The 56,724-nt window shown below is 69.1% G+C and carries 54 protein-coding genes and 3 pseudogenes (1 of these 57 running past the window's edge); 41 read left to right on the top strand and 16 right to left on the bottom strand.

Going from position 1 to position 56,724, the window contains the following annotated elements; genetic code table 11:
* The 11 genes and pseudogenes from ACIGDI_RS39910 to ACIGDI_RS39860 all read left to right on the top strand — a co-directional run.
* A protein-coding gene (locus tag ACIGDI_RS39910) for a phage baseplate assembly protein V (RefSeq protein ID WP_399907286.1) crosses the window boundary here: on the top strand, positions 1-625 show its final stretch. 1,091 nt of this gene lie to the left of the window's left edge; the window shows 625 of its 1,716 coding nt (coding positions 1,092-1,716); the start codon falls outside the window, past its left edge; it ends in the stop codon at positions 623-625.
* Between the two features lie 12 nt (positions 626-637).
* Complete coding sequence (locus tag ACIGDI_RS39905; protein ID WP_399907284.1) at positions 638-1,033, top strand: hypothetical protein; 396 nt, start codon at positions 638-640, stop codon at positions 1,031-1,033.
* Between the two features lie 12 nt (positions 1,034-1,045).
* Complete coding sequence (locus ACIGDI_RS39900) at positions 1,046-1,435, top strand: GPW/gp25 family protein (protein WP_399907282.1); 390 nt, start codon at positions 1,046-1,048, stop codon at positions 1,433-1,435.
* Positions 1,432-3,504: a baseplate J/gp47 family protein gene (locus ACIGDI_RS39895; protein WP_399907280.1), complete on the top strand. Its 2,073-nt coding sequence runs from the start codon at positions 1,432-1,434 to the stop codon at positions 3,502-3,504. Before ACIGDI_RS39900 ends, ACIGDI_RS39895 begins: the two co-directional genes overlap by 4 nt.
* 17 nt (positions 3,505-3,521) lie before the next feature.
* Positions 3,522-5,237, top strand: coding sequence for a phage tail protein (locus tag ACIGDI_RS39890; protein ID WP_399907278.1), 1,716 nt, complete (start codon positions 3,522-3,524; stop codon positions 5,235-5,237).
* A gap of 15 nt (positions 5,238-5,252) precedes the next feature.
* Positions 5,253-7,457, top strand: coding sequence for a hypothetical protein (locus ACIGDI_RS39885; RefSeq protein ID WP_399907277.1), 2,205 nt, complete (start codon positions 5,253-5,255; stop codon positions 7,455-7,457).
* Positions 7,396-7,689: a hypothetical protein gene (locus ACIGDI_RS39880; protein WP_399907275.1), complete on the top strand. Its 294-nt coding sequence runs from the start codon at positions 7,396-7,398 to the stop codon at positions 7,687-7,689. The genes ACIGDI_RS39885 and ACIGDI_RS39880 overlap by 62 nt, the downstream gene beginning before the upstream one ends.
* Positions 7,690-7,839: 150 nt before the next feature.
* Positions 7,840-11,238, top strand: coding sequence for an NACHT domain-containing protein (locus ACIGDI_RS39875; RefSeq protein WP_399907273.1), 3,399 nt, complete (start codon positions 7,840-7,842; stop codon positions 11,236-11,238).
* Positions 11,239-11,550: 312 nt separating this feature from the next.
* A pseudogene (locus ACIGDI_RS39870) lies at positions 11,551-11,676 on the top strand (phosphotyrosine protein phosphatase); the annotation flags it as partial.
* A gap of 685 nt (positions 11,677-12,361) precedes the next feature.
* Positions 12,362-12,576: pseudogene (locus ACIGDI_RS39865) on the top strand (DDE-type integrase/transposase/recombinase); the annotation flags it as partial.
* 306 nt (positions 12,577-12,882) lie between these two features.
* Positions 12,883-13,170 (top strand): hypothetical protein, encoded by a 288-nt coding sequence (locus tag ACIGDI_RS39860; RefSeq protein ID WP_399907271.1) that lies wholly within the window; start codon positions 12,883-12,885, stop codon positions 13,168-13,170.
* An 82-nt stretch (positions 13,171-13,252) separates the two neighbouring features.
* On the opposite strand, the gene ACIGDI_RS39855 is transcribed toward ACIGDI_RS39860, so the two are convergent.
* From ACIGDI_RS39855 to ACIGDI_RS39845, 3 genes are all read right to left on the bottom strand, one after another.
* The gene (locus ACIGDI_RS39855; protein ID WP_399907270.1) at positions 13,253-14,602 is read right to left on the bottom strand and encodes a hypothetical protein; all 1,350 of its coding nucleotides are present in this window, start codon (positions 14,600-14,602) and stop codon (positions 13,253-13,255) included.
* Between the two features lie 296 nt (positions 14,603-14,898).
* Complete coding sequence (locus ACIGDI_RS39850) at positions 14,899-15,177, bottom strand: helix-turn-helix domain-containing protein (RefSeq protein ID WP_399907268.1); 279 nt, start codon at positions 15,175-15,177, stop codon at positions 14,899-14,901.
* A gap of 108 nt (positions 15,178-15,285) precedes the next feature.
* Entirely contained in the window at positions 15,286-15,762 is a 477-nt protein-coding gene (locus ACIGDI_RS39845; protein ID WP_399907267.1) for a PPC domain-containing DNA-binding protein, read from the bottom strand.
* A gap of 143 nt (positions 15,763-15,905) precedes the next feature.
* On the opposite strand from ACIGDI_RS39845, the gene ACIGDI_RS39840 reads away from it, so the two are divergent.
* Both ACIGDI_RS39840 and ACIGDI_RS39835 read left to right on the top strand, forming a co-directional pair.
* Positions 15,906-16,553 carry an HAD family hydrolase gene (locus ACIGDI_RS39840; RefSeq protein ID WP_399907265.1) on the top strand — a complete coding sequence of 216 codons (648 nt, stop codon included), beginning with the start codon at positions 15,906-15,908 and terminating at the stop codon, positions 16,551-16,553.
* Positions 16,554-16,557: 4 nt separating this feature from the next.
* Positions 16,558-17,397 carry a DUF1932 domain-containing protein gene (locus tag ACIGDI_RS39835; protein WP_399907263.1) on the top strand — a complete coding sequence of 280 codons (840 nt, stop codon included), beginning with the start codon at positions 16,558-16,560 and terminating at the stop codon, positions 17,395-17,397.
* A 7-nt stretch (positions 17,398-17,404) separates the two neighbouring features.
* Here ACIGDI_RS39835 and ACIGDI_RS39830 read toward each other — a convergent pair whose 3' ends face one another.
* The 4 genes from ACIGDI_RS39830 to ACIGDI_RS39815 form a co-directional block, all read right to left on the bottom strand.
* Positions 17,405-17,968: a guanylate kinase gene (locus ACIGDI_RS39830; RefSeq protein WP_399907261.1), complete on the bottom strand. Its 564-nt coding sequence runs from the start codon at positions 17,966-17,968 to the stop codon at positions 17,405-17,407.
* Complete coding sequence (locus ACIGDI_RS39825) at positions 17,965-18,996, bottom strand: AAA family ATPase (RefSeq protein WP_399907259.1); 1,032 nt, start codon at positions 18,994-18,996, stop codon at positions 17,965-17,967. Before ACIGDI_RS39825 ends, ACIGDI_RS39830 begins: the two co-directional genes overlap by 4 nt.
* Before the next feature lie 303 nt (positions 18,997-19,299).
* Positions 19,300-20,064 (bottom strand): GntR family transcriptional regulator, encoded by a 765-nt coding sequence (locus ACIGDI_RS39820; RefSeq protein ID WP_399907257.1) that lies wholly within the window; start codon positions 20,062-20,064, stop codon positions 19,300-19,302.
* On the bottom strand, positions 20,065-20,613 hold the full coding sequence (locus ACIGDI_RS39815) for a UTRA domain-containing protein (protein WP_399907255.1): 549 nt from the start codon (positions 20,611-20,613) through the stop codon (positions 20,065-20,067). It abuts the gene before it with no gap.
* A 464-nt stretch (positions 20,614-21,077) separates the two neighbouring features.
* Here ACIGDI_RS39815 and ACIGDI_RS39810 point away from each other — a divergent pair, with 464 nt between their 5' ends.
* From ACIGDI_RS39810 to ACIGDI_RS39705, 22 genes are all read left to right on the top strand, one after another.
* Positions 21,078-21,863 carry a hypothetical protein gene (locus tag ACIGDI_RS39810; RefSeq protein ID WP_399907253.1) on the top strand — a complete coding sequence of 262 codons (786 nt, stop codon included), beginning with the start codon at positions 21,078-21,080 and terminating at the stop codon, positions 21,861-21,863.
* Positions 21,864-22,084: 221 nt separating this feature from the next.
* Entirely contained in the window at positions 22,085-22,519 is a 435-nt protein-coding gene (locus tag ACIGDI_RS39805; protein ID WP_399907251.1) for a hypothetical protein, read from the top strand.
* A gap of 82 nt (positions 22,520-22,601) precedes the next feature.
* A complete protein-coding gene (locus ACIGDI_RS39800) occupies positions 22,602-22,781 on the top strand; it encodes a hypothetical protein (RefSeq protein WP_399907250.1) in 180 nt (59 codons plus the stop codon).
* A 195-nt stretch (positions 22,782-22,976) separates the two neighbouring features.
* Positions 22,977-23,168, top strand: a complete 192-nt coding sequence (locus tag ACIGDI_RS39795; protein WP_399907388.1) for a DUF5999 family protein — start codon at positions 22,977-22,979, stop codon at positions 23,166-23,168.
* Positions 23,169-23,325: 157 nt separating this feature from the next.
* Complete coding sequence (locus tag ACIGDI_RS39790) at positions 23,326-24,216, top strand: hypothetical protein (RefSeq protein WP_399907248.1); 891 nt, start codon at positions 23,326-23,328, stop codon at positions 24,214-24,216.
* A 17-nt stretch (positions 24,217-24,233) separates the two neighbouring features.
* Complete coding sequence (locus tag ACIGDI_RS39785; protein WP_399907246.1) at positions 24,234-25,397, top strand: hypothetical protein; 1,164 nt, start codon at positions 24,234-24,236, stop codon at positions 25,395-25,397.
* A gap of 227 nt (positions 25,398-25,624) precedes the next feature.
* Positions 25,625-27,271 carry a hypothetical protein gene (locus ACIGDI_RS39780; protein WP_399907244.1) on the top strand — a complete coding sequence of 549 codons (1,647 nt, stop codon included), beginning with the start codon at positions 25,625-25,627 and terminating at the stop codon, positions 27,269-27,271.
* A gap of 119 nt (positions 27,272-27,390) precedes the next feature.
* Entirely contained in the window at positions 27,391-28,437 is a 1,047-nt protein-coding gene (locus ACIGDI_RS39775) for an NlpC/P60 family protein (protein ID WP_399907386.1), read from the top strand.
* Positions 28,438-28,441: 4 nt separating this feature from the next.
* A complete protein-coding gene (locus tag ACIGDI_RS39770; RefSeq protein WP_399907242.1) occupies positions 28,442-28,717 on the top strand; it encodes a hypothetical protein in 276 nt (91 codons plus the stop codon).
* Between the two features lie 5 nt (positions 28,718-28,722).
* Positions 28,723-30,003, top strand: coding sequence for a hypothetical protein (locus ACIGDI_RS39765; protein ID WP_399907240.1), 1,281 nt, complete (start codon positions 28,723-28,725; stop codon positions 30,001-30,003).
* Positions 30,004-30,101: 98 nt separating this feature from the next.
* Positions 30,102-31,175: a hypothetical protein gene (locus ACIGDI_RS39760; RefSeq protein WP_399907238.1), complete on the top strand. Its 1,074-nt coding sequence runs from the start codon at positions 30,102-30,104 to the stop codon at positions 31,173-31,175.
* The gene (locus tag ACIGDI_RS39755) at positions 31,172-33,352 is read left to right on the top strand and encodes a hypothetical protein (protein WP_399907236.1); all 2,181 of its coding nucleotides are present in this window, start codon (positions 31,172-31,174) and stop codon (positions 33,350-33,352) included. Before ACIGDI_RS39760 ends, ACIGDI_RS39755 begins: the two co-directional genes overlap by 4 nt.
* 175 nt (positions 33,353-33,527) lie before the next feature.
* Positions 33,528-33,749, top strand: coding sequence for a hypothetical protein (locus ACIGDI_RS39750; protein WP_399907234.1), 222 nt, complete (start codon positions 33,528-33,530; stop codon positions 33,747-33,749).
* Between the two features lie 195 nt (positions 33,750-33,944).
* On the top strand, positions 33,945-34,373 hold the full coding sequence (locus ACIGDI_RS39745) for an RRQRL motif-containing zinc-binding protein (protein ID WP_399907233.1): 429 nt from the start codon (positions 33,945-33,947) through the stop codon (positions 34,371-34,373).
* A gap of 14 nt (positions 34,374-34,387) precedes the next feature.
* A complete protein-coding gene (locus ACIGDI_RS39740) occupies positions 34,388-34,858 on the top strand; it encodes a Pycsar system effector family protein (protein WP_399907231.1) in 471 nt (156 codons plus the stop codon).
* Between the two features lie 258 nt (positions 34,859-35,116).
* Entirely contained in the window at positions 35,117-35,629 is a 513-nt protein-coding gene (locus tag ACIGDI_RS39735) for an AAA family ATPase (protein ID WP_399907229.1), read from the top strand.
* Between the two features lie 93 nt (positions 35,630-35,722).
* Positions 35,723-36,409 carry a GGDEF domain-containing protein gene (locus ACIGDI_RS39730; RefSeq protein ID WP_399907226.1) on the top strand — a complete coding sequence of 229 codons (687 nt, stop codon included), beginning with the start codon at positions 35,723-35,725 and terminating at the stop codon, positions 36,407-36,409.
* Positions 36,410-36,515: 106 nt separating this feature from the next.
* Positions 36,516-37,031: a WhiB family transcriptional regulator gene (locus ACIGDI_RS39725; RefSeq protein WP_399907224.1), complete on the top strand. Its 516-nt coding sequence runs from the start codon at positions 36,516-36,518 to the stop codon at positions 37,029-37,031.
* A 102-nt stretch (positions 37,032-37,133) separates the two neighbouring features.
* Entirely contained in the window at positions 37,134-38,264 is a 1,131-nt protein-coding gene (gene dnaN, locus ACIGDI_RS39720; protein ID WP_399907223.1) for a DNA polymerase III subunit beta, read from the top strand.
* Positions 38,265-38,281: 17 nt separating this feature from the next.
* Positions 38,282-38,530 (top strand): hypothetical protein, encoded by a 249-nt coding sequence (locus ACIGDI_RS39715; protein WP_399907221.1) that lies wholly within the window; start codon positions 38,282-38,284, stop codon positions 38,528-38,530.
* An 88-nt stretch (positions 38,531-38,618) separates the two neighbouring features.
* Positions 38,619-39,122, top strand: coding sequence for a hypothetical protein (locus ACIGDI_RS39710; RefSeq protein WP_399907219.1), 504 nt, complete (start codon positions 38,619-38,621; stop codon positions 39,120-39,122).
* A gap of 97 nt (positions 39,123-39,219) precedes the next feature.
* Positions 39,220-39,582: a hypothetical protein gene (locus ACIGDI_RS39705; protein WP_399907217.1), complete on the top strand. Its 363-nt coding sequence runs from the start codon at positions 39,220-39,222 to the stop codon at positions 39,580-39,582.
* A 352-nt stretch (positions 39,583-39,934) separates the two neighbouring features.
* Here the strand turns inward: ACIGDI_RS39705 and ACIGDI_RS39700 are convergent, their stop codons facing one another.
* Positions 39,935-43,042 carry a hypothetical protein gene (locus tag ACIGDI_RS39700; protein ID WP_399907215.1) on the bottom strand — a complete coding sequence of 1,036 codons (3,108 nt, stop codon included), beginning with the start codon at positions 43,040-43,042 and terminating at the stop codon, positions 39,935-39,937.
* A gap of 24 nt (positions 43,043-43,066) precedes the next feature.
* Here ACIGDI_RS39700 and ACIGDI_RS39695 point away from each other — a divergent pair, with 24 nt between their 5' ends.
* On the top strand, positions 43,067-43,264 hold the full coding sequence (locus ACIGDI_RS39695) for a hypothetical protein (RefSeq protein WP_399907213.1): 198 nt from the start codon (positions 43,067-43,069) through the stop codon (positions 43,262-43,264).
* A gap of 150 nt (positions 43,265-43,414) precedes the next feature.
* Here the strand turns inward: ACIGDI_RS39695 and ACIGDI_RS39690 are convergent.
* The 3 genes and pseudogenes from ACIGDI_RS39690 to ACIGDI_RS39680 all read right to left on the bottom strand — a co-directional run.
* A pseudogene (locus ACIGDI_RS39690) lies at positions 43,415-44,269 on the bottom strand (zeta toxin family protein); the annotation flags it as partial.
* Between the two features lie 67 nt (positions 44,270-44,336).
* Positions 44,337-44,474 carry a hypothetical protein gene (locus tag ACIGDI_RS39685; RefSeq protein ID WP_399907211.1) on the bottom strand — a complete coding sequence of 46 codons (138 nt, stop codon included), beginning with the start codon at positions 44,472-44,474 and terminating at the stop codon, positions 44,337-44,339.
* A complete protein-coding gene (locus ACIGDI_RS39680; protein ID WP_399907209.1) occupies positions 44,471-44,764 on the bottom strand; it encodes a hypothetical protein in 294 nt (97 codons plus the stop codon). The genes ACIGDI_RS39685 and ACIGDI_RS39680 overlap by 4 nt, the downstream gene beginning before the upstream one ends.
* Positions 44,765-44,998: 234 nt before the next feature.
* Here ACIGDI_RS39680 and ACIGDI_RS39675 point away from each other — a divergent pair, with 234 nt between their 5' ends.
* Together ACIGDI_RS39675 and ACIGDI_RS39670 are read left to right on the top strand one after the other, a co-directional pair.
* Positions 44,999-45,352 carry a hypothetical protein gene (locus ACIGDI_RS39675; protein WP_399907207.1) on the top strand — a complete coding sequence of 118 codons (354 nt, stop codon included), beginning with the start codon at positions 44,999-45,001 and terminating at the stop codon, positions 45,350-45,352.
* Between the two features lie 100 nt (positions 45,353-45,452).
* Entirely contained in the window at positions 45,453-47,345 is a 1,893-nt protein-coding gene (locus tag ACIGDI_RS39670; protein ID WP_399907205.1) for a pentapeptide repeat-containing protein, read from the top strand.
* 104 nt (positions 47,346-47,449) lie between these two features.
* On the opposite strand, the gene ACIGDI_RS39665 is transcribed toward ACIGDI_RS39670, so the two are convergent.
* The 5 genes from ACIGDI_RS39665 to ACIGDI_RS39645 form a co-directional block, all read right to left on the bottom strand.
* Complete coding sequence (locus tag ACIGDI_RS39665; protein ID WP_399907203.1) at positions 47,450-47,677, bottom strand: hypothetical protein; 228 nt, start codon at positions 47,675-47,677, stop codon at positions 47,450-47,452.
* Between the two features lie 389 nt (positions 47,678-48,066).
* Entirely contained in the window at positions 48,067-49,044 is a 978-nt protein-coding gene (locus ACIGDI_RS39660) for an ATP-dependent DNA ligase (RefSeq protein WP_399907201.1), read from the bottom strand.
* An 802-nt stretch (positions 49,045-49,846) separates the two neighbouring features.
* Positions 49,847-50,209 carry a hypothetical protein gene (locus ACIGDI_RS39655; RefSeq protein WP_399907199.1) on the bottom strand — a complete coding sequence of 121 codons (363 nt, stop codon included), beginning with the start codon at positions 50,207-50,209 and terminating at the stop codon, positions 49,847-49,849.
* Between the two features lie 240 nt (positions 50,210-50,449).
* Complete coding sequence (locus ACIGDI_RS39650; RefSeq protein ID WP_399907197.1) at positions 50,450-50,998, bottom strand: RNA polymerase sigma factor; 549 nt, start codon at positions 50,996-50,998, stop codon at positions 50,450-50,452.
* 333 nt (positions 50,999-51,331) lie between these two features.
* Positions 51,332-51,487 carry a hypothetical protein gene (locus ACIGDI_RS39645; protein WP_399907195.1) on the bottom strand — a complete coding sequence of 52 codons (156 nt, stop codon included), beginning with the start codon at positions 51,485-51,487 and terminating at the stop codon, positions 51,332-51,334.
* An 895-nt stretch (positions 51,488-52,382) separates the two neighbouring features.
* Here ACIGDI_RS39645 and ACIGDI_RS39640 point away from each other — a divergent pair.
* The 3 genes from ACIGDI_RS39640 to ACIGDI_RS39630 form a co-directional block, all read left to right on the top strand.
* Complete coding sequence (locus ACIGDI_RS39640; RefSeq protein ID WP_399907193.1) at positions 52,383-53,561, top strand: hypothetical protein; 1,179 nt, start codon at positions 52,383-52,385, stop codon at positions 53,559-53,561.
* 499 nt (positions 53,562-54,060) lie between these two features.
* Positions 54,061-54,531 carry a hypothetical protein gene (locus ACIGDI_RS39635; protein ID WP_399907191.1) on the top strand — a complete coding sequence of 157 codons (471 nt, stop codon included), beginning with the start codon at positions 54,061-54,063 and terminating at the stop codon, positions 54,529-54,531.
* A 10-nt stretch (positions 54,532-54,541) separates the two neighbouring features.
* Positions 54,542-56,724, top strand: a 2,183-nt coding sequence (locus tag ACIGDI_RS39630) for a tetratricopeptide repeat protein (protein ID WP_399907189.1), incomplete at its 3' end; no start/stop codon positions are given.

The raw sequence follows: 56,724 nt of genomic DNA, 5'->3' as shown, positions 1-56,724 counted from the left end.
AAACCTTAGGGAACCCTTCTACGGGGTCGTCGTGGCGGTTGTGGAGGACAACCACGAAGTGGCCGCCGTACCGCCCAAGACACCGCTCGGCCGGGTGAAGGTGTCCTTCCCGGGGCTGTCCGACCGGTTCACCAGTGGCTGGGCCCCGTGCGCGAACCCGACCGCAGGCAAGGACACGGGCCTGTACTGGCTGCCCGAGGTCGGCGATCAGGTGCTGGTCGCCTTCGAACTCGGCGATCTGAGCAAGCCGTACGTCATCGGCGGGCTGTGGAACACCCGTCGGCCGCCCCCCGCGACCAACATGGACGGAACGAACAGCACCCGCGTGATCAGAAGCCGGGCGGGTCACACCATCACCTTCGACGACTCCAAGACGGGCGGGGAACTGGTCATCAAGGACGGCGGCCAGGGCAGCACGATCAAGCTCGACGCCGTCGACGGCTCGCTCACCATCAGCGCCGCACGCGACCTGAAGATCACGGCCGGTGGGTCCATCACGCTGGCGGCGGCAGGAGGCACGAGCACGACCAAGATCACGGTGGGTGAGTCCATCACGCTGGCGGCGGCAGGGGGCGCGGGCACGACGAAGATCACGGTCACCGAGAGCGCCGTCGACGTCACGTGAGGAGGGATCTCCATGGGCAAGGTACTGACCACCGCGAGCACGGTGCCCTGCGGGCACGTCCCACCACCGCCGCAACCCCCGGCGCCCGGGGGCCCCCCGCCCCCGCCGTCACCGCCCGTGCCCGGCACGTTCACGGTCCAGAGCACATCGAAGCTGACGGTCCAGGGCGACCCGGTGCTCGTGGAGGCGAGCATCCACCAGGCCACCATCACCAACTGCCCCAACACCGTCTCACCCGCGAAGCCCTGCACCCACGTCCTGGCAGTGAACAGCGGTCAGTCCGTCAAGCTCAGGACCAGCGGTGCCCCAGTCATGCTCGACCAGCTCACCTTCACCACCGATTGCTCACCGCCCCTGCCCGTTCCGGCGACGCCGACAGCCAACCAGTCGAAGCTCACCTCGGTGTGACAGGAGGCCCGCATGGAATCCGACGTCCATAGCCGCGGCATCGCCTTCCCCGTCCGCTTGGAGGCCACCGGCTTCGGCGAGTCCGCGGGGCCCCGCAAGATCGAGGAGTCGATCCGGCTCATCCTCGGGACCCAGTACGGCGAGCGCGTGATGCGCCCCGACTTCGGCTGCAACCTCAAGCGGCTGGTGTTCGCGCCCAACAACGAGGCGACGGCTAACCTCGCCCGCTACTACGTCGAGGAGGGGCTGAGCCGATGCGAGCCGCGCATCGAACTCGTCGACGTCACCGTCACGAACGACAGCGAGCGAGCGGCCCTGCTCATCGACATCAGCTACCGCATCCGGGCCACGGCCACCGCTGAGCGGCTCGTCCATCCCTTCTCGCTGGAGCGGTCACCATGACTGCCGAATCCGACCGTGGGCGTGTCCGGCCCCCAGATCTGGACGACCGCACCTGGCAGGACCTCGTCGCCGAGATGCTGGCCCTCCGGACGACGTACGCACCGCAGTGGACGGACGACCGGCCGAGCGACATCGGCGTCACACTCGTCGAACTGTTCGCCTGGCTCGGCGAGGGAGTGATCTACCGGCTGAACCAGGTGCCGGAGAAGAACTACATCGCCTTCCTCGACCTCATGGGCATCACCCGCGACCCCGCCACGCCGGCGGCCACGTATCTGACCTTCAGTACCAAGGGACCGGCGCCGGCGGACGTACCGGCGGCCACCCAGGCCCACACCCTGCCCGTGGAGGGCGAGGCCCCCATCGTGTTCGAAACCGACGAGGACCTGACCGTGCTGCCCGTCAGTCTCGCGACGGCCCTCCTGCTCACGCCGGATCCCGACGACAACTCCAGCCTCGTCTACGAGGACGTGTCCGCCGATCTGGTGGGGGCGGGCACGGGACGGCGTCCGTTACTGGTCCCGCCCCATCAAACCGCGCATGTGTGCCTGGGCTTCGAAGACCCGGTGACGGGCGAGGTCGAGCTGCGGCCCCGGCTGTTCCGGGCTGCCCCGGACGATCCGGTGGGGACGGTGACCTGGGCCGCCTCCGTCGACGGCGCACAGCCCGGGGACTGGCCCGCGATCGGGCCCTTGGGCACCACGAAGGATCTCCATGACAGACGCGTGCGCCTGCCCGTTCCGGCACAGTGGGCCGCCCAGAATCCGGAAGCGGACTGGAGCGACGCCGGCGCCCCGGCCGGGCCCTTCGACGCACCGCGGTTCTGGATCGGCCTGCGGATCGCCAACCCGGGCGACACCGAGCTGGAGATCGGCCTGGACCGGGTCCTGTTCAACACCGCCCCCGCGCACACCGCGCTCACCATCCGCTCCCCTCAGACGCTCGGTGAGAGCGACGGCACGCCCTTCCAGGTGTTCGCGCTGCGCCACCGTCCGCTGTACCGGCGGCCGGATCCCGAGGCCCCGTACGCCCATCTCGAAGTCCAGGTCGGTCAGGGCACCCCACCGGTCTGGGAGACGTGGCGGCTCGTGCCCGAACTGCTGCCGGGCCCGGGCAAGGTCTACCGGCTCAACCCCGTGACCGGCGAGATTAGCTTCGGAAGCCACGATGAACGCAACAGCGAGGGGCACGGCAGCATCCCCGCGCCCGGCAGTCTGATCAGGGCGCGGACCTACCGGCATGTCGCGTCGGGGGCGGCCGGCAACGTGCCGGCCGGGAAGGTCGTCGTGGCTGGCACCAAGCCGGACGGCACCGTACCCGCCGGACTCGACGTCACCAATCTCCTCGCGGCCCACGACGGGATCGACGAGGAACCGACCGAGGACACGCTGCGCCGGGCACCGGAGCGGCTGAAGATCCGGGACCGCGCGATCACCGCGGACGACTTCGCGCACCTCGCGCGCGACGCGTCCAGCGACGTGCGGATCAGCCGGTGTCTGACGCCTTATCCGCCGCACGGCGACCCGTGGACGTTCGGCGGTATCGACCGCGCTCCCGGGAACGTCAGCGTCATCGTCGTTCCCGATCAGGGCAATGAGGTGGCACAGCCGGAGCCGCCTCCCGAACTGATCGAAACGGTACGCGCGTACCTAGACGCACGCCGGGACCTGACGGCCAGGCTGTTCGTCCACCGGCCGCGCTACCTGCCGATCGTGACCCAGGTGTCCGTGCGGGTGTGGCGGGAGGCCGTCCTCGCCGGCGTTGACGTCACGCAGGTCCACGACGACGTGGAACGGCAGATCGGCGCCTTTCTCCACCCGACCCGGGGCGGACCGGACGGCCGGGGCTGGCAGGTGGGCCAGCCGGTGTTCAGCTCGGACCTCTTCCGGGCGGTCATGCCACCGGAGACGGTGGGATACATCGAGCAGATCAGCGTCGCGCCCGGTACTCCCGCCTATCCCGGTGGCCGGCCCTTCCAGCAGCCGCCACCGGGTGCCTCGGTCCAGGTGGCCGACTACGAACTCGTCTGCGCCGGCCCGGCGACCGTGACGGTGAAGCAGACCGTGTGACGGACTGGAGGAGGATCATGGCGGTGCCCAAGAGCAGCTATCTCCGATACCTGCCGCCCGTGGTCTGGCAGGACGCCCCGAACAACGCCGGGTTCTCCCTCGGCGAGGCCCTGTGCGTCTTCGAGAAGATCCTCACCGGCATCGACGACCACGTACCGATCGTGCACGACAAGCACACCGAGGGCGGTGACGAGAGCCACACCCATCTTCCGGTCACGCAGCGGATCGCGCTGCTGCACCGGCTCTTCGACCCATGGACGACACCACCGGAGTTCCTGCCGTGGCTCGCCTCGTGGGTCTCCCTCCGCTTCCCCGAACTCCAGGGCCAGCAGCTCTGGGATGAGTACCAGCGCCGCAAGGCGACCGCCGTGATCAGCCGCACCCACCGCCGCCGCGGGCTGCGCAGCGGACTCGACGTCATCCTGGACCTGTACGCCGTCGGCAGGGGACGGCCCCGGCTCGCGGTGGACGACGGATCCTGTCTGTTCTCCATGCCGCTCGACTCGGGCCTGTCGGCCCCGGTGTCCGTGCTGCCGACCTTCCGCCCGCTGCTCGACGACACCCAGGACCCGCCCCAGGTCGTCCGCGAAGGTCTGATGCGACCCTGGTGCATCGCACGCGGCTCCGACGGCAGCCTGTACGTCGGCGAACACGGGCTGGGCGACGTGCTGCCGGTCCGGCGCCGGGTATGGCGCCTGGACGCGGAGGCGCAGCCGGGTCTCATCGGCAGCCCGCCACTCCCCCGTCCTCTGGTGCCCCAGCAGAGCCTGGGCCCAGTCGTCGCCGTCGCCGTACGCCCGCCCCTGGCGGGTCAGCCGGAGACACTGTTCATCCTGGAGAGCACCGGACGGATCCTCTCCGTCGCGGCTCCGTACACGGCCGACTCTGCGACCGAGGTCACGAGGCTCGCCTCCGGCGGCTCCGTCTTCCCCCTGGCGATGGTCGTCGACGACAAGGGTGATCTGCTGGTACTGGACCGGAAGCAGGCGCCGGATCCGGGTGAGTCCGCGGAGCCGAGGGTTTTCGTCGTCCGTCCCACGCCCGTCGCGGTGACGGTCAAGGATCTCGACCCCGCGGTCGTCAGCGAGCCCCTGTCACTGTTCGTTGACCGCGACGGCACGCTCGTCATTGGAGACGGCGGCGACCAGCAGAACCCGCCACCGGCGGGCGCGGCGAGCGGCAACCTGGTGCGGGTCGTCCGCGGTGACTCCGTTTGGACGCCCATCCCTCTGCTGCCGCCGGACAACCCGCTCGTCGCCCCCACCGCGATCACGCGCGCGGACACGGACGCCCTGTACGTCCTGGACGCCGGTCTCAGGCCCTTCTGGCCCTCGGCCACGGACAACCCCTTCATCCTCGCCAAGGCCGAGCCGGCCTGCGTACGCCGCGTGACGACGACCCCGGACACGGCGGGGGCCGGCATCGTGCGGATGACCGAACCGGGACAGTTCGTCAACCCCAGTGGGATGACGGTGGCGGGACGGCGGATCCTCATCTGCGACCCGGGGCAGATCGAGACCTCCGGAATCAACCTGGACGGCCACCGGTCCCGCACCCACGCCTTCGACATTAACGTGGTCATCCACTTCACCGCCGGACAGCTCTCAGACGATCCGGTGCAGCAGCAGCGCGAGCTGAGCCAGGCCCTCGGCACCATCAACTCCATCGTCGAGCAGAACAAACCCGCCCACTGCCGGTACTTCGCGGTAACCATGACCCCGAACCCATTGTGAGAAGCAGTGATCAGCATGGCCGTCAAGCGCACCGAATACTTCAATTTCGACACCAACAGCGCCCGCGGTGGGGGGACGCAGCGGGCAGACACCCTGATGGACACCGAGGACTACTACCAGCGTCTCGACGAGGCGCGCGGAGCGGCCCTCCACACCTGGGGTGTGGCCGACGGCCTGGGGGTGAGCGCGACCCCCGGGGAGCCCGGGGTGACAGTGCAGCCCGGTACCGCGCTCGACGCGGCGGGCCACACGGGTGTCCTGGAGGCGGGCGGATTCGCCATCGTGGACCCGGCCGTCGACCCGGAGCAGCCGGTGAACATCCCCACTGTGGTGATCGGTGCCGAGGGCCTTCGGCTGGACACCGTCGGCATGGCCGCAGGCACCTATGTGCTCACCCTGACATGGCGTGAAGTCCTGGGTGAGACACGGTTGATCCGGCTCCACGCCCCCTGGCTGCGGCTGCTGCCGAGCGCCGGCTTCCAGGATGTGGGCCAGCAGGTGGTGCTCGCCGAGGTGTCCCTGGATGCCACGAGTTCCGTCTCGGGCGTCACGTCCGGAGCGCGCCGTTCGGTGGGTGTCCCGGTGGAACGGGTCGAGCTGCGCGCCGCGCGGGTGACCACGGGTTCGCCGACGACGGTGGGCCAGAGCCCGGCGGCGGAACTGCGGGGCCGTATCGACGGCGGCCTGGACCTCGTGGTGTTCGCCGCCGACGGCACCGGGCACACGGTGCTGTCGGCGGGCGGATCCAGCGGTCACGTCGGCATCGGAACGTCGTCGCCCTCCGCGCCCTTGCATATCGCAACGGGGGCGGACGGTGGGCACGGGCTGAAAGTCACCTCGCCCACTGGGGGTTCGGGCATCGAGCTGGCCCGCGACGAAGAGGGGCCGGCGTACGGGATGTTCGCCGGGGACGACAGCGCCTGGCACCTCCGCAATGAGGACCAGGAGAGCGACCTTGTGACCGTGAGCCCCGAGGGCGAGATGGACGTCGGCACACTGAACGTCGCGGACGGCCTGAACGTGGGCTCCGCGAGTGTCGAGAACGACCTGAAGGTGGGGTCCGCCTTCGCCGTCATGGGTGGCTCGGGCAGCGTCGGCATCGCCCTTAGCGGGACGCCGCAGTCAACCCTGCACGTAAACGGGTCCGGCGTACACTCGGGCGGTAACCTGGGCGGATACTCCTTCGCGGACCGGGAAAAACAGCAGTTCGTCGCCAATCCCGGGAGCAGTGGGCAGCGCTGGGTGTGGTACGCCTTCCAGGGCAGCGCGCGGCTGTGGTCGGGCATGGACCTGATAACGAGCGGTCACGGCGAGGGAAACGCGCTCGATGTCCGGCGGCGGATGAGGGTGCGTCAAGGCCCCGACGCGAACGACGGCTCGGCAGGCATCTGGTTCCACCAGAAGGATGTGGACGCGGACCGCGCCTTCGTCGGCATGGAGAACAGTGGCAGCGTTGGCTTCTGGGGCAACACTGGGGGCCAATGGGGTCTGGTGATGGACACTGGTACCGGATCCGTGTCCTGCCGCAACGGGCTGACCGTCGCCGGAGAGGCAGCCTTCAACCACCACTTCGGCCGACGTGACGGGTCCGCTGTCCTACACCTGTTCGGCTCGTGGGTCCGAGACATTGGTGACGGCATCCTGAACCTTAGGAGCGGCGGCGGCGTCGTCCAGTTGGACGGACGCGTGCAGTTTAGCGGCGAACTGGTAAAACCCGGCGGCGCGTTCCGGATCGACCATCCCCTGGACCCGGCCAACAAGTATCTGTCTCACTCATTCGTGGAGTCCCCTGACATGGCGAACCTCTACGCCGGAGTGGTGGAGACCGACGAAGGAGGCGAGGCGACGGTCGTCCTCCCGGACTACTTCGAGGCACTGAATCGCGACTTCCGCTACCAGCTCACGCCGCTCGGCTCCCTGGCACAGGTGGCGGTGACGAGCGAGATCAAGGGCAACCGCTTCACAGTGCGCACCGATCAGCCGGGCATCAAGGTGTCCTGGCAGGTGACAGGGGTGCGGCAGGACGCCTGGGCCGAAGCCCACCGGATCTGTGTGGAGGCGGACAAGCCGGAGGCGGACCGTAACCACTATCTACACCCCACGGAACACGGACAGCCAGAGAGCGCGGGAATCCTGAACCACAGGGAAGGAAGGCGCGATGACCGATCAGCAGAAGCTGCAGACGCAGACGCACGACCGGATGGGGGAACGCCTCGCTGAGCTGAAGCGCGACCACGCAAACGGTCAACGGCAACTGCAGAGGCTCATGCAGCAGGAGGCGACGATGCGGGACGGGCTGCTGCGCGTCAGCGGGGCGATCCAGGTCCTGGAGGAGCTGCTCGGTGACAACGCGCACGCTGCAGACGGAACGATCCGTCCGGACAGGGCGCCTGACGCCACACCATCGCCCACGCCGAACGGCGACAGAACCCGACCGACGAGCGTTCCATAGGCTGGCTGCTGCGCAGCTTGTTCGCATATCAACGTCCTGTGCGAACCTCGCTCATTCCGAAATGTTGTGATCCTTATGGATGCCACCGTGCGACAGCCGGGGGGAAGGAAACAATCGGCGGGCAAGGTTAGGCCGCACAGTGCGCCGCGCATGGTACGGCCACGCCACGCGGCCCGCGCGGTGTACCGGTGGACCCGGCGGGCCGTACGCGGCATCCGCCACTGGTGGATATCCCGCCGCAAAGTCGTCCGGATCCGCTACAGGCTCAGCTGGGCAACCTTCCGCAAAATTCTCACGCCCATCCCCGCCGCAGTCTTCATTGCATTCATCACGTATTCCCTCGTCAACCTCATCAGCGGCACGAAGGGCCCCGTCGAAAGGCGTTGTGAAAGCACAGGCGCCTGCGGCCCGGTCATAGGCTTTACCTTTCCGTTCCTGTCCCTCGCGCTGGCGGCCTCGGTCTTCCTGCTCTACCGGTACTGGCGCATCAAACGGCCCCTCATGCGCAAAGCCAAACACCAACCGCAACGGTTGGTGGCACCGGCCGGAAGGCCTGTTGAACGGATCGTCGGCCGTGAGCAGCTGTGCCAGGTGATCTGTCGGTCGCTGGGCGACCCCTGGAACCGGCGTCCGTACATCCTGGTAGGCGGCGTGGGCTCGGGGAAGACAGCGGTGCTCATCCAGCTCACCCAGATGCTTGCCCAGCAGGGCCGGGTCCCGGTCCCCATCAGACTTCGCCAGGCCGGCACCAATGGCTGCCTGGACTTCCGCGAGCTGGCGAGGCAAACGTTCACGGAAGAGTCCGATCCGGGAGCGTTCCTCTCGTCGGAGCAGGGCACTAAGGTCTGGCGCCAACTCTGCAATGAAGGCCGGGCCGTGGTGATCGCGGACGGCCTGGAGGAGGCACTAACCACAGACGGCCAGCTACAGGACCGGGACAACGTCATCCGGCGCGCCATCGACCGCGCCGAGCGGCAGAAGCTCCCCCTCGTCATCGCCTCCCGGCCGCATGCTCCGCTTCAGGACACCTACGCCTCGGTCATCGACCTGGAACCGCTCTCAGAGGAGGCCGCCCTGGACTTCCTGGCCCGGGAGGATCCGGAGCCGGACGCCTACCGGCTGGACTGGATCGTCGAGACCGCCGTGGTGAGCGAGTCCCCGCTCTACATGGAGATCACACACGAGCTGGCACAGCATCACCTGCTCAAACACCTGCAGAGCGCCAGATCGGCGTCGAGCCCGCTCGACACCCGCAGCCGGGACCGCTCGACCCTGCGCCTGCGCCTACTGGAAACCTGGAAGACCGGCCTGATGGTTGGCCACCTACACGAGAACGTCGCACTGACCCAGGCGGAACGGAGTCAAAGCGTCCGCGTGCTCTCCGCGCTAGCAACCATCGGTCTCCTACGGGACAGCCTGCACGTCCATTACGACGAACTACTCGACCCGGAGAAGTCGGTCCTCAAGGGAAAGGCCGAACTAATTGAGGCGGCCAAGAAGCTACAGAAGAAGCTCCACGATGCCCAACCCGGCCTCGACCCACAAAAGTGCGCGAGCGAGTACGCCCTTCAGGCCTCCCGCGGAGAACAGCTCGGGTTGGTGGAGAGCTGGGGGGACGGAGTCTCCTTCCCGCATAGCATCCTCCAGGCCTACCTCGGCTCCGAGTTCCTCCCCGAGGTCAAGGCTCATCTCGTGAAGTTGCTTCGCAGTACCGATTTCGATTTCGGCCGTGAGCTGCTGATCAGCCTGGTCCTCCGCTCGTGCCGGGAGGAGCGGGACTTCCTCGACGGAATCCCACAGCTGCTCAAGGACGCTGCTGAGAACCGTCAGGACTCCAAAGGCCTCGACCTCTTCGCGGCAGCCTTGGAAGTCGACCTCCATGCGCAGGCAGCAGCGCCAAGGCGGGTGGTCTCCATCCATAAGGACATCGCCGATGGCTTGGGCAAGCGGTGGTGGGAGATCGCCACTGGCGACCCGCAGAGCCGGGACGAGGCCAAGGAGCGCCTCGTCCACCGCTACGGCGAAGTCCTGCGCGAGATCGCGAGACGACGGAATCTCCCTGAGGAGGATCGCGACAAGTGGCCTACCACCTGCGCGCCTCTGCCCGCTTACGACCAGTTCCTGAAACTGGCCTTCCAGGAGGAGTCCTACGCGTTGCGGTTGGCGATCACACAGGAGGTGGGCGCCGGCGGCGACGCGGCCTTTGAGGCGTTGCGTGCTTTCTTCAGTCCGGATCAGAAGGACCCCGTCCCCGACCCGATGGAACAGTACACCGAACAGCTCAAGGAACCTCGGGAGGCCCTGCGGCAGCTCAACGCCAAGTCGAGCGGCGAAGGACGCAGCAAGGAGGAGCAGGAGGAGTACCGGCGCGAGAGGGACAAAATCCGCAAGCGCAAGGGGAACGTCTGGCGCCAGTTCGCCACGCGTGCCTCGACCGTCCCCATGGTCGTCGGCTCGGTCGGCATCGAGCGCCGCGAGGATGCGGCGGAGCGGCTGGACGCCTGGCTCAAGCACCTTGATCCGACCGAGTGCAAAGGCGGCCGCGCCGACCTGCCGCTCTCCTTCGAAGTCGCTCTCGCCCAGGGCTTCAAGAGCGCCGCCAACCGCCGCCGGCGCCACCCCGATACCAACGACGACACCCGAGAACTACTGATCGAGAAGGCCGAGATCATGCTGTCCCGGTCGCGGTATTGGTTCTCCCAGCTCACCCTCATCCACGCGCTGTGCCTCTGGGAGCTGCCCGATCGCCTCGGTCGCGCCGCGACCACCAAGCCGAATGAGGATGACGACGAGCCAGGCCGCAGCCAAACCCGCCCGGCCGCCGATCCGTACGACGCCGTACAGCGCTGGCTCAAGCTGGCCGGCAGCGAGCGCGCACTCACCGACCGGCGTGAGGAGGACCATACCCGCCGTGGCGAGCGGCTGCACCCCTTCGTGTCCCGGGCAGCCGACCTGGCGGTCCTGGCCTTGGAGACCGGCCGACCCGAGCAATACATCTGGATCGACGAGAAGGGTGTGATGGAGAAAGTCGGCTCCACCACCGGCGACCCGCGCTTCTTCCGCAAGCACAACCTCTGGATCCCACCGTCGGTCGGTTGGTCCAGCCTGGACCCCAGGGCACAGCAACTGCTCGCCGACGTCCTGCTATTGCTCAACCTCACCGAGCGCGACAACGGCGGCCCGGACCTGATCGAGAGCCGACTCCAGCGATCCGCCCGCAACTCGCTACCGCCCTGCCTCACCAAGGACCGGTCACCACTGCAGCCGAAACGGACCGTCGGTATGGCGCACATCGCCGAGCCCGGCAACACCTGCCTACGGGACTGCCCATTCGAGCTCTGCCCCTACCCGCCCAAGGGTGGTCTGCCCCGGGCCGAGCTGCACGAGGTGTTCTGCCTCCAGCAACAGGCGCTGCTCCGCTGGCGCCGCGGCCGATTCCCCCTCTATGCCGTGACCCGCAAGCGCGCGCCGTGGCAGGGCATGACCTGCAAGGAACTGCGGCAGTTCTGGGGGCAGATGGCGGAACGCACCCGTACGCCGCGCCCGTAACGCGGGCCCCTGCAACCACTGGCGGGGCAGCCGCGCCCGCCAGCGCGACGGCAGCCATGGCGCGGAGGGCGAGGCGACCTGACTGAGGGCGAGCGTAGCGTCTTTGCCGAGGAGCCAGCCGCTGGCCGCGTTCCGGCCGCTGGGTGACCATGCCGTAACAGCCAGAGCGTCCCGGACTATGGCGCCTGCCGCAACCTGGCCATTGGCGTCCTGAAGCTGGACGACCTCACGTGATCACAAAGCGGACGTCATCGGACTACGCCGAAGCCCTGGCCGCAGTGGTAGGCGGCAAAAGCTGGTGCCCGCTCCGGGTCCTCCGACGTGGTCACGACGCCTGCCCACGGCCGCCCCTACTTCCCCGGCAAGCGCTACCTCGACTGGAAGCTGGACGATCCGGTCGGCCAGGGCGCCGTCGCCGTCCGCCAGACCACCGTGTGATCCGGCGCACCGGTGCGGACCGCCCTGTCCCCGCAGGCTGGCCAAGCCATCCACCGGCTCGGCATCGACAGCGGCGACGCCCACCTTCGAGACCAAGCCGCCCACGGTCCTCGCTCAGTTCAGAAGCCGTGTCACATCTTCGCTGTGCGTTATCCGGGCTGGCCAACGGGCCAGCAGCACCCACTCATCGGTAGCCCCGCACTCTGGGCAGCCCATGACACGAATCTCGCAGGCTCGCACCGGGTTGTCATCTCAGAGGCTTCGACGGCCGTCGGCCCACGTACGTAACCAGGTCTCATCCCCGCAGGGTGCCCCGGTAATACGGCGGCCCATCTCGGCGACCCTGTGCACAGGCGACGGGAAGGGCGGCTTTCGATGGGACCGCGCAAGCCGCGCGCAGGCGGCCTGAGCACGGTCAGCCTCCTACCGGGTGAAGGTTGCGCACGGCTCCGTGCACCACACCTGTTGCACCCGCTATGGTCAATCCAACCGCTCTGAGCTGCGCGAACTCGAACCGCACGCTCGCGGCGCCCCGGAGAAGTTTCCGTGACGCCCGCGCCCTGACGGAGGTCGAGCAGCTGCGCGTACTCGTCTACTTCGGCCTGCGCAGCTGCGCGGGGGGCGCAGGATCTGCCGGGACAACCGCTGGTGGAGCGTGTTCGGGAAGAAGCGCGGCCGGGGCAAGAAGGCCGGCCCGCTGGTGCACGACGACCTCGTCAGCCGCGATTTCACCGCGACCGCCCCGAACCGGCTGTGGCTTGCCGACGTCACCGAACATGCCACCAGCGAGGGGAGTTGTACCTCTGCGCGATCAAGGACGTCTTCAGTAACAGGATCGTCGGCTACTCCATCGATGCTCGGATGAAGTCCCGCTTGGCCGTGACCGCCCTGGAAAACGCCGCCCGGCGCGAACAGGTCGACGGATGCATCCTGGCCTGTCCTCACCGGGCACGAAACTCCCACCTTTCGTCCCAACTCATCGTGCCATCAGCGACGTTGAGCTGACAGCCGGTCGACGTGCCGAGCCGTCGGCCGCAGGGGCCGGCTGGACGACCACGGTCGATTCGGCCCTGTGCCTACATGCGCTACTTGCCGAAGCTGGGGCCGACCCCGAAGGACACGCGCTCCATCGCCGCGCCGCCATCGGGTCTCTGGAGCAGTACACGCACCAGGTGGGCGGCTTCGCAGGCGCCTTCCAGCAGGCGCATGGTGTGGCGGAGCGCTGCGGACGGCAGGGTCCGCAACCAGGAGCTGCTGGTCCGACTTCGAGTTGTCGAACAGTGCCCGTTCCACACGGTCAGCCGGATACGGCAGTTCGCTCGTTCCAGTGCTCGGCGCGGCCATTCCGCCGAAAACCTGCATGCCGGCCTCGGCCAGGCCATGTCGCAGGCTTTGGGTGTCCATACCGACCCGTCGCAGGTACTCCGGCAGATCGCCGACGCCGGCGCGGTTCGCGCCCTGGTCAGCGCGTGCCTGCCGGTAGTCGAAAGATGACTCGCTCATGGTCCGGTGCTCCTCGGGGCGGATGCAGGGACGGGTGATCGGCGGTACAGACACCGTCGGGGCTACCGCGGGGCTACTGGGACTCGTGTACAGCGGCGACCATCGCCGCCACGGCCTGCTGCCATTCCTCGGGCCCCTCAGGGGGCTTGGGTCCGGCGGCCTTGGTGCACCGTTCGCACAGGTCAGAACCGGGCAGGGCCAGGCGTTCGCAGAACCGGTTGCCGATCTCGCCGTGGCAGGCGCGGTGCGCTGCGGGAAGGATCGTGCCGGGTAGGGGCAGCTCGACCGCTTCCGTGTGGGGGGCCGACGCCTGAACGGGCAGGTGGCTGCTGTAGCCCAGGGGCGGCGGCAGGATCTTCGCCAGCCGCCCCGCGATCAGCGACGCCATGGTGTGTGTCCGCTCAGCCGGCGGCGGATAGGGGCGATCGAGCAGCACGGAGCGGATCTCTTCCCTGCTCACCCCGGACAGCAGCAGGCCGTCCACAATGCGGGCCTGGTCGGTCAGTGTCGTCCCCATCGCAAGCCCTGCCGCGATCTCCGGGTGGTGCCGGCCGATCCGGCGCAGCAGTTCTTCCCCGGGCGTGGCCTCCTGCCCCTCGCCGACAGGTGTCGTGGCCGCTTCGGCTTCTCCAGTCGCGGGTGCCTGCTGCTTCTCGCTCTCGATGCCGGCACTGCGTTCGTCCGTCCCTCCATCTGTGGCGGAGCGTCGCGCGTCACCTACAGACATGGAAGGACGGAGGGAACCCCCACTGGATGAACGGGAGGTATGAGCGGAAGGACTGAACGGGAGGTCGCGTTTTTGCAGGTCAGTGCCGGAAATCGGGTCAGAATTCTGACCAGGCGGGTCAGAATCTTGACCCAGCGGGTCAGAATTCTGACCCGCGTTGGCGTCCAGGGGCAGCGGGTCAGAATTCTGACCCGCTCGTCGGGCGGCACGGCGCAGGGCCTCCTTCTCGATGGCAGCCTGGGTCGCCTGGCGTGCCGCAGGACGGATCGCATCGAGGTGCGCGAAGGCGTTGCGGGGCCCGCTGTAGCCCGCACGCGGCTTGTTGTGGATACGGATTCGCAGGGGCGCTGCGTCGGCGGCCGCACGCGAACTGGTCGTGACCGGCTTGCCCTCGGGCGTACTGATCAGCCCCACCGTTGAGAGCTCCCGCAGCAGGTTGCGAATGCGGGACTTGCTCGACGGCTGCGGCTCCTCCCCCGCCCCGACGGCCTTCTTCGGCAGCAGATAGGCGAGCTGGAGGACCGTGAGCTTGCGGACCGGGCCGTACTTCTCGACCACGAGGGAACGCATGATCCAGTACAGGCGAAGCGCCGAATCCCCCAGCTCAGGGCAAAGGGGGATCCAGTCGTGCAACTGGGATGTATAGAGGCCTTCGGTGTCGGGACCGATCAGCTCCATTGATTGGCTGTCGTCCATCCCGTCGTCATACGGGTGGTACAAGGGGTCATCTCCCCAGGTAGGGAGCCGTGACCTGCAAGTGTGACCTAGCGCCAAGCCCGGAGTAGTGGCGTTGCGCTATCCATAGCGCATACTCTGGGTATAGGTGACCACGCGGGCCATTGGCCCACGGGCATCACCCGGCAGACGAGGTCACCTCGCTGCTCACGACTCGAAGCTTTGACGGGTTGCGAGTCGATTCGCTAGGAAGCGGTCCTGTTGTGGCGACAGGGCCGCTTCAGCGTTTCTAGGGTGATCGGGTGGTCTCGTGCATCTCAGCACACCTCCGAGAGTGCGAAGCCGTCGGCGGCCTCCGGGTGCTTTTGGGCCCACCCCTTGAGCAGGCGTAGGTAGGCCGCCCGATGCTTCGGCCGCGGCATGGAATGGCCGTTCTCCCAGCGGAGAAAGGCCATCCGGTGCACACCGAAGGCGTCGGCCACCTCTTCCTGCGTCAAACCGGAGGCCTTGCGAAGCCGAGCCCGCACCTCGGGCGGAGGCAGGACATCAGCGGGCCGGCTGAGTAGCTCATCCACCACTTCGAACAGATCGGTCATCACTCCCCCTTCCACTTGTGATCTGGAACTGTACATGGACTGCTGCCTCTGGTGGTGCAGTTGAGGCTGCGTCAGCGTTTCGTCCTGGCGCCGGTAGCAGAGCTACGGTTAAAGGGCGCTTCTCTCATCGCCGAAGGTCAGTAGAGGTACGTCGTAGAGGTCGGGGCTTTTGGGGCGGGTCATCGCGGGGGCGGTGACTTCGACGACGAGCATCTCGACGAGGAACTGCACTTGGGCGCTGAGTAGATGGCTCGTGTGGCCAGTGGCCGAGCGGGCCTTCTCCCCCAGTGACGTGTGGATGTGCGGCAGGACGGTGTCCGTCTCAGCGTCGTAGGCAAGCGTCCCGCACCCCATCGCCTCGACTCCGGTCAGGTGCACTTTGCTCCAGACGGGAGCGTCGGGGTTCTCGAGCTTCTCGCAGGCACCGACGATCTCGGCTTCCGCGAAGCCGGCGATGAACATCGGGATGTAGCCGTGGCGCAGGCCGTTCTGACGGCAGAAGTCGGCGAGCGTGGGAAAGAAGTCGTCGCCGTGGTCGAAGTTGACGGCGAAGGTTCGGCCAGTGGTGAGCTCGTAGCTGCGCACGGGTTTCCCAATACAGTTGGCGGACAATTACCGGTAAGTGCTGACAGACTTGTGCCATCTGGGCGGCACCAGCGTCTTGGCCGCCGACGGCTGCATCCCTGCCAAGAGTCTGCGCAGGTGGTAACCCGGATAGGGTCACTCGCATGCGTTTTGCCCTCTTCGACCTGGACGGCACCTTGGTCGACCGCCATTCCGCCGTCGCGGACGCCATAGCCACCCTTAGCCACGACCACGGCTACGGTCCGGAAATCGAGGACTGGCTGCTGATCGAACTCGCAGACCGGGCAGACCGCAGCGACTTCGACCGCTTGCGCAGCACCTTCCAGCTCAACGAGTCGGCCGAGCATCTGTGGCGCGTCTACGTCGACCGCATGGCGGCGGCCGTCCGCTGCCGCCCGGAAGTCCTCGCCAGCCTGCAGCAGCTCAAGGACGCCGGCTGGAGCATCGGCGTCGCCACGAACGGCTCCAGCGACATCCAGCGCGCCAAGGTCCGGGCCACCGGCCTCGCTGACCTGATCGACGGCATCGCCGCCTCCGGCGACATCGACGTCCGCAAACCCGACCCGCAGCTCTTCGAGCTCGCCGCCGCTCGGTGCGGCACTCAACTCACCCCCGACGACTGGATGACCGGCGACAACCCCGAAACCGACATCGCCGGCGGCTACAAAGCCGGCCTGCGAACGATCTGGGTCCGCGGCTGCCCCTGGCCCGACCGACTCACCATCCCCCACCACACCGTCGACGACGTCACCGCCGCCATCGACTACCTGCTCACCGAGACTTCGGAGTAGCACCGTGGACCAGCCCACCGTCGGCATCCTCCACCCCGGCAGCATGGGCGCCGCCGTCGCCGCCTGCGCCGCGACGAACGCGGCCGCAGTGCTGTGGTGCGCGGCAGGACGAAGTTCCGCCTCTGCCGAGCGTGCGATGAAGGCCGGCCTGACATCGGTGGCCACGCTGCCGGACCTGCTGGACCGCAGCGACATCGTCATTAGCCTCTGTCCACCAGTCGCCGCCGAAGACCTAGCCCACGACGTCGCCCGGGCCGGCTTCGCCGGCGTGTACGTGGAGGCCAACGCCATCAACCCTGAACGCGCGACACGCATCTCCGAGGAGCTCGGGCCGGAGGCCACCGTCGTCGACGCGGGCGTGGTCGGATCCCCGCCCGTCCGCGGTAAGACGCCCACGCTGTATCTGTCCGGTTCCCCCGCTGCCACCGCTCGGCTCGAAGCGCTCTTCGCGGGCACCCGCGTCCGGACCAAAGTGCTGGGTACCGACGTCGGGCAGGCATCCGCGCTCAAGCTCGCGTACGCGGCGTACCAGAAGACATCCCGCGTCCTGGTGGCGCTCGCCACCGGATTGGCCCGCGAGCACGGCGTCGACCAGGAGCTCATCGACGTCGCCTCCCGGCGCACCGCCTCGTACCTGTCCGAGCCCGAGTACATCGCGAAGACCGCGGCCCGAGCCTGGCGGTGGGGTCCGGAGCTGGAAGAGGCAGCCGACATGCTCGAGGCCGCTGGCCTCCCACCGCAGATGCTGCGCGCGGCTGCGACCACGCTGGCACGCTGGGACGACGTCAAGGACGACAGCAAACTCACGCTCAACGACGCCCTGGACCGCCTCGTCCAACCGTGACCCGCGCTCATGCCGTAGCCGCCTCCGCCCGCCGCATCAGCAGCTGGTCAATGCGCCGGGCGGACTCCTGCGGCGACGCCGTCGTGGTGTCCACCGTGAGACCCCAGGCCATGGCTGCGTGGGTGTCCAGGTCCTCACGGGTCGCGTCCCACGCCTCCAGGCGCGCCGCGGTGTCCGCATCACCCCGGTTCTCAGACCGTCGCGCGGTTTCTTCCCGCGAGCACCACAGCAGAACCGCAGCCCAGCTGGCCGGGAAGCCGCCGATAAGTGCCTGAATGCCGTCGACCTGCCCAAGGTGCACGACCGGGACTCCGGTCGCGAACGCCGTGTCCAGGCCGGGGCGGTCGATGACGTACACGTTGCCGTATCGGGCGTTGGCGTAGACGACGTCGCCCGCGGCCTCCAGTTCCAACAGCTGCTCGGCAGTGCCCATCCGGTAGCCGGCGCTCTTGCCTGAGCCGACCTTGAGGCGTGCGAACGGCGTATAGCGCGGGTTCATCTGGGTCAGTGCTCGGGTGACGGTGTCCTTGCCTGCCGCCGGCGGGCCGTAAAGGATCACGCCCTGTGTCATCCCACCACCGCCCCGATCGCCTGGCGTGCCTGATCCGCCAGCGAGATTGCGGCGCCCATGCGGTTGTCGACCACCAGATGAGGCACGACAGGACGCAAGTCCACGTCAACGGTGGCCACATACTCCTCCCACCGCTCCAGCTTCCACGCGTCCCGAGCTGCGCCGCGGTGCGAGATGTACTCGTGCATCGACTCCACATCGCACTGAACCCAGATCGGCGCGACCTCCACGCCGTATGAGGCGCACCGGTTGATCAGCCGCTCCATCCACTGCTTATCCGTGAGTTCCGCGATGAAAGGCGCGGTCACTACGGCAGAGATGCCGCATGAGACATGGGAGTACACGGCCTGCATCAGTGCGGCGTACTCAGCCGGCCGAACCTTGGAGCGGTACAGGTTCGTATGCCGGTCATGCGGCTGCGATCCCAGGGCAGTGAGCAGCGGTTCCACCAAAGGCCGAGTCAGCGGGTCCTTGTCCACCAGCGGCCAGCCCGTCAAATGTGTCAGAAAGCGGGCGAATTCGGTCTTTCCCGAGCCTGCGTATCCGCCTACCAGTACGACGCAAGGCCGATGCGGGTCACCGCCGGTGCGACGGCGCTTCCACGCTTCCATCACCCGCTGTTGCCAGCTGTAACTGTCGAAACCGTCCCCGTTCCCGATCCGGGTCAGTGCCCGCTCGACGGCGATGACGTGAAGTCCATTGCGCTGCTCAGGAAGCGGGCTGACCTCGAATTTGGTCTCTTCGCCTGGGAGCGCTGGACGGAACCCGAGTGACGGCTCTGTTGCCCGATACAGCAAGCAATAGGCCCGACGGTACGAGGGACCGGGGTAGCTCTCGCCCGTCTCGTGCTGGCTCAGAGTCTGGGGATTCGCGGCAGGCACGCCCTTCAGGCCGGCCTGCTCTGCCACGAGCCGCAGCTGTTCGCCCGCTTCCTCAAGCGTCAGCCCGTGAGCCTCCCGGTGCTCCCTGAGCCTGTCCGGGCGCCATCCAGCGCGCTTGCCCACCCCGTGGTCCTCCGTCTTCACCATGATTCGGAGCCTAGGCGCGAGCCCCGAAAACCGATGTGTACCTAGTCGTTGAAAACGTGTTGAGGAACTCGTGCACCGAAGTGACGAGCCCTTCGTGATGTTCCTCAGGGCCACTGCCAGGTGTGATGGCCCCCACACCACACCACAGTGAGTCGTCAGACGGGGGCGCGGCACATGACCAGGCGATGCGACATCAGAGCGACGCTTCGAACGAGAGCAGCGTACCCCCTTAAGGCTTACTCGCTTAAGGAGGAGCCGGTAACGCTGCCTTATACAGAGCGCGAGGCATCGACTGGAACGCCGTCAGGTGACGGTGAGTCGGTACCGCATCCGGTACTTATGTGCCGCCTTTGTCAGCAGGGACGCCTCGATCGGTCGATCACCATCGGAGTACACGATCCTGAAGGTGAGCATGACCGGCATGTCCTTCGGGAGTTCGAGGGCAACGACCTCTTCCTCTGTAGGGATCTCGGAGGAGACCTCGTCCACGAAAGTCCGGGGCGGGAATCCCAGCTCATTCAACAGAGTTGGGGTGCCCCCTCGGATCTTCCGGTGGTCCATCATGGCCGTGCCTTCCGCAAGGTCGAGCGGGTAGTACGAGCATGTGAGCTCGGTCGGGTCGTCATCGAGCAACAGGATCTGCTTACGGAGGAGCGCGCGCTCTCCTTCTTCCAGTCCAAGAGCCAGGGCAACCTCCCGCGGCGGCGGGACAGGGCCCACTTCGAGGATCTTCGTCGATCCGCGCTGCGATCGTTTCGCAGCTTCGGTGATCCAGCGATAGGGCTCGCCCGCTTCTGCCGGCGGCAGGTATACAGCGGGCGATACGGCTTGCTGTGTGCTGCCTTTGACGAAGACGCCCTTGCCAGGGTGGCCAATCAGCAGGTCTTCGTCCTTCAGCATGAGCAGGGCTTTCTGCACCGTGGTGCCCGCGACGCCGTACATCTCCATCAGCGCCGGGGTCGACGGCAGTTTTGCTCCTGGGACAAGGTCGCCACGAGTGATCTGCCTGCGCAAAGTCGCAGCGATCTTCTGATGGGCCGATCGCCTGTCCTCGAACGATCTAGCCATTCAGCCGGCCTGCTTCCTTTGTCGGTACTGGAGGTGCCGGGTCATCGTCATGACGCTGACCTCCAGGGGCTCTCCGTTGGTGGATGCGGTGAATCGGGTCAGGACCAACACGGGTGTGCTTGGAGGCAGACCCAAAGCTGCGCACTGATCAGGGCTGGCCGTCGCCGCGAAAACGTCTTCGAGAGGCTCGTCTTCGAGGGTGAAACCCAGCTCAGCCAGCAGTGTGACCGCTCCGCCAGGGATCTTCCTGCGCTCTGCAAGTCGGGTGCCGCGCGCGATGTGTGCCGGGTAGTAGGAGTCCGCCATCTCAACGGGCTCACCATCGAGCAGAATCAGCCGCCGCCGGACGAAGGGCCTGTCGGTGGGTCCGAGGTCGAGGAACTCGCGCACGAAGTCTGGAGGGTCGACGACCTCCTCAACGGCGAGCAGGCGTTGGCTCCCGCGGCGGCCGCGCGCTGCAGCCTCTTCGCTCCAGGCGTCACGCTCCCCCGCCTGGCGAGGCGTGAGATACGGCTGAGCATCACCCACCCAGGCGTCATCGCTGCTCACGTTATGCCTCCCCGGTCCGTCCTGACCTGCCGCAACCTTAGTGCCCAACCACTTCATCCAGCATGGAGTGACCTTAAGGCTTGCGACCTTAAGGCTTATGCCCTTATGGTTTCACACATGGCGCCTCGCTGGGGCCATAGGCCCTGATCCGCTCGACGGGTTATGAGACCCGACTCCTCCACCCGGAACCGTCCCAGACGGCGTCGGATGAGGGAGCCGGAAAGTATTGGCCCTCTGCCAGCAAGACCTTAGGAAGCCACTTCCCCTGATGGGGAGGGCCGGGGTTGATAGCTCCACCAAATCCCCCGGGCCAGCCACCTGGCTGGTGTGGCGGCTCCTGCACTTCACGTCGCCCAGCGCAGATGCGTTGTCTGTCCGCCAGGACGTCGGGGACGACCCCGTGTGCCTGGCAGGCGGAGAGAGCATCGTGACCCGCTTCGTCCCTCCGATCTCTAGGAGCCTCTATGACGACTCCCACGGCTGCCACGTCGAAGGCCCGCGTACGTCGCCGTAAGACCCGCACCAAGAACGTCAACTCCCGCCGCCCGGTCCTCGCTTCCGGTCTCCCTGTCGTAGAGCTCGACTTGACCCCGGGCAAGGAATGCCTAGTCTGCCCCGACTGCTCTACCTGGGTTCCGATCACCGGCGTGCTAGGCACGCCGAAGCTTGTGCCGCACCATGCCGGCCGCGCCAAGACGGCTGAGCCTCGCCGCTGCACGGCTGGCAGCAACCGCCAGGTCACCGTCGACATTGACGTACGCGAGTGGGCTCGCGCTGTGGCCGAGGCCGACGCCACGGCGACCGGACGGCGCAGCGCCCGGGTGAACCGCAAGCCACGAACCACCGCACCGGTCCCTGTGCTTCGCCTGGCTTCCCTGCCCGGTCCCAGTGCACGACTGCTGGCTGCGCAATCGAAGGCGCGTACCGCTGTTGATGACCACCGCAGTGAGTGCCAGGTGTGCCGCACTGGCCGGATGCGGTGCCCGGTGGGCCGGGAGCTGGAGATCCGGATGGGGCACACCGACGCTGCGGTGCGGCTGGAGCAGGAGCAGCACGAGCTGGCACTGCGAGCTGCGACCGCGCCGGCCATCCCGCGGGCTCAGCAGTGGCGCCGGATCGACCGTAAGAAGACGGTGTCGCGGACCGATGAGCGGCGCGCTCAGGTGCCCGCTGGGGACGCCCCCTTGGTGAGCCGCCCGGTCCCGCTGACGACGCTGCGTCCCAAGGTTTCCGCTCGCCCCGCCAGTTGACCCGCTTCGTACGAGCAGCCACAACCTCGTCGACCGTAATGAACCCCCGCAGCCTGCGCTGCCCGCCGCCCACCGTTCCCGCACACCGGGGTCGGTGGGCGGCGGAGTGCGCAGGACGCACTCCCTGCCGATCCGGGCAGGGCCATGGAAGCGACGAACCCCCAGGGATTGCGCCCCTGGGGGTTCTTGTCGCAGGTCACCCGGTGAAAGGACCGACCTGCATGCCCAGCATCATGACACTCTCCCCCGTTCTGGACGACAGGCCCCCGCTGCCGATGCGGCCCACCCCGCACGAACGGGACGGACGCGACCCGTCCCCGGACAGCGGCCGCCCCCACCCCCAACAGCACGCTGCCGGGGCCGATCCGACGATGACCGAGGTCCTGCGCCGGGTCGTGGACCGGCAGATCGGCCCACGCGAGGTGGGCGCGATCTACCGCAACACCGCTGGCGTCTTCGAGGTCCTGGTCGTCGTCCGCGACCCGGAGGCAGCACGTGCCTTGCTCCGGCGACGCAGCGCCCATTGGGCTCTGATCGTCAAGGACATCACCCGGCACGACGGTGAGCCGCACGCGATCGGCAGCGTGTGGACCACCTCGGATTTCCTGGTCCGCGAGGCTGGCGCCCGCCGCACCGTCGAGGAGGCGATCGCATGATCACCCGTCTCACGGATGCAGAACGCGCGGAGCTCTCCCGCAAGGTCGCCGAGGCCAACAAGAGGTCCGGGGAACGCCCCAAGTGACCGCGGAAGACCTCTACGACCGCTACCAGCTCGCCCACGCCGCGTACCGCTCACACCGGGCCGCCTGTACCGACTGCACGGACACCAGCCGCTGCCCGACCGGGCAGCGGCTGTTCGAGTCCTTCACGCGTCTGCAGGACGCCTACCTCAACCGTCAGCGCCCGAACGGGCGCTGACGCTTCCCCAGCCCGACATCGCCACCTCTGTCGGCTGCCTGACCCGCCCGGCCCGCCCCGCCTCTCGACGGCGGCTGGTCCGGGCGGCGTCCAGGGGAGCCGCGCAGCCCCGCGCCACCTATCCCCGTGGAGGTTTTGATGCGCACCCTGACCTCGCCCGCCAGCAGCACCCCGACCGGCCGCCAGCCGCGCTCGCTGTGCCGGCACACCCCGGCCTGTCCGACCGCAGCCAGCCCGGACGCGGAAGCCGCCCGGATCGTGGCGGCCCATCCCGAGCAGGGCTGGTCGCTGCTGTGCAACGGCGTCCTGGTCTTCGACGACACCGGCGACCTGCTGCCCGACGGCCAGGTCATCACCCCGCGCTGGCATCTCACCAGCGCGACCTGACCCACCACCCCGGGCCACCCCGCCCAGCCCGGCATCGCCACCTCTGTCGGTTGCCTGACCCGTCCGGCCCAGCCCCGCCCCTCGGCGGTGGCTGGTCCGGGCGGTGTCCAGGGGAGCCGCGCAGCCGCGCGCCCGCCTGATTTACCTGGAGGTTTTCGTGCCCCGCACCATCGCGCTCAAGGCCCCGCTGGACGAGTCCGGCCTCTGGCGCAAGGCGCCCGACGCACCGTCTCCTGCGGTGCTCGACACCGCCGCATTACCTCGTCAAGGAGCCCCGGACATGCCCGTCGATCACGCCCTCGGACGCACGGTCACGGTGCCCGCGGACGAAGTGCGTGAGGCCTTCGCCCGTCTGGCGCCGCATCTGCCGGCCTACCTGCTCAAGGTGGAGCCCAGCCCGTCCGGCTTCGGCCTGCGCTTCCAGCTCGCTGCGTTCACCGGCCGTGAGAAGTGCCCGGCCATGCCGTCCTCGTACTACGACGACCCCGCGCTGCGGGTCGTCGGAAAGGACGACCCGCGGGAGTTCCGGATCCGGCAGATGGCCGACCAGGTCATGTCCGAGCTGCTCCAGGAGGCGTGCCGCGAGTGGCGGGACGCCTCCTATGTCGCGGACCTCAAGCAGGCTGTCGCCGACACTCCCGACCGCTGGAAGACCTATGAGCGGGAGGCGAAGGCGCTGGAGTCGGCCTACGCCTACCTGCGCACCCCCGAGGCCGCCCGCGAGTGGCCGGCGGCCATCTCCCGCCTGGTCGACGCCCAGGACCGCACCCGCACCGCGGCCGCCCGGTTCGACGACCGCGCCGCCGAGATCGCCCGCGTCCACGAAAAGCACCTGTACGCCGACCTCGGCCACACCGAGGCCCTCACCCGCGCCGGCTTCCCCGAGGCCGCCCACTGGCACATCGCCTCGGCCGACAGCTACAGCAGCAGCTACTTCAGCTCCTGGTCGAGCGACGTGCCGCTCACCGAGCAGGCACGCCGCCTGATCGAGCAGCAAGACACCCACGTCACCAAGGTCGGCCGCCTGTCCGGTACGGCCACCACCTGAAAGAAGGGAGAACACGCATGAACGCCATGAACGCGATCAAGAAGTGGCGGCCGTCCTCGCGCGGCCTGGTGCTCACCGTCCTCGGTGCCGTCACGTTGGGCGTCGCCGTTCTGTCGGTGTACGTCAGCTACCAGATCCTCGCCCCCCGCTTCCACGGCTGGTCCGCGCCCACTGTCGGCGCCCTGGACGCCCTGTGGGTCGTCTTCCAGGCGACCGAGATCCTCGCGGGCAACAACCACCGCCGCACTGCGCGGGTTCAGGTGGCCGGCCTGGCCCTCACCGTCGTCAACGCGGCCATCCCCACCGTCGACCTCATCCTGACCGGCGGCTTCGACCTGGCCGTGGTCCTCACCCCGGTCGCGATCGTCGCGACCAAGGGGGCCTGGTGGATCGCCCTGCCGTCGCTTGGGCGCCGCACATCGGCCGCCACCCGGCAGACGATCGACGCCAAGCGCCAGGAGGTCGCCGACCGCCTGGAGGTGATGGAAGCCGAGGCCGCACACCGGATCGAGCTGCTGCGCACCGCGACCGGCCTGGAGAAGCAGGTCGCCAAGGCGGAGACCGCCTACCGCAAGGCGCAGCTCAAGACGCAGCAGACCATGACCGAGCAGCTGCACCAGCAGGCCGTCTCCACCAACAAGACCGTCACCGACAAGCCGCTCCCGCCGTCCGTGGGGGCGATCCGGCTTCCGGAGCTCGACACCTGGACGCCCACCGCGCCCGCCCTGCCCGTCACGGCCAGCCGCGACGCCTCCGGCACGGATTTCCTCGCCCTTCCCGGTGGGCGTGACTGTTTCGGTACGGACGCCAGCGGTCGTCACGCAGGTCAGGACGATTCCGTGAGCGACCGTGACGGCGAGCGTCGCACCCGGCGTGACGCGGACCGCGACGCCGTCGCGCTCGCCGAACTCGCAGCCGTCGCAGGCGTACCGGTCCCGCAGTACGGCGAGCCGCTGACCGACGGACAGCTGGACGTCGTGCTGCGGCACCTGCGCTACCGCGACGACCCGCCGATGTCCCAGCGCAAGGCCGGCGCGGCCTTCCGCAAGGCCGGGTTCATCGGCAGCGAGGAGCGCGTACGCCGCGCCTGGAACGCGCTGCTCTTGAAGGAGGGCCTCGATCAGGACGAGGAGGCCGAAGAAAGCGACAACGAAGAGGAGCCCGAGGACGCGGACGCCTGAACTCCCCGTCCGGCACCACCAGTGAGGGCCAGCCCGCAGGTTGCGGGCTGGCCCTTGCTGCGACTGCCGGAAGCACAGCGCAGTCGAGCGGTGCAGACCCGGCGAGTGACCTGGCGAGCGGCCCACGCCGCAGACCCAGCGAGCAGACCCGGCGAGCACCACCAAACCCCGAACCGCGGGCGCGCAAGCCCTTTGGCCGCGACCTGCGATCAAGAGAAAGGAAGGGTGTGTCGAAGAAGAAACAGCAGGTCAGCGAGGATCTCTACGGGCAGACCGCCGGAGCGATCGGCGTCCTGGTGACCGTGTTCGCCGTCCTGGGCGGGATCAAGGACAAGCTGGGCTTGTCCTGGCCCGTCACGGTGGTGCTCACGGCCGGTGTGCTGGTCCTGCTCGGCTACGCAGCCTGGCAGGCCAGAACCCGCATCCTGCGCCTGCTGGCAGGCACCCAGCAGCCCGCAGCGGCCGCGACGAAGAGCGAGGAAACCTCCCCGGCCACCGCCGTCATCGGCGGCGACCAGGCCGCCGCCGAAGCGGCCGTGCCACATCCCCAGATGACGCCGGCGCTCCGCAAGGCCAAAGTCATCGACAAAGACGAGATCATCCGCGCCCACGAGGTCTCCATCGAGCCGGTCCCGCCTCCGGGTCGGGGCACTTTCTACGACTTCCTGGTGCCGGAAGGCAAGACCAACCAGGACGTCGAAAAGAAGCTCGGCGCCGTGGCCGGCATGTTCGGCGTCACCCGGCTGCACACGAAGATGGAGCGCATCTGGGACAACGAACGCCGCACCCGGCTCCTGGTCCTCGATGAGCCCCCGCACAGCCGCCCGTTCGCCTCGCCGACCCGGCAGGAGATCGAGGCCTTCGACGGTGTGCCGCTGGGGCACGACGTCATCGGTCGGCTGGCCGGGGTGCCCACCTTCGACAAGGCATCACTGCTGGTCGGAGGCATGTCACAGATGGGCAAGACCACCCTGATCAACGGCCTGATCACCTGTCTACTCATCGCCTACGGCGACTTCGACCTGTACCTGCTGGACGGCAAGTTCTGCGGGCTCACCCGGTTCGAGAAAGTCGCCGTGCGCTATGAGTCCTCCGACGATCCGGCCGTTTTCGAGGACATGGTCGACGAGCTGAATGCGCGCGGTGATGCCCGCTATGCAAAGAAGCGGGAAGCCGTCCGGAACCGGAAACCGGACCCCGAATTCCGGCCCGTGTTCTTCATCGTGGACGAAGCTGCTGATTTCTTCGCTCACGACGGTACGAACGCCGGAAAAGACAATGCTGCACGCATCGCGGAAAAGGCACGATCCCTGGTCTCCAAGTGCCTGGAGTCCGGTATTTCCGTGGTGATGCTCACGCAGCGACCCTCTACGAACGCGATTCCGGTCATGGTGCGCGACCAGTTCGTTTACCGGATCTGTCTGTACGTGGCGTCGGAGGGAACCGCGAAGGTCGCACTCGGAGACACCTACTTCGAGACGATCGCCCCGATCAGCCCACCGCTCCTCAACCCCGACATCAAGGGACAGGCGGTTCTATTCGCCAACGGAACTTCCACACTGATTCGCGGATTCAATTTCCCCGACGAATTCATCTGGGAAGTGGTCGATGACGTGGCTGCACGACAACAGCACGCTGTCGAGCAGGCGCCGGAAACTCCACTCACGCGGGCAATCGACCTCATGCGGAACCGTCAGGTCGACTTCCTCCCGACGTCAGAACTGGCTCCCTTCCTCGGCATCACGGAAACCGACAAGGCGAAAGCCGGAAGGGAACTGAGCGCCCTGCTCGGTGTGGCCTCGGACAAGTCCACCAAGGGCGTGCGCGGCTACCGGCTCACGGATCTCATCGCCGCCGCCGCGTCCGATTCGTGACCGCCACCCGGGTCCGCCAGCGAACCGCCAGCTCACCGCCACCCGGCCCGCCGGGTGGCGGACGGACCCGCCCGGGTGGCGGTCTTCTGGCGGACCTCTGGCGGACTCGGGTGGCGGACCTGACCAGCGAAAACGATCAATCATGCCCCGAAAGGAGGGAAGGGCCGTTGCGCGCCTCAATAGCCGTCACCGCAGGAGCGGGAGCGACCGCGGCCGTCGTCCTGGCCGCGCTTGTCCAGGCCGCCGGCGACGACCCGGTCACCACGGCACTCAGCCTGAGCGTCCCCAGCCAGTACAAATCCCTGATCCAGGACGCGGGAAACACCTGCCCCGAGGTCACACCCAACCTGCTCGCCGCGCTTTTAACCCAGGAATCCGGCTTCAATCCCAAAGCGAAGTCCAGCGTTGGCGCCGAGGGAATCGGGCAGTTCATGCCGTCCACATGGGAAACCCGTGGGATCGACGGAAACGGCGACGGAAAACGCGACGTATGGGACCCCGCAGACGCGATCCCCTCGGCAGCCAAGTACCTGTGCGACATTGCCGGAGACGTCAAGGACGTTCCCGGCGACGAGCAGTCCAACATGCTCGCCGCCTACAACGCTGGAAGCGGCGCCGTCCGAAAATATGGAGGCGTCCCCCCGTATAAGGAGACACAGAACTACGTCAAATCCATTCGAGCCCTCGCCGACCGGCCTACCGGCGGAAAGACCGTAGAAGCGAGCACCGATCAGGCTGCTATCGCACTCAGTGCGGCAGCCAAAATGATCGGGACCCCGTACTCATGGGGCGGCGGAAATGCCAGCGGCCCCAGCACGGGAACCTGCTGCTCACCCAAGGGCAAATCCGGGACTTCCATCACCGGTTTCGACTGCTCGGGGCTCACACTCTACGCCTACGCGAAGGCAGGGATTTATCTGCCGCGCACGGCCGCACAGCAATACGCGGCATCAGAGCCCGTAAAGCCCGGAGATGTCCGGCCCGGGGATCTCGTCTTTTACGGATCCAGCGTGTCGAGCATTCACCACGTCGGTCTTTACATCGGCGGCGGCTACATGATCGACGCCCCCCGTCCCGGCACCCAGGTCCGCTACGACCCCATGGACGTCATGACCGACCTGATCGCCGTCGCCCGCCCCACCTCCCACAGCAACAAGGAGATCTGACTTCATGTCCAAGTTCACCGTGCTCGCCAAGCCCGTCGACATGTCCACCGGCTTCAAGGACTTCTTCGACACCATCGGCCTCACCGGCGGCGGCCTGGTCACCAAGGGCATCGCCGCCGTCATCGCGATCATCGCGCTGCGCATGCTGCTGCAGCTGTCCCACGACCCCAAGGGCGCTCTGCGCAAGGGCACCCTGGCCGTCGGCACCCTGTTCGTCGCGGTCGTCCTCGCCCTCTACGGCGACACCCTGTTCTCCACCGTCACCCAGGCCAAGGGCTGACCCGCATGGCAGACCACGACCCCTGCGACGCCCTCAAGGGCACCCCGGGCTACGAGTACTGCACCCGTGGCCCGGGCTCCGACGGACCTCCCGGCACGAGCAGCGGAGGAGGTGGCGGCCTCACCGGCAATGCCGTCGACAACGCCCGGCACCTGGTGGAAAGCCTGATCAAGAAGATCTCTGGCCTTGTCGCTCCGAAGGATGCGTGGGCGCCGGCGCGATCGGACAGCGGGCTGTATGAGCCTTTCCTGTGGCTCGGGCAGCACCTGGCCGTCGCCATCTTCATCTGTGTCGTCGTTGTGTGCGCCCTGACCGCATGGCAGGGCGCACCGCGGCTCAAGCAGATGGGCGCCTCGACCGGCTGGACCCTGGTGGCCGTCGCCGGCATGGCATCGGTCCCCGGAGCCGTGATGCTGCTCAACAAGGCCGTGAGCGCCGCGTTCACGACCGCGTTCGACAGCGATGAATCAACACTGTTCGGTGCGATCCGCAAAGACCTGCACAGCGGAGCGGACCTAAACAACCCGCTGGCGAAGCTGCTGCTACTGGCCGCGATCGCCGTCGCCCTCGCTTTCGCCTTCCTCGTGTTCCTCACACGGCAGCTCGGCATCTTGGCGTTCGTGTGCATGGCCCCTGTGGTGCTGGCCTCGCTGGCCCGCGGGGGCGACCCGACCGCAGTCAAGGCGTGGGCGCAGCGCCTGCTGGGGCTGATGTTCGCACCGTTCGCCCTGCTGCTGCTCTCCCCGTTCGTCCAGCTCGCCAAGGGCTCGCTGATCGTGGACAGCGTCCTGCTGGTCGCCTCGGATGCTGTCATGCTGCGGATGATCTTCCACGGGGTGCCGTACTTCGGGCCGAAGGTGGCCGGCGCCGCCCGGACGTATGTGGAGAGCAGGACTCCCAGCCCGCTCGCCCATGCTGTCGTGCGGGCCGGCGCACCCGACGTCTATGAGAAGGAGAACATGCCGCGCGCTCTGCGCACCGTCGACACCCCCGGACGTGCCATGTCCCGGGACCGCGGTGTGCTGTTCGCCGCCTACGGCATCACGCCGAAGGAGCGGGCGGGACGGCTGACCACCCAGTCGGCCGTCGCGAAGGAGCACCGGGAGGCGAGCGAAACCGCAGCCCGCCGCCAGCAGCTGCGGGAGGTACGCGAGCGGTTCCGCACCACCCCGTCGCCGGACGCGCCCCCTGCCCGTCGCAGCACCAGCGCCCCCGCCCCGGTGGTGGCTCCGGCACAGCCGACACCGGCTGCCCAACCGTCCTCCAGCCAGCCGCCCACCCCGTAACAGCCGCCCTGGCCCCTGCTCTCCCCTGCCCCGCTGTCAGGCGGGCGTAGGAGAGCCGGGGCCAGGGCACATTTCGCATCTTCAGGAGGTTGTCTCCCGTGTACTCCCTGACGCCCGGATACCGCATCCCCGCCGTGCAGCGCGGCCTCAGCCGCGCCGAAACCCTGCTGACCAAGGTGAACGCCGGGCTCGGGAGCGCCGCACTGATGTCGGCCGCGATCACTCCGCCCCCGGTATGGACGTTCGCCGCCGTCGGCGCCACGGCCGCCGTCCTCAACCTCGCCCCCGGGCCTCGCTCCATCGTCCGGTGGGCGACGGTTGGCTACCGGCACCTGCGCGAGCGCAGCGTCCCCGACTCCATCACCGCTCACCCGGGCGCGACGAAGACGTGGGCGCTGTACCCGATGCACGGCACCATGCAGGACGCCCATCGGCGGGCCGCGTTCCACGCCGCATTCGCCCGCGCCCTCACCTTCGCCGGCGACCAGGCCCGCACCGTGGGCGTCCAGATCCACGTCACCCACCACACCACCGCCGACGCCTACACCGAGCACACCCAGACGATCACCGTCCACGTCCCCAAAGGTCTGATCGCCTACCCCGAGCGCGTCATCGACACCCTGGAAGCCGAGTTCGCCGGCCTCGGGGAACTGACGGAGGCAGTCCCGGCTCAGCTCCCCGCAGTGACCGAGCGCGGCTCGGGCTGGGTGGGTCTGGACGACGGCCGCTATGTGGCGACCGCCCGCATCACGGCCTGGCCGGAGGAGACGGACGGTGACCTCATGCCCCGACTGTTGCTCGGCCCCGGCACCGACCGGTCCCTCGCGGTGCTGTACCGGCCACTGCCAGCCGGGTTGTCCCGCCGATCGGCGAAGTGGCAGCGGGCCGCATCCGAGGCCTTCACCGCCGACAAGGTCAAGCAGGATGCGCACGACATCGCCAGCGGCACCATGCACGGCGAGCTGGTACAGGGCGCCACCCTCGTCGACCTGGACGCCTACCTCACCGTGGTCGGCGACAGCCCCGAAAGCGTCACCGAGGCCCGCTGGCAGGCCTCCCTCACCGCCGACCGGCACCGCATCCGCCTCGACTGGCTTGCCGGCCAGCAGCATCGCGCGCACGTGATGACCACCCCGCACGGAGCCACCACACAGAAGGGGGCAATCCTGTGATCCGTCTGCCCACCACCCACGCCGCGATCACCGCGCCGCTGGTCGCCTCCCACACGACCTTCCCCGGCATCCTGATCGGCCGCTCCCTGCTGGACGGACGGCCCTTCCACCTCTCCCCCGTCCAGGCTTCCGCCGCCCTGCTGCCATCGACCAACAGCCTCGCCCTGGGCGGTCTCGGCTCCGGCAAGAGCACCACAGCCAAGACCCGGGCCAACCGCGAGATCCGCCAAAACGGCCACCAGTACGTCGTCATCGACAGCTTCGGTGAAGACAACAGCGGCGAGTGGGCACCGCTGACACGATCCGTCGGCGGTCGGGTCATCGAGGCCGGCACCTTCACCCTCAACCCGGTCAGCACCCTGTTCCCGCCCGAGGTGCGCGAGCAGCTGGTCCGCTCGCTGATCCTGGCCGTGGAGCCCGGTGCGCTCACCCACCAGGCCACGCACGCCCTGCAGCACGCCCTGAACCACCCCAAGGCGACCTCGCTCAACGGCCTGGTCGACGCACTGATCAGCCCGGAGGAAGGCCGCTGGCCGGCCACCAAGCTGACCGAGTGGGGCGAGGGCGCCGCGATCGGCCTCTCCCGCTACACCGAAGGCTCACTAAGGGGTCTGTTCGACGGCCAGGACGCCAGCCTGCCGGAGACTGACCTGCCCATCATCTCCTTCGACTTCTCCCGCCTGGACCGCAACTCCCCGGCAATCCCGTCCCTGATGGCCGCGATCAGCTGCTGGGCAGAGCACGTGTGGCTGCGCCAGTCCACGGCCGTGCACAAGCACCTGGTGCTGGAGGAGGCCTGGCAGATCCTGTTGTCCCCCGCCACCAGCGAACTGATCCAGCGCCTGCTGAAGAACTCCCGCAAGGCCGGGTTGTCGCTGGACGTCGTGATGCACACCCTCTCCGACCTCGGAGAGGGCAAGGCCCGTGATCTCGCCAAGCTGTGCGAGATCGCCCACGTCGGCCGCCTCAACCCAGAGGAGGCCGCCTCGGTGGGCGCCCTGCTCGGACTGCCCGCCTGGGCAGTCGAGAGAATCCCGATCCTGGATCCCGGACAGGCCGTGTGGAAGGTGGGACCCGACTACGTCGACGTCATCCAGACGATCCTCACCAAGGAAGAGGCCGCACTCACCGACACCTCGGCACGGCGCCGCATGGCACAACAGGCTCCGGTCGTCGAGCAGGACACCCAGGGCGCGACCGAGCAGCCGACGGAGCCGATCGAGGACATCGACGCCGAGGCAGACGCCGACACGGACGCGGACTCGATGCAGGACCTGTACGCACCGTTCACGACTACCGAAGAGACATGGGACTGGGAGACGCTCCCGCCCAACGTCCTCGAGGGCGGGCCGGCAAGCTTCGACCTTGCCCGGCACGAGCGGGTCCTGCAGGCCGCGATGGAAGGCCGGTTCGGCGAGGCCGCTGAGCTGGCCGCAGTCCTTGAGCGCGAGGACATCACCATTCACGGTCTCAACTCCACCCAATCCCTTGCATGGTTGGAGACCCGGGCCCAGGTGGCAGAACTGCGCGGGGAGCCCGGACAGGCCGCGCAACTGCGCGCTACCGTCGCCCGCATGGGCAACGACGGCGCATGGTTCGAGAAGAACGACAGCACCTCACCGGTCTGGCACAGCGTTCCCCCGCCGCCCATTCCTGCGCCGACGGCTGACGACAAGCCCGGGCGGCCGGCCCGGCGCACCTGGCCTTACGTTGCCGCGATCGCGACACTGTCCATCGCCGCCGCATGCGTGTGGCAGAACGCCGCCAACGAGCAGCACCGCCAGGACCGCCAAGCGAAGGCAGCAGCGTTCAAAGGACGGTCCGGTGCGGCGATCCGCATCGACGGCGTCGACACGGACGTTGTGGCTCAGTGGAGCAGCGACCGGGACAGCGTTGTTGTAGAACTCCGCTCGTACTTCGACCGCACCGTCAAATACCTGCGCATCGATGGAGCGGGGAAGACTGCGACCTCGTCCCGAGGCAAGGAGCTCTGGTATCCCAAGACTCCTGAGCTCAAGCTGCCGGTCATAGACCCGCTCGCGGATATCACTGTGCGCGTAGCGGTCGGTGGTAAGACCTGGAAGGAAGGCGGCCGGGCGGAATCCCGCACTATCCGTCTCTCCCCGACGGGGGTCGCGTACGACGCGGATACCGGCAAGGCGCTGCCGTCTGACTGACGCATCCCCCTTACCCGCGTTGAGGGCCCGCACCGAGAAGGTGCGGGCCCTCAACGCATTCCTGCTCCGGACGTTGTGTCTGGTCCTCGCGTCGTGTTCCGGCACGGCGAGGACCGGGCAGGCCGTCCGGCCCCACGCACCACCCCTGAACCGCCAACTGAGAGAGGACTGCTCGATGGGTAACTGGTTCCGTGGACGCGAGAACGCCACCGATGACGCCGAGCGCAGCCGCAGGCTTCTGCAGGGCGTCGAGGACGCCTACGAGGCGCGCACCGGTGACCCCGTGAACGGCGGCGAGCTGACCGACTTCGAGACCGTCGTGCTCCACAGCACGTGGCCGGCTCCTGGCCAGGCCTATCCGCCCGCCGGTCACGACTACCCGATGAGGAACCGGTAGCCACCAGACCCGAGCCCGCCTGCAGCCCCGCCGACGCCCTGTCGGCGGGGCGCTTTGCTGCACGCCACCGTCAGGGAGGACCCCGCTCGTGCTCATTCCCCGCCCGCGCCGCCGGATCGGCCGGCCCCGCCCGCCGCGTCCCGGCCCCCGCTACCCGCAGCAGCCCCGGCCACTGCCCGGCGCCTGGAGGACGTGATGGATCAGCAGTTAGCCGACGGCCGCGAACTGGTCGACGTCGACGTCTACGACGACGGCAGCTTCCCCGTCTTCCGGTGGAAGCAGGCGCCCGCAGGCCTGGCCACCCGCCGCCAGCTGCGGGAGATGGGGCTGCGGCCCGGCGGGCAGGAGCCCGTCGCCCGCATCGAATGCCGCCGCGGGAAGCGGTGGGCGTGGCTGTACCGGATCGACCTCGCCAAGCCCAAGCGCACCCCGAGCCTTGCCCAGGAGATGGCCTTGGACCGGGCGATGGCAGCGAGGCAAACATGCCCGGCCTGCCGGCGACGCTATTACGCGTGCCTCCCGTTGCGGACGCAGGGCCGCTGCGATGCCTGCGAGAAGGGCTTCGAGCCCAGCCCCGACACCGTCATGAGCCCGGCGCCGCCCGAGCATGACCTCGCTGCCTGATGAGGAGTATCCCGTTGACCGCGCCCCTGCCCGAGCCCCGCACCGCCGACGTCGACACCAACCTCGACACCGCTCTGACGACGCTCGCCACCGAGATCGGCCGCACCGACAACAAGGCATCCTTGCTGCTGGCCTTCAACGGTGCCGTCCTCGCCGGCCTCGCCTCCCTCACCGATCACACCCTGCCGGCCGGGACGAAGGCCTTCGGCGCGGCAGCCGTCCTCGCCCTGGCCGCGGCTGCCGCCCTTCTGCTCTTCGTCGTACGGCCCCGGCTGGGCGGCAATGACCGGGCGTCGTTCCCGTACTGGGCCCGCCTGAACGACGACGAGATCCGCGCAGGTATGCACGGCGACACCCGTGCCGCCCGCATTCGGGTCCTGTCGCAGATCGCCCTCACCAAGTACCGCAAGCTGCAGCACGCAGTCGACCTGTCCCTGGCCGCCCTGGCCCTCCTGCTCCTGGCCGCCATCGGCGCCATGGCCTGAGAGGGCCTGCGCGCGGCCTCATGTAGTGCGGACCCTGTCCCGCCCTCACGGGCGGGACAAGGCCCGCCGGACGACCCGCGCATCGGCAAGGGCTGGCCGTCCGCTCCCTCACCCTGCGGGATCAGGAGACCTCCAGCATGCACGCTCACCGCCTGCGGCCTTCACCGGCCTGCCGTACAGCCCCGCGCCAGTGCGGTCGGTGACGCGTGCCCTTTCGCTGCACACCCCTCAGCTGCCGTCCCTGCAAGGAGATGCCTTATGGCGACCGACCTGGTCTGCCTCGACCTGCCGTCACTGGAGAGTGTGCTGATTGTGCTGATCGGCGCGTCCGGTGCCGGGAAATCCACCGTCGCCAGTAGGTGGCCCGCCACTCGGGTTGTGAGTCTCGATCAGCTGCGCGGCGTCATGTCTGACGACTGCGGCGACCAGAGCGCGACTGCCGACGCCGTCGAGGCACTGCACCTGATCGTGGACCGCCGGATGGCCCGCGGCCTGACCACGGTCGTGGACGCCACCAGCGTCTTCGCCAAAGACCGGGCCGTGCTGCTCGACGCCGCGCGGAGGCACGGCATGCCCGCTATCGCCGTGGTCGTCGACACCCCGCTGCCGGTGTGCATCGAGCGCCAGAAGGCCAGGCCCCCGTCGCGGCGCGTGCCCGAGGCCACCGTCACTGCTCAGCATCAGGCAATGCGCGAGGCCCTTCCCCGCTTGGAGAGCGAGGGCTTCACCAGGGTCGTGGTCATCACCGACGACACCCTGACCAGCGCGTAATCACATCCCCCGGGACGGACGACAGCGCGTCTCAAACCCAGCCGCCCGTCCCGGGGTTCACCCATCCCGTACGAGACGAGACGGAGCCCCAGTATGACCTCCCCTGCCCGCCTGCCGTTACCTGCCGACACGCTCACCGCGGCCGTCGCTGTGGCCGCTGTACCGCTCACCCTGGCCGCGGTCCTCGCCGACGACATTCGGGTACGCCGCCAATTGCGCACCGCCCGCAGGGATCCGCTCACCGGCCTGACCAGCCGCGACGTCCTCGCCGCGCGCATCACGCGCCTGGCCCGCACCCACCGCGCACAGCTGCACGTCCTGGTCGCCGACGCCGACGGCCTGAAGACCCTCAACGACACCCTCGGGCATGCCGCCGGCGACGCCCTGATCGCCACGGTCGGCCGCCGGCTCGGCGCGTGGGCCACGGCCCGCGGTGGCCTGGCCGCACGCCTGGGCGGCGACGAATTCGCCGCCGTGGTGCTGCTCTCGCCGTCCGGCACCGTCCGCGAAATCCGCGGCCTGCGCGAGCAGTTGGCGCAACCCGCCGTCTGCGGCACCCACACCCTGCGTCCGGCGATGTCCATCGGCACCGCCCGGGCCGTCGACCTGCCCGACGCAGCCGACGCCGACCGACTGCTGCGGGGCGCGGACATGGCCATGTACCGGGTCAAGACCGGCCAGGAGCCGTGCGGATACGTCGCCACCCGGCACGACGCCTACGTGCCGGCCGTCCACGGCCGCCGCCCGGGCCGCCCCGGCACCCACCTGCCGCCCCAATGAGCACCCTCGCCCGCCGCGCTGCTCCCGCCCGCCTGCCTGTCCCGGCTGCTCCCGCTGCACTGCCCTTCTCCCCCACCCCCGACACCCTGTGCTTGGAGTCCACGTCATGAGCCGTCCCACCGATGCCGCCGCCACCGACCCCCGCTTTCCCTTCCCGCACAGCCCCACCCCGACCAGCTGCCAGGCACAGCCGACGCTGTTCGACTTCACCAACGGCGACCGCACCGCCGACCGTGCGGCCACCGACAAGCGTCTGGAACAGGCGCGCAAGGAATGCTCCGGCTGCCCCCTCGCCACCGACTGCCTGAAGTGGGCGCTCGTCAACAAGGAGGCCACGCGGGTCGGTGTGTGGGCGGCCACCACCCCGGGCCAGCGCACCGACCTGCGTCGGCGGCTCGCCGACCGGCTCGGACCGGACTGGGTCGACGTCCTGGCCGCGCGTGAGAAGGCCCGCCGCGAGCGAGCCGCAGCGGTCCGGGGCACCCCGCTGAGCGTGGGCCAGGCCCGCATCGTCCGCCTCGACCGAGAGGTCAACGGACCGATGCCTGCCCGCGGCCCGCTCACCCCGCAAGACCAGCAGCACAACCTGGCCCGGCTCACAGCTGCCCTCAAAGCCGCATAGACCCGCCGTCAGCTCTCGAACACCCCTCGTTCACCCGGCCGGGGCTGCCTCTACGCGAGCGGCAGCCCCGGCTTTCACGATGCTGTGGAGGCGTACGACCTGATGAAGCTCACCATCGACACCGAGAAGCTGGCCGATGCCGCGCAGTGGGCGATGCGCGCCGTCCCCACCAGCCCGCCCACCCCGCTCCTGGCCGGCCTGCGTCTTCAAGCCGCCGACGACACCCTGACCCTGACCGGCTTCGACTACTACCGCTGCGCCCGCGCCGGCGAGGGCTGCGAGGTTGCCGAGCCCGGAACGCTGCTCGTGCCCGGCCGCGTCCTGGCCGACGTCGTCAAGGCGTTCCCCAAGTCCAGGCCCACCACCTTGGCCCTGGACGGCACCGACCTCGCCCTGTCCTGCGGCACCGCCCACATCCAGCTGCCCACCCTGCCCCTGGACGACTACCCGACCCCACCTGAGGCCCCCGCCGCGAGCGGCACCGCCGACGCCGCCGCCCTGGCCGACGCCGCCACCCGGGTTGCCGCGGCCGCCGCCACCGACGACACGATTCCCGTCCTGACCGGCGTGCAGTTCACCCTCACCGACACCACCCTGAGGCTCACCGCGACCGACCGCTACGCCTTCCACGTCGCCGAACTGCCCTGGACACCCCACACCACCAAAGCCCGCGGCAAGACCAGGCCGCTCACCGAAGGCACCGTGCTCGTGCCGGGCGACGCCGTCCGCGACGCCGCCCGCATCCTCGCCGCCACCGGCCAGAGCGCAGACCTCGCCCTCACCCCATCCCACTTCGCGGTCCGGGTGCCCGGCCGGTCGGTCACCGGCAGCACCCTCGACGGCGAACTGCCCAACTACGAGACGCTCTTCCCCACCGAATTCACCTCCGTCATCACCGCCGGCACCGAGGCCCTGACCGACACCCTCAAGCACCTCACACCCCTGCTCGGCAAGGGCGACCCCCTGTTCCTCGACATCGCCGAAGGGCAGATCACCGTGCGCGCCGGCACCCACGACAAGGCCCGCGGCCGCGACCAGGTCGACGCCGACCTCGACGGCACCCCCATGACGGTCGCCTTCAGCCCCCACCTGCTGCTGCGCACCCTGCAGCAGATCGACGGGCCGGTCGTGCAGCTCAACCTGGTCAGCCCCACCAAAGCCGCCTTGCTGCACGCCCCCGACCAGGCCGACTGCTTCAAGGGCCTGATCATGCCGATCCGCCTCAGCAGCTGACCGCCCAGGAGGCCTTCATGTCCCGCATCACCATCCGAGTCGAACCCCGCCACGCCGACGGCAGCTCGTGCGACCACGCGGTCAAGCCGTCCGGCAAGCCCCGCGATACCGCATCCGGCTGCATGGGCAGGACCGCGTACGCGGTCGTCTGCTCCGAGCACGGCACCGTCGGCGACCCCCACCACGTCAAGCAGCTCGCCGAGCCTGCGGCCCGCGAGCACCGCATCGTCCACCTCGCCGCTCTGCCGGCCCTGCCCGTCCGCTGACCCTGCGCACCGCGGCGGCCCGCCCGCACTCCCACAAACGGGCGGGCCGCCAGTCCCCAGTACCCACCGCATCCCGATCGGAGCACCCATGGCCCTCACCGCTTTGCCGACCGCGCCCGCGTACGCGGCGGACTCCCCGCTCGCCGTTCTGCTGGACCTCGCCGCCCAGGCCACCGGCCCTGACGAGGACGAGCAGCGCGACGACGCCCAGACCGCGGCCGCCCACCACATCTACCAGGCCTACCCCCACACCTTCGCTGTCGTGCTGGAGGTGCTGGACTGGCAGGGATATCCGGCCTGGACCGACGACACCGGCCGCCGCTTCGAACCGTCCGCGGTCGCCTGGCTGGACGGCGGCTTGTGGCTGCACCACACCCTGCACATCAGCGAAGCCGACGGCGCCCGCGATGTGCTCACCCTGATCGTGCCCTGCACCTGCGGCCACGGATACGTCGACATCCACCTCGACACCGAAGACGCCCTCATCGACATCCTCGACGAACTGCGCCCCACCCACGGCCGCTCCCCCCACACCGACACCCCCGTCGACTGCCACAGCATCCCGGCCGCCCTCCCCCGCCTCATCCGCTGACCGACGGCGACACCACCCAGCCCCCGGGGCGGTCGTTGACCACCACATCCGGCCGCCCCGGTGCCCCCTCTCGCTCCTGGAAAGGACGCCCACGCTCATGCAGGACACCACCCAGCCCACTCCCCCGCGCCCGACGATCGTCGTGCTGTGCGGCTCCACCCGCTACTGGGACGCCCTCGCCGAAGCCAACTCGTACGAGACCGCGGCCGGACGGATCGTTCTCGCTCCCGGCTGTGACATGAAAAGCGCGCACGCGTTGTGGTCCGACCCCCGGCAGGCTGACCGCCTCAAGGCCGTCCTCGACGATCTGCACCTCAGGAAGATCGACCTCGCTGACGAGGTCCTCGTGGTCAACCCGAACCGTTACATCGGCGACAGCACCCGCCGCGAGATCGCCTACGCCACCCGTCTGGGCAAGCCCATCCGCTACACCCAGACCCCAGAGGAAGATGACCGCTGATCTGCGCGGCGCGCAGCAGTTGAGAACACCAAAGGGCCCGGTGGTCCACGGCGAATCCGTGGACCACCGGGCCCTTTTTGCGTCATGCGCTACCGGGCGACAGACCTGGAATCAGCTCCGGAAGACATCTTCCATCTCTCGCACGGAGGAAGGAGTGGTCCTGAGCGGAGTGATGGCCGGTGACTTGTTATCCGCGGACAACGACACCTCAGACGGGTCGGCGTCGGCAGAGGCATCGCGCGAATCACCGGTCTTGTTGTCCGTGGACAACAAGACCGTGAGCTGCCCTCCTGTAATCCCTTCAGCTGGCTGCGATCGGCTGCCCAAGCGCTGACCTGTAGCGCGTGGATCATTACCAGCAGGGCGTCGGCGTGCCATCGGGGTCCAGGCCATATGGCCACAGCCTTGCGAACGCGTCCAGGTACTCCCGCACGATTGTGTCGCCGCAATCGGCCGCTTGCCGGTAGAGGGTCTCGGCTCCCTCCCGGTCCCCAGCCTGCTCCCGCAGCTGCGCCAGCCGCGACAGCGCATCGGTGTCGCCGTGGTCGACGGCTTGCCGTGCAAAGGTCTCGGCGCTCTTCCGGTCCCCGGACCGTTCCCGCAGCCGGGCCAGCCACAACAGCGCGTCAATGTCGCCGTGGTCGGCGGCCTGCCGGTAGAGGGTCTCGGCACTCTTTCTGTCCCCAGCCGCTTCTCTCAGCTCGGCCAGCCATAACAGCGCATGGGTATTGCCGCGGTCGGCGGCTTGCCGGGCCAGGCTCTCGGCAGCTTCCCGATCCCCGGACCCTTCCCGTAGCCGGGCCAGCCACGCCATCGCATGGGTGTCGCCGTGGTTGACGGCCCGCATTGCCAGGCTCGCCGCGCCTTCCCGGTCCCCAGCCTCCTCCCGCAGTTTGGCCCGCCACAACAGTGCCTGGGTGTCACCGCGGTCGACGGCTTGCCGGGACAGGTTCTCGGCGCCCTCCCAGTCCTCGGACCGTTCCCGCAGCGCGGCGAGGAACGACAACGTAAAGGTGTCGCCGTGGTCAGCGGCCTCCCGGGCCAGGTTCTCGGCGCCTTCCCGGTCCCCGAACCGTTCCCGCTGCTGGGCCAGCCACAACAGTGCCTGGGTGTCACCGTGGTCGGCGGCCTTCCTGTAGAAGTTAACGGCGCCTTTCCGGTCTCCGGCCTGCTCCCGCTGCTGGGCCAGCTGCCGCAGAGCATGGGTGCTGCCGTGGTCCGCGGCCTGCTGAGCCAGGTTCTCGGCGCCTTCCCGGTCCCCGGCCTCTTCCCGCTGCTGGGCCAGCCACAACAGTGCCTGGCTGTCGCCGAGGTCGGCGGCCTGCCGGTAGAGGTTCTCGGCGCCTTCCCGGTCTCCGGCTTGCACTCGTTGCCGGGCCAGCCGCCAAAGTGCCTGAGTGTTGCCGTGGTCGGCGGCCTTCTGGTGGAGGCTTTTGGCGCCCTCCCAGTCCCCAGCCTGCTCCCGCATCAGGGCCAGCTGCCACAGTGCCTGGGTGTCGCCGTGGTCGGCGGCCTCCCGGGCCAGGTTCTCGGCGCCTTCCCGGTCCCCCGCTTGCACTCGCTGCTGGGCCAGCTGCCACAGTGCCTGGGTGTTGCCGTGGTCGGCGGCTTGCCAGGCCAGGTTCTCGGCGCTCTCCTGGTCCCCGGCCTTTTCCCGCTGCTGGGCCAGCCACGACAGTGCATGGGTGTCGCCGTGGTCCGCGGCCTGCTGGGCCAGGTTCTCGGCGCCTTCCCGGTCCCCGGACCGTTCCCGCTGCTGGGCCAGCCACAACAGTGCCCGGGTGTCGCCGTGGTCGGCGGCCTTCTGGTGGAGGCTTTTGGCGCCCTCCCAGTCCCCAACCTGCTCCCGCATCAGGGCAAGCCACGACAGAGCGTCGGCGCTGCCGTGGTCGGCAGCGCGGAGTCGGAGATGGTGGGCCCACTGCAGTCTGTGCCGTACTTGGGCTGCCCCAGTGAGGTTGTACAGATCATCAGGGTTGGTGAGGTGGGTGTGGGCCGCGTGCCAAAAGGAGGCCGGCGGGCACAGGTGGCGGCGGGTGGTGTGCCCGTGTTGTTCGAGGTAGTCGGCGAGCCGGAATACCGGACCCAACGGCCGCGATGAGAGGGCGTCGGCACGTGTGGACGGGCCGGGTGGGCGCCGTTGCGGCCGGGGGGTGACCCGGCTCAAGGGGGCCTGCTTGCCGTGCACCTGCTCGGCGAGTTCGGCGTATGCCTTCTCTGCCCAGTCGGCGGTGAGCTGGTTCCAGTCGGTGTCGTGAAGGTAGTCGGGGGCGGCGTCGGTGAGGAAAGCCTGTGGCAGGTGCAGGCCGACGCCGAGGCGTCGGGCGTCCATCGCCGCTTCCAGGAGTGCTTTGGCGGCCGGGCTGCCGGTGCGGTATCGCTCCAGCAGCACGGGGACTCCTGCGAGGTCCTGCGTGATGCGTCCGTGTGCGCGGGCGCGGTTGAGGGCCTCTGCCAGCAGCCGGTCGCCAGCCTCGGCCAATGCAGTCGCTGCGTCCAGAGCACGGGGGTCGAAAACGGTGGGGACGCTTACGGTGCGTCCAGCGAGCAGGTGCCGAACCCGGTTGTGCGGATCCGCCTCGCCGGCATCCGGCAGAGCGGTGTACTGCTTGACGTAACCGGGCCACAGAGTGCCCAGTACGAGGACCGGTCCGCGCTGCGGACTGGTCAGTAAGAGGTGCACGGCAGCAGCGATCCGCTCACCGGCCGTCAGGTCGCCGAAGTAGTAGTGGGACTCGTTCAGCCATACCACCGTGCGCGGGCCGACACGGTGCAGGCCCTCCAGCGCGGCCTCCGCCCGGGTGGGTTCGAAGGGATGCCACAGCCGCCACCCCTGCTTCGCCAGCGCCTGCACGGCCTCCCAGCACGCCCGCGTCTTCCCTGTCGAGGACTCACCCACCAGCACGAGCATCCGGCTGCGGCCCTGCTCGGCCTCCCGGACCGTCTCCGCCAGGATCCGGTCGTGCTCTCGAGGAACATAGCCGGGTAGTATCCGCTGGTTCGGCAAGCCGAAACCGTTTTGGACGGTACCGGCCGGGTGGACCTCCAAGGCGTGCGGATCCCACTGGCCGATCGGCCGACCAAGGCCGGACCGTTCACCATTCCCGCCGCCAGCCGCGACCCGCTGCAGCGCCAGCAGCTCCCCCGCAGGCAGTTTCAGCGTGTTGGCCAGCGCTGTCACCGTTTGTGCCGATGGCACCGGTCCATTGGTCTGGAACGCAAGTTGCACGGTCGTGCGGCCCAGGCGAGTCCGGGCGGCGAGGTCCGTCTTCGTCAACCGGGCCCGGGCCAGTCCGTCCTCCAATCTTGCGCGCAGCTCGGCCAGAGCTGACTCCGGAGTGTGGCCACTCTGTTCGTCATGCACTGCTTGCCCCCGGTGGTGCCGTGTTCGCCGGTGTTCATCTTTGTCCCGCCGCACCATGGCGCGCACCGCTTCCGAGACCTTCGTCCATGTCAACACCCCATCCTCTGCAGGGAGTCTGCCGTGAACGTCGCCGTCGTCCTCCTCACCACCGCGCTCGTGATCGTCGTCTCGGCGCTGGCCGCTTTCGGTGCGGGCAAACTCGCCCGTATGGACGGTGCCACGTACCCCGCCGCTTTCAGCCGTGCTGCTGTCACCTTCGCTGCTGTCGTCACCCTCGCCGCAACCATCACCGCCGCCTTCGCCGCCCTCCTCTCCTGACCGCCACGCAATCTGCCACGGCATGTGGCCACTGGCCCGCTTCCTGGGCGCCTTGACTTACTTCCCGTGCACGCCGCCGACCAACACGCCTACGGCGGCTGCGCCGCCCGCCTCGCCGGACACCCGCGTGCAGCGGATTCCGAAGACGCCCTAGCGGCTGCGGCGGCGCTGGGGCTGGTCGGTGCTCGTGGTGCCTGCGGTCCGCGGGGGAGCGCCGTGGCTCGCTCCCGGCTCGGCGGCCGGTCCGCGCGTGACGGTTGTGAAGCGGCCGCGGGCCGCGGAGACGCTGACGGCGGGCAGCTTCGCCGCCGTAGACGACCACAGCGGGCCGAGCGCGCGGTGCACGGCGGTGTCGGCCACGGGATGCACGAGCGGGCGGGCCAGCTCGGCGATCGCCTCCAGCTCTCGCAGGGACTCGGCGCGGTCTGGCCCGGGAAGCTGTTCGATCCTCTGGCGGGTGCGGGCGACGCCGGCGGCGAACAGCAGGGACCCCTGCTCGGTCCAGGGCCGGTCGCGTTCCCCGGTCACGGCCTGTGGTGTGCCGGGCGTGCGCACCCACGCGCCGGAGTGGTCGAGGTGGTTGCTGTAGACCACGGCCGCGTCTCTGCGGACCACGAACACCGAGTTGGCGAGCCGGTCCTCGTCGATACCGGCGCTCGCCCGTACCACGCCGCGGTAGCAGGCGTCGTGGATGGCCCGGTCGATCATCCGGCCCTGGCCGAAGGCCTCGACCTGCTGCAGGTAGCGGTCCAGCGCCCCTAAGCGGCTCATCGACTCGTGCACCGTGACCACCGGCACCTCCACCCGGTAGCCGCCCGCCCGAAGCCGTGCGGCGGGCTCCTCGAAGTCGCGCGGGTCGCGCATCGCGGACTCCAGCACGCTGTCGAACCGGCTGCGGATGGCGTAGGCCTCCGCCGCTTCCATCCACTTGTGCCCGTCGATGCTGGTGTAGGCGCCGGCGGTGGTGTCGTCCGCGCGCATCAGCGCGTCGAACTTCGGGTGGTAGGGCTGAAGACGTCGATCACCACGCTGGCGACCCGGGCGCTCGCGGGCCGCGGCGAAGCCGTCAACATCAACCTGGACACCTACAGATGGCGATCGGCTGGTCCTGCGGTGTCCCGGTGAGTTCGTTGGGCACGATCCGCTCGCGGAAGATGCGCTCGTTCTCCGCGTCGGACAGGACGTGCAGGCTCCGGTCGACCTCGTTCACGCCGTTCTCCGCAGCTGCTGCAGGAGCTGGGCGCACTCGGCCGTGACCGCGTCGACCGCGGCCCGGTCAGCGGGGGTGAGGCTCTTGCGGCGGGCGGACCAGCGGCGCTGCTCGGCGGCCAGCTGCTCCGCGCGCTCGGTGTCGACCGCGGCCTCTGCCTCGGCGATCAGCCCGGAGTACGCGCCGACGACGTGGTTGATGCCCTCCAGCGCGACCTCGTAGGCCGTGCCGTCCTCCGGCGACCAGGTCGCCGTCTCCATGTTCTGCAGGGCCGATACGGGTTCCGTCATGGTGTGCCCTCCCTTGGGTTCACGCGACACGCGACGCACGCACCAAAGATCATTGTGCGCCCGAACTCCGCGATGCAGCAGAGAACGTGACGATGCACCTGGGCCGCACGCCAGCGTGTTGTGTCGACACAACATGCAGGACGGTTCGTGCGGCAACCGTTGCTTCGGCACAACGGGAGCGCGAGTCCTCTCGCCCGCTGCAACCGCAGATCGCGAAGCCGTGTCTCCCCCGGTATGGCACTGAACCGGCGGCCGCGATCGACCGCAAACGATCGAGAGCTGCGGCTATGGAAGGTCGGCCGGGCGCTCTCCGTCACCTTCATGGCCGCGGTCCTGGTCTCCGCAGGCGTCTTCTACGGCTTGGTGTACCTGCTGGACTTCCAGGAGATCGACACCAGCGCGAAGCTCGACGCGAAGACGCTCTTCGACTTGGTGAAGCTCTCCTTCGGAGTGGTCGCCGGGGCCGGCGCGCTCGTTGACGTCAGCTGGAACTGGGGGAAGAGGCCTCACCAATACGCCGACGGCACCTGGTTGTGTATCCAGTTCAACCGGGCTGACGGTGCTCCGTGCGCCAAGATCAAACGATGACCCGGAGCCTGCCCCGTAAGTGATCTCTAGGAGTCGGTGACGGCGAGCCGGTACCGAGAGGGCATGCAACCGAGGCATTGTCGTCAACCGTCCTTCGGGCATGACGCCCCCCGAAGCCCCGCCCTGGCCGTACTGCCAAGAGGGCGCCACAGCACAAGATCCGGTCGGCTGCCGCGGCATCCACGTCCCTGGCCACACCGTGTGCCTCGCCCACCTGGCCGACGCCGAACGCGACGCCTACCTGGCCGGCCTGACTCCCGGTGCCAGCCTCGACCACCGGGGAACCACCTTCACCGCATCCCTCCTGGACGCTCTCCTCAACGCCCTCCGTGACCCCGCAACCGGCAACCCCCGCTTAGGCGAGGCCGGGTTCGAGTCGGCGACCTTCGAGGGTGCCGCCGAGTTCGGGGCGGCGACCTTCATGGATGCCGCCTGGTTCAGGTCGGCAACCTTCGAGAGCGACGCCGTGTTCGAGTCGACCTTCAAGGGTGTCGCCGAGTTTGAGTCGGCGACCTTCAAGCGCGACGCCTGGTTCGAGTTGGCGACGTTCAAGGGCGCTGCCCTGTTCGGGTCAGCGACCTTCAAGGACGACGCCATGTTCACGTCGGCGACCTTCAAGGGTGCCGCCAGGTTCGGGTCGGCGACCTTCAAGGGTGCCGCCGGGTTCGAGTTGGCGACCTTCGAGGGTCTCGCCGAGTTCGAGTTGGCGACCTTCGAGGGTGCGGCCGTGTTCGAGTTGGCGACCTTCGAGAGTGTCGCCGGCTTCGGGGCGGCGACCTTCGAGAGCGCCGCCGGGTTCGGGGCGGCGACCTTCGAGAGCGCCGTCGTGTTCGAGTCGGCGACCTTCGAGGGTCTCGCCGTGTTCAGGTCGGCGACCTTCAAGGAGGCTGACGCGGTCGGGCCTTTGGTGTGCGCTGGGTGGCTTGTGTTGTCCGGCGCTACGTTCGGCGGCCCGGTGACCCTCTCACTGGCTACGCACCGTTTGGAGTGCCGTCGCACGCGCTGGTCATCCACAGCGGAGATCCGCCTGCGCTACGCCACGGTGGACTTCGCGCACGCGGTATTCGAGTACCCCCTCACCATCGCCGCTGAGCCCGCTCCCTTCACCTCGTTCAGTGGACAGCCGATGTCAGAACTGCCCCACCTCTTGCGTGTACGCGATGCGGGTGTCCGCATGGCGTCCCTGCGCGGGGTGGACGCCGCGCACCTGGTGCTGTCCGACATCGATCTAACGGCTTGCCTGTTCACCGGGACCGTGCACCTGGACCAGATCCGGATGGAGGGATGGTGCCCCTTCGACACCCGCCCCTCCGGAACACACTGGCGGCACGGTCTGCCCACCCGCTTCACCAAGCGGCGCATCCTCGCCGAGGAGCACCACTGGCGCGCGGGCAGGCCCCGGGCGGTTCCCGGGTGGAGCGCGGCGCCGTCCGGCGTCAACCATGTGGGGCCGACGCAGTTGGCGCCGGTCTACCGGGCGCTGCGCAAGGCGTTCGAGGACGGCAAGGACGAGCCGGGCGCGGCGGACTTCTACTACGGCGAGATGGAGATGCGTCGCCACGACCGGATCGGCAGCACGCGGGCCGAGCGCGGGCTGCTGCACGGCTACTGGCTGCTGTCCGGCTACGGCCTGCGCGCCTCCCGGGCGCTGGGCTGGCTGGCCGTGGCCATGCTCGCCACCATCCTGCTGCTCATGGGCGTTGGTCTCGCCCAGGACAGTCCGAAGCAGCAGGCCACGGGCATCGTCCCGGCCGGCGGGGGGAAGGTCACCTTCACCATCGACCAGGACGACCCCCGCAACCCGACCGGGCAGCGGTTCACCGGTAAACGGTTCGACAAGGCCCTCAACACCACCCTCAACAGCGTGGTGTTCCGCTCCTCCGGCCAGGACCTGACCACCGCCGGCACGTACATCGAGATGGCCTCCCGTCTGATGGAGCCCGTCCTGCTGGGCCTGGCCGTTCTCGCCGTCCGCAACCGCGTCAAACGCTGACCTCCGCAGAGCGCCGCCCGTGCCGGTGCCCGCCCCGGCCGCCAGGGCACCCGGCTCGCCCGCGTCGGCCCGGGCGGGCACGCCGTCGGCCATCTGCTGTCGGGTCACGGCCGCCGCCCGGTGAAGAGGCCGCCGATGAGGGCCGCCACCACCGCGACGCCCTGGACGATCGTGGCGACGTCGATCAGGAACGTCCGGGCGTGGGGGCAGAAGAGGTAGACGCTCAGCGCGGTCGTGCAGAGCACGGCGAAGACCAGGGGAACGCAGGCTGCGAGCCGGGTGACCCAGGTCGTGCGGGGGGTGTCTTCACCGGAGGCTGCGGGGGTCGACATGGGTGTCTCCTTTACGAGGTGGGTGACAGCGGGCGGAGCGTGGACGGTCTTCGCCCCTTAGGTCTCGGGCTTGTCGCCCGACAGCGCCCCGAGGGCCGGTAGTTGAGGGCTCGGGGGGTGTCGACGGCACTTTGACCGGCGGCGGACCTAGCGGCGCAACTCCCGCCCCTGGAGCGCGACAAGGGCCCCGTCCAGAGCTGTGACCAGCTGAAAGATCTGGTGACGGCGGTGGAGGGGGCCCGATGTGCGGTGTCGTGCTGGGCAGTCAGGACAGACCGGTGACGCCGCGGCAGATGCCACGCGCTGTGGCGGAGTTCACACGGCGGCCGCGGTAGCCGCGCCGCCGAGCAGCTCCTCGGCGGCGGCCGAGAGGCCGGTTCGGTGCCGGTTCAGCCGTGGCTCCCGAAGGGGGCGACATCGGCGGCGGCCACGTCGGGCCGCAGGCGGTGCAGGCGTACGGGGTGACGCCACCGGCCGGCGGCGTCGCGGGCCACGTCGACGGCGACCTCCACGACGAGCTGCGGTCGGACGAGCGCGACGTCGAGCGGCTCGCGTGTGTGCCATCCGGCCGAGAAGGTCCGCCCCGTCCACGGGTGCGGTCCGACGGCCGGGGTCAGCAGGTGGCCGAGGTCGGCCGACGCGGCCCGGGTCAGGGCCGTGGTGCGTCCGGTGTAGCGCAGCCGTCCCGCACGGTCGTGGCGGCCCAGCAGCAGGGTGCTGGGGGCGGTGACGGGGCCGGTGACCGCGCCCACGATCGCGTCGGCGGTCTCGCGGACTTTGTACTTGGTCCAGGAGCGGGCTCCGGCGCGGTAGGGCTCGTCAAGCCGCTTGAAGCACAGGCCCTCCACGCCGACCGACGCCCAGGTCAGCCACTTGTGGGCGGTGGCGGGATCGGTGGTCGAGGGGCACAGCGTGAACGGCGCGCCCATCCCGGCATCGGCGAACAGCCCTTCCAGGGCGGCCCGGCGGCGGGCGTAGGACCAGGAGGCGAGATCGGTGTCGCCGAGGTGGAGCAGGTCGAAGACGACGTAGTGCGCGGGCCATTGGGTGGCGGCGTGGGTGGCGCCGGCGCCGCGGCGGGCCAGGCGCTGTTGCAGCAGCTCGAAGGCGAGCCGGCCCGCCTCCCACACCACCAGCTCGCCGTCCAGGCCCGTCTGCTCGGGCAGTTGCGCGATGGCGGCGGCGCGGATCTCCGGGAACGCGCTCGTCATGTCGGTGCCGTGCCGCGAGCGCAGCAGCACATGGTCGCCGCGGCGGGCGAGCTGGGCGCGGTAGCCGTCCCACTTCGGCTCCGCGGCCGACCTCGCTGGCAGGTCCGGGCCCGGCACGGCCGAGGTGAGCACGGGGTCGGGCAGCGTCCACGTCACCCCGGCATGCCTTCCACCGGGGGATCGCCGGGGGTGTAGGCCGAACGCGTCGAAGCCGTCCCAGCGGTACGGCGGATGACCGCTGGAACGGCTCCGATGCCAGCGTAGGCACAGCCCGGCCAGCCAGCACCCGGATCGCCGACCCCGGGGTGCGTCTGGCGACTGCCCTCTTTGGCCCGGTGGGGGCGACCAGATCCATTGCGAAGCCTCTCCCGACTGCGGCCAGCTGCTGCTTCCGAATCCGTTCGGGCGGCGGCCGTTCTGCCCTGTAGAGGGGACGAGTGAGCGGAAGCATTTACAGCGACAGCAGAAGAAGATGGCCGAGGAGAAGAAGGTCCTGTCGGCAGGCCCCTCGGGCCAGGTTGTTGCTCCTGGCGCGAGCGAGCACGGGGGGTGAACCTTTCTGACAGCAGAAACGGCACGCCTGGAAGGGCGTGCCGACTGCAGCGGGGCTCAGCGGACTGCAAGAACGAGCAGCAGCACCAGCACCAAGACCATGGCAAGGTTCTCCATGTCTCTACCTCCTTGTTTCCATGAATGGAGCCCCATTGCGGGCTCCGAAGCTTGGAGGTAGCGCCGTGGACAGTATTACCCAAGTTGCTGCGTGGGGGACGTAGTTCAGTGGTACAGCGCCCGCTTGCTGTGCTTGGTGTGGCGGGTCCGCCGGCGCCCCTCTCGCGCAAAAAGGGTCCCGGCCCCCTCGCAGACTGCGAGGGGGCCGGGACGGCTAGTGGAAGCTGGTGCAACGACGGCGGACGGCGCGGAAGCACCGCCATGCTGCCCCTCCTAGTCGCTGCCCCATCTAATGCCGCTGCAGCCTCCCTAGGATCGTTACAACTCCTTCGGGCGCGTTTCGCCCGTGCTTGTCGAAGCCAGCGTTCACTTTGAGCCAGGTGATGACGAAGCAGACGGCGACGGCGACAACAGCGAGGATGGTCAAGACCGTCACGGCGGCGGCGCCGAACGGCATAGCGACGGCGATCAGTACGGCGCTCGCCGCGAGCACTAGGGTCAACCCTGTGTAGGCGAACGAATGCTCCACCAGGGGAACCCAGGTGGATGAGCCCCGGGACTCCTGTGGCGCAGCCTCGGCGACGGTAGACCCCATGCCGGCAGGCTCCTCGGTGTCGACGGAGGCCGTGGCGCGGGCCTCGATGGTCTCCATGTGTGCTTCCCACTCTTGAGGAGTGGGCGACTGCCCCTCCGGGCGCTCGGCGCGAGACTCCTCGCGCAGGAGCTCCACGAGGACATCGTGAGCGTTTTTTCGCACAGTGTCCTTCTTCCTTGTCTCGTTGTTCTTGTTCTTCTGTTCTGTGTCGCGTAGGAAGCCCTTGCCGTCCCTTGCTGAGGCCTCCTCACAGGAGCACGGTCTGGGCCGGGGAGGGCCGTGCTCCCTAGAGAGGGCCTAGCGCAGGGTGTCGAGCTCGCCTGGCGGGAGGGACTGCATCCGTACCTCCGCCTTCTTCAGCCGAGTCGTGACGGTCTTGCGGTCGATCCCGAGCTTCTTGGAGATCTCCACCGGCCCCATTTCCTCCATGTGGGTCAACCGGTAGATCTCTCGCTCTCGCTCGTCCGGCAGGTTCCTCTCCAGAAAGGCGTTGATCGCCTCCTTGAGGATCACCCGGTCCACCGCTGAGTCCGAGGTGTCCCTGTCGTCCGACGGCAGCTCTTCCATCGGCTCGGGTTGGCGCGACTCTTGGCGGTGGAAATCCAGCCGGGCGTAGTCGTAGCACTTCTTCAGCAGCGGCCAAGGGGTGGAACTCACGAACTTGAAGCCCGGTTTGACCCGCGCCTTGTAGTAGCGCGTATGTGTGTCGCTCTCGAGTACCGACAAGTCGGGCTGCCGGTAGCCGTCCAGGTAGATATGGCCGCGGAGCCGGTCCCGGTACTTCCATAGTTCCTGGCTGATCTCCTGGTGGAGTCGCTCGGCAGCGGTGGTGGCCTTGTCCGCCATGGCGTGACCGTACGACTCCTGGTGCGGGAACGGCCTGCTTGACGCCTCCGGCGCGGCCGGAGGGCGGAAGGTCGGCGGCACTACGACCCCCGGCTCCCCCTCGGCCGGCGTGGGGGCACGCGGCGGCGACTGATCGCCCATCCCGCGTTCCATGGGTCCTGCTGTCATGGTTCGTCGACCTCTCTGCCGTAGCGGGAACGGCCCTGCTACGGCAGGAGTCGAAGCACGCCGCCTGATCCGGGGAAAGCAGAACAAGATCATTCAAAATGCCCCTACATCGCGAATGGCCCCGGTCCGCAGCAGACCGGGGCCATTCGCCGTCCTTCCGCCGTACTACTTGTCGCGCAGCACCAGCCACACCATCGTCGCCACGGCGACACCCACGCCGAGCGCGATGCCCAGCGGCGGGTGGATGAAGGCGATGTAACTGACCATCGCGAACACCAAGACCACGACCAGCACCGTCAGCATCTTGTTCTCGTTGCTCATCCGCAGCTCCGCGTTGTTCGTGACTGGGAGGCGCGGCTCCTCGATGTGGCCGCATCCATCCCGTGCGCCCCATACCGCCCTCGCATCAATGAGTCGTGCGCGGTGTCCATGCGCGGGGAAGCGGTCCTGCAACTCGCTGCGAAGACCATGCCGTCGCGGTTGCGGGCGGCCGCGTGGACGGAGTGGTGCTTGAGATGGTCGCTCAGCCGGCGGGCCGGTGCCGAGACCAGCCCATCACGGCGCGGCGGCTGACCTCGCTGGCAGGTCCGGGCCCGGCACGGCCGTGGTGAGCACGGGGTCGGGCAGCGTCCAGGTCACCCGGCATGCCTTCCACCGGGGGATCGCCGGGGGTGTAGGCCGAACGCGTCGAAGCCGTCCCAGCGGTACGGGGGATGACCGCTGGGACGGCTCCGCTGCCAGCGTAGGCGCAGCCCGGCCGGGCAGGCACCCCGGATCGCCGACCCCGGGGTGCGTCTGGCGACTGCCCTCTTGGCCCGGTGGGGGTGGCGGTAGCGGGCCACGGCCGGGCGGAGACGCCCCTGCGGGCCTGGCGGCCCTCCGGGGTGGTCTGGCGGGCGCCTTCGGCGCGTTCACCGCCAGACCATCCCGCGCGAGCGCGGGACGCCAGGCCGGGCGCCTTCGGCGCGTTCACCGGCCTGGTGGCTGGTCCTGCGCAGCAAGCTGCGCGCACCGGACCAGCCATCTCCGCCCTCTCCGCGGCCCGCTACCGCCACCCCCACAGCCCGCCAGCGCCGCGCCCGGCTGAAAGGTCGAAAACCCTTCCTGACCTGCAGTTTTCCATGGAAAAGTGAGCCGGGCTGCTGTAAAATTAATGGTGTCAGAAGGGGCGGCACACCCCGACTGGCGACCAACATCACCCAGGGAAGGGAACCCGATGAACCACTTGCTGCCAACGGCGCTGGAGACCCGCCGCAAGGAGGTCCTGGTGGTGGACTCGCTCGCCGCCAAGGGCTACCCCGGCTACGTCAACGGCGTTCAGCGCATGGGCACCGTGAGCGACGTCTACGGCTGGACCAAGGTCCACGCGCACATCAACGTCTCTCCCGACGAGGGCTACGCGCTGACCGACAAGCGCTCCCCGCACGCCCTGTACGAGCTGATGATGATGTCCGCCGGGACCACGCACCGGCCGGGACTGCACGACCACTCCCCCGAGTTCGGCAAGGCGCTGGGCGTGGTCGCGGCCTGCTTCGCCGAGCACTGCCGCGCCTACGAGCTGAGCCCGGTGGTTTCGTGGAGCTACGACCCCAGCACCCTTGACCGCGAGTCGATCCAGGGCGAGAAGCGCTTCCACGCCCACCTCGTGGGCCGCACCCGCGAGGAGCGCGCGGAGGTCCGCGCGCGTGCCGAACGGGTGGCGGGCCTGAACACCGTCCGCGCCCGGCGCATCGTCGAGGAGGCGTCCGTCCTGGGGGCGCTGGTCAGTGCGGACATCGTGGACCGCGACGCCCTGCGGGTGCTGCGGCCCGTGCCCATGCTGTCCACCCACACAGCCACCGCCACCGCGCAGTTCCTGCTGCCCCAAGGGTGGGAGAGCCTGACCGACCCCGACCTCAACGCCGACATCGACTACATCCACCGCAAGCTGCGCAACATGTACGACGAGGTGATGCGCGCCTGCACCACCGGCACGGCCGGGATGTGGCGTCGCCCGGCCGTCCGCCCGTTCGACCCGGAGAGCATCGACGTGCCGTTGCGGGCCGGGACCCGCGCGGCGCTCGCGCACTACCTGCGCGCCCTGCGCCCCGAGGTCCTGTCCGGGCCGGTCGCCCGCTCCCGCGCCACGCACGTCTATCCGCTGGCCGATCTCGCCTACGCGGTGACCATCACCGAACAGGAAGGACAGGTCTACCTCCACCTGCGCACCAACGTCTTCTCCGACCTCGGAGGCGCGGGCATCAGCATCATCGACGGGGTGATCGTCAAGACGAAGAAGGGAGTCGGAGACCTGCGCGTGGACGAGATCGCCGCCCGCAGCGCCTTCCAGGTCGACTTCCTGCACCGCCTGCACCACCACCCGATGGCGGCACGGGCCCTCTTCCCCCGCCTGTAACCAGATGTGCCGGACCCGGGGTCGGGTCCGGCACACCCACCCCTCGCGGCCCGTCCACAGGACGGGCCGCGAGGCGCGGTAAAGGACAGCCGCAAGCGGCTGGCGTCCGCCCCCTCAAGCGCCCTGCGGGCGCGGGGCGGACCAGCGGAAACGCCGCCCCCTGAAGTGGCCTTCGGCCACGGGCGGCTTCCTTCTGCCCTTCGGGCAGGCGCTGCGCGCCGGGCCCCTTCAAGCGCCCTTCGGGCGCGGGCCCACCCCTGCGGGGCCAAGGAGCCGCCTCCGGCGGCAACCGCAGGTCTCCGACGGAACCTGGACCCGATCGTCAGAAGAGGACGGTCGGCTCCGGCTCCAGCTCGCATCGCGGATGTCATCCGCACGAGACGGAGGACGTCCTGGTGCATGCCGCATTGGGGAAGCGTGTTTGTTCAACGCAGGCTCGCCGACGGTCCGAAGCTCTAAGATGCTGCGATAACGGGCTTGTCGGACACGGGGGTTGGTCATGGAGCCGGTATCGGCCGCATTGCTGCTGGCGTTGGCCACGGGCGCGGCGGGGGCCGCCGGCGGGCAGTCCTGGCAGAGCCTGGTCACCCTGGTGCGGCGATGGCGCGGGCACGCGGGGCCAGAGACCGCAGCCTCGGGTGAGCTGGAGCCGGTTCCGGCCCAGGCGGAGCTGACGGCGCTGGAAGGCGAGCCCGCCAACGAGCACAGGGCACGGCTCTTGTCGGCCGCGCTCGCCGCGCGGGCCGGAATGGACGCCGGCTTCGCCGCCGCACTGGATGCCTGGCACCAAGAGGCTCAGCAGGCGGTGGCGAGCACCGGAGCGGGCAACGTCTCCACCCACATCTCGGGTGGCAACCAGGGCACGGTGGTCACCACCCGCGACGTGGCCGGCGGACTGCACTTCGGCACGCCGGCGAGCCCGCCCCCGCCGCCGGGGCAATCTGACGGGCCCGGTACATCCGGCGACTGAAAGTCCTGCTGTGCCCGTGAACCCCTCTGGCAGCGGCGATGTTCACACCGAAGTATCCGGCGGCCAGCAGGAGGTCGTGGTCACCGCGCGGGACATCAAGGGGCCGGTGATCATCAGCGCGTCCGGGGTGCGGGTGCCCGGCTATCTCCAGGATCCGCGCCGCTGGCCGCTGGTGGAAGAGTGGGACGTGCTGGCAGCCGGCGCCCACCGGGCTCGGCCCGACGATGCCGGTAATGCGGTGCCTCCGTACCTGACACGCGACAAGGACGCCGAGCTGCGGGCCCATCTGGCACACGCGACGGAGCACGGCGGACTGGTGCTGATAGTGGGAGAGTCGACCGCGGGCAAGACCCGCGCCGCCCACCATGCCGTGCGCCAGTGCGAAGCGCTCGTCGGCTACCGGGTGCTGGCCCCGGACACCGGGCCGGACCTGGTCATCGCGGTGGAGGTGGTGGCCACCACCTCGGTGCGGTGCGTGGTGTGGCTGGATGACCTCGAACGCTTTCTCACTCCCGACGGGCTGGAGACGGGGATTCTGGCCGAACTGGTGCGGCTCCGAACACCGGTGCTGGCCACCATGCAGCTGCGCCACTACGAAACCTTTCACTCGCCCACCACCGAGAACCGCTCGGAAGATTCCACCGGCCCTCAGCCATCCGGGACAGGAACCCGCGTCCTCAGACAGACCGAACCGCTCCACCTCCAGCGCCGCTGGAGCGAAGATGAGCTGGCACGGGCTCAGAACAGCGACGACCCACGAATCATCGACGCCGTCACCCACCACGGCCCCTACGGCGTCGCCGAATACCTCGCCGCCGGCCCCGCCCTGCTCACCGAATGGCGCCACGCCACCCGCCCCGGCGGCCACCCCCGCGGCGCCGCCCTGGTCGCCGCCGCCGTCGACCTCTCCCGCACCGGCCTACGCCCGCCCTACCCCACCTCGCTACTCGCCGCCCTCCACCAGCACTACCTGCCCAACGACCCCCTGCTACGCCCCGAACCCCTCGACAAAGCCCTGGCCTGGGCCGGACGCCTCCGCTACGGCGCCACCAGCCTGCTCCTGCCCACCACCGACCCCGACGCCTGGAACGTCTTCGACTACCTCCCCGACCACACCACCAGCCCCATTCACGAACAGGTGTGGCAGACAGCTGTGGACCATGCCATCGACTACGCAGACCGCTTCACCATCGGCGTCCACGCCTACAGCCCAGCCCCCCACATGGCCGAAGCCGCATGGAAACCCCTCGCCGAGCACATGCCCAGCGCCGCGTACAACCTCGGCATCCTGCTCGATGAGGCGGGGCGGGAGCAGGAGGCGGAAGAGGTGTATCGCCGGGCCATGGACGCCGGCCACACTGGCGCCGCGTACAACCTCGGCGTCCTGCTCGCCGGTGCGGGCCGGAGTGCGGAGGCGGAGGAGGCGTATCGCCGGGCCATGGACGCCGGGGACACCGACGCCCCGGTCGGCCTCGGCGTCCTGCTCGCGCGGTCCGGGCGTGAGCAGGAGGCGGAGGAGGCGTATCGCCGGGCCATGGACGCCGGCCACGCCAGCGCCGCGTACAACCTCGGCATCCTGCTCGCCGGTGCGGGGCGGAGTGCGGAGGCGGAAGAGGCGTATCGCCGGGCCATGGACGGCGGCCACACCGACGCCCCGGTCGGCCTCGGCGACCTGCTCGCCGATGCGGGGCGGAGTGCGGAGGCCGAGCAGCTGTATCGCCGGGCCATGGACGCCGGGAACACCGACGCCGCGAACAACCTCGGCGTCCTGCTCGCCGATGCGGGGCGGAGTGCGGAGGCCGAGCAGCTGTATCGCCGGGCCATGGACGCCGGGCACACCGGCGCCGCGTACAACCTCGGCGTCCTGCTCGCGCGGTCCGGGCGGGAGCAGGAGGCGGAGGAGGTGTATCGCCGGGCCATGGACGCCGGGAACACCGACGCCGCGTACAACCTCGGCATCCTGCTCGCCGGTGCGGGGCGGAGTGCGGAGGCGGAAGAGGCGTATCGCCGGGCCATGGACGCCGGGCACGCCGACGCGGCGTACAACCTCGGCGTCCTGCTCGCCGGTGCGGGGCGGAGTGCGGAGGCGGAGGAGGCGTATCGCCGGGCCATGGACGCCGGGCACACCGGCGCCGCGTACAACCTCGGCGTCCTGCTCGCGCGGTCCGGGCGGGAGCAGGAGGCGGAGGAGGT

Origin of the sequence: Streptomyces sp. NPDC085900, assembly GCF_044540925.1 — a bacterium.
GTDB lineage: Bacteria > Actinomycetota > Actinomycetes > Streptomycetales > Streptomycetaceae > Streptomyces > Streptomyces gilvifuscus.
The sequence above is the reverse complement of the archived record's forward strand: the minus strand, read 5'-3'. Positions and strand labels throughout refer to the sequence as shown.

What these genes read in the sequence shown, in the direction of transcription:
- ACIGDI_RS39735 (WP_399907229.1), top strand. Translation starts at nt 35,117, where the DNA reads ATGGCGACCGACCTGGTCTGCCTCGACCTGCCGTCACTGGAGAGTGTG.
- ACIGDI_RS39860 (WP_399907271.1), top strand. Translation starts at nt 12,883, where the DNA reads ATGGTGTGGCGGAGCGCTGCGGACGGCAGGGTCCGCAACCAGGAGCTG.
- ACIGDI_RS39855 (WP_399907270.1), bottom strand. Translation starts at nt 14,602, where the DNA reads ATGGACGACAGCCAATCAATGGAGCTGATCGGTCCCGACACCGAAGGC.
- ACIGDI_RS39730 (WP_399907226.1), top strand. Translation starts at nt 35,723, where the DNA reads ATGACCTCCCCTGCCCGCCTGCCGTTACCTGCCGACACGCTCACCGCG.
- ACIGDI_RS39645 (WP_399907195.1), bottom strand. Translation starts at nt 51,487, where the DNA reads ATGAGCAACGAGAACAAGATGCTGACGGTGCTGGTCGTGGTCTTGGTG.
- ACIGDI_RS39765 (WP_399907240.1), top strand. Translation starts at nt 28,723, where the DNA reads ATGGCAGACCACGACCCCTGCGACGCCCTCAAGGGCACCCCGGGCTAC.
- ACIGDI_RS39665 (WP_399907203.1), bottom strand. Translation starts at nt 47,677, where the DNA reads ATGTCGACCCCCGCAGCCTCCGGTGAAGACACCCCCCGCACGACCTGG.
- ACIGDI_RS39675 (WP_399907207.1), top strand. Translation starts at nt 44,999, where the DNA reads ATGGCACTGAACCGGCGGCCGCGATCGACCGCAAACGATCGAGAGCTG.
- ACIGDI_RS39705 (WP_399907217.1), top strand. Translation starts at nt 39,220, where the DNA reads ATGCAGGACACCACCCAGCCCACTCCCCCGCGCCCGACGATCGTCGTG.
- ACIGDI_RS39895 (WP_399907280.1), top strand. Translation starts at nt 1,432, where the DNA reads ATGACTGCCGAATCCGACCGTGGGCGTGTCCGGCCCCCAGATCTGGAC.
- ACIGDI_RS39650 (WP_399907197.1), bottom strand. Translation starts at nt 50,998, where the DNA reads ATGGCGGACAAGGCCACCACCGCTGCCGAGCGACTCCACCAGGAGATC.
- ACIGDI_RS39725 (WP_399907224.1), top strand. Translation starts at nt 36,516, where the DNA reads ATGAGCCGTCCCACCGATGCCGCCGCCACCGACCCCCGCTTTCCCTTC.
- ACIGDI_RS39885 (WP_399907277.1), top strand. Translation starts at nt 5,253, where the DNA reads ATGGCCGTCAAGCGCACCGAATACTTCAATTTCGACACCAACAGCGCC.
- ACIGDI_RS39715 (WP_399907221.1), top strand. Translation starts at nt 38,282, where the DNA reads ATGTCCCGCATCACCATCCGAGTCGAACCCCGCCACGCCGACGGCAGC.
- dnaN (WP_399907223.1), top strand. Translation starts at nt 37,134, where the DNA reads ATGAAGCTCACCATCGACACCGAGAAGCTGGCCGATGCCGCGCAGTGG.
- ACIGDI_RS39820 (WP_399907257.1), bottom strand. Translation starts at nt 20,064, where the DNA reads ATGGCTAGATCGTTCGAGGACAGGCGATCGGCCCATCAGAAGATCGCT.
- ACIGDI_RS39770 (WP_399907242.1), top strand. Translation starts at nt 28,442, where the DNA reads ATGTCCAAGTTCACCGTGCTCGCCAAGCCCGTCGACATGTCCACCGGC.
- ACIGDI_RS39785 (WP_399907246.1), top strand. Translation starts at nt 24,234, where the DNA reads ATGAACGCCATGAACGCGATCAAGAAGTGGCGGCCGTCCTCGCGCGGC.
- ACIGDI_RS39710 (WP_399907219.1), top strand. Translation starts at nt 38,619, where the DNA reads ATGGCCCTCACCGCTTTGCCGACCGCGCCCGCGTACGCGGCGGACTCC.
- ACIGDI_RS39875 (WP_399907273.1), top strand. Translation starts at nt 7,840, where the DNA reads ATGGTACGGCCACGCCACGCGGCCCGCGCGGTGTACCGGTGGACCCGG.
- ACIGDI_RS39670 (WP_399907205.1), top strand. Translation starts at nt 45,453, where the DNA reads ATGACGCCCCCCGAAGCCCCGCCCTGGCCGTACTGCCAAGAGGGCGCC.
- ACIGDI_RS39905 (WP_399907284.1), top strand. Translation starts at nt 638, where the DNA reads ATGGGCAAGGTACTGACCACCGCGAGCACGGTGCCCTGCGGGCACGTC.
- ACIGDI_RS39880 (WP_399907275.1), top strand. Translation starts at nt 7,396, where the DNA reads ATGACCGATCAGCAGAAGCTGCAGACGCAGACGCACGACCGGATGGGG.
- ACIGDI_RS39655 (WP_399907199.1), bottom strand. Translation starts at nt 50,209, where the DNA reads ATGGAGACCATCGAGGCCCGCGCCACGGCCTCCGTCGACACCGAGGAG.
- ACIGDI_RS39900 (WP_399907282.1), top strand. Translation starts at nt 1,046, where the DNA reads ATGGAATCCGACGTCCATAGCCGCGGCATCGCCTTCCCCGTCCGCTTG.
- ACIGDI_RS39840 (WP_399907265.1), top strand. Translation starts at nt 15,906, where the DNA reads ATGCGTTTTGCCCTCTTCGACCTGGACGGCACCTTGGTCGACCGCCAT.
- ACIGDI_RS39850 (WP_399907268.1), bottom strand. Translation starts at nt 15,177, where the DNA reads ATGACCGATCTGTTCGAAGTGGTGGATGAGCTACTCAGCCGGCCCGCT.
- ACIGDI_RS39640 (WP_399907193.1), top strand. Translation starts at nt 52,383, where the DNA reads ATGAACCACTTGCTGCCAACGGCGCTGGAGACCCGCCGCAAGGAGGTC.
- ACIGDI_RS39825 (WP_399907259.1), bottom strand. Translation starts at nt 18,996, where the DNA reads ATGGTGAAGACGGAGGACCACGGGGTGGGCAAGCGCGCTGGATGGCGC.
- ACIGDI_RS39680 (WP_399907209.1), bottom strand. Translation starts at nt 44,764, where the DNA reads ATGACGGAACCCGTATCGGCCCTGCAGAACATGGAGACGGCGACCTGG.
- ACIGDI_RS39635 (WP_399907191.1), top strand. Translation starts at nt 54,061, where the DNA reads ATGGAGCCGGTATCGGCCGCATTGCTGCTGGCGTTGGCCACGGGCGCG.
- ACIGDI_RS39745 (WP_399907233.1), top strand. Translation starts at nt 33,945, where the DNA reads ATGGATCAGCAGTTAGCCGACGGCCGCGAACTGGTCGACGTCGACGTC.
- ACIGDI_RS39810 (WP_399907253.1), top strand. Translation starts at nt 21,078, where the DNA reads ATGACGACTCCCACGGCTGCCACGTCGAAGGCCCGCGTACGTCGCCGT.
- ACIGDI_RS39750 (WP_399907234.1), top strand. Translation starts at nt 33,528, where the DNA reads ATGGGTAACTGGTTCCGTGGACGCGAGAACGCCACCGATGACGCCGAG.
- ACIGDI_RS39830 (WP_399907261.1), bottom strand. Translation starts at nt 17,968, where the DNA reads ATGACACAGGGCGTGATCCTTTACGGCCCGCCGGCGGCAGGCAAGGAC.
- ACIGDI_RS39805 (WP_399907251.1), top strand. Translation starts at nt 22,085, where the DNA reads ATGCCCAGCATCATGACACTCTCCCCCGTTCTGGACGACAGGCCCCCG.
- ACIGDI_RS39890 (WP_399907278.1), top strand. Translation starts at nt 3,522, where the DNA reads ATGGCGGTGCCCAAGAGCAGCTATCTCCGATACCTGCCGCCCGTGGTC.